56 protein-coding genes, 1 tRNA gene and 1 pseudogene (1 of these 58 running past the window's edge) are annotated in these 57,050 nt (G+C 55.9%); 18 read left to right on the top strand and 40 right to left on the bottom strand.

What is annotated here, in order from left to right; all coding sequences use genetic code 11:
• Window positions 1–195: 195 nt before the first annotated feature.
• Both JJB97_RS11150 and yfbV read right to left on the bottom strand, forming a co-directional pair.
• The gene (locus JJB97_RS11150) at window positions 196–690 is read right to left on the bottom strand and encodes a YfbU family protein (RefSeq protein ID WP_238714092.1); all 495 of its coding nucleotides are present in this window, start codon (window positions 688–690) and stop codon (window positions 196–198) included.
• A gap of 85 nt (window positions 691–775) precedes the next feature.
• Window positions 776–1,231, bottom strand: coding sequence for a terminus macrodomain insulation protein YfbV (gene yfbV, locus JJB97_RS11155; protein WP_238714093.1), 456 nt, complete (start codon window positions 1,229–1,231; stop codon window positions 776–778).
• Between the two features lie 335 nt (window positions 1,232–1,566).
• Between yfbV and ackA the strand changes: the two genes are divergently transcribed.
• The 6 genes from ackA to JJB97_RS11185 all read left to right on the top strand — a co-directional run bounded on the left by ackA (window position 1,567) and on the right by JJB97_RS11185 (window position 8,661).
• Entirely contained in the window at window positions 1,567–2,769 is a 1,203-nt protein-coding gene (gene ackA, locus JJB97_RS11160) for an acetate kinase (protein WP_238714094.1), read from the top strand.
• An 81-nt stretch (window positions 2,770–2,850) separates the two neighbouring features.
• Entirely contained in the window at window positions 2,851–4,989 is a 2,139-nt protein-coding gene (pta, locus tag JJB97_RS11165; RefSeq protein ID WP_238714095.1) for a phosphate acetyltransferase, read from the top strand.
• Between the two features lie 188 nt (window positions 4,990–5,177).
• Complete coding sequence (locus JJB97_RS11170; protein ID WP_238714096.1) at window positions 5,178–5,888, top strand: nucleoside recognition domain-containing protein; 711 nt, start codon at window positions 5,178–5,180, stop codon at window positions 5,886–5,888.
• Window positions 5,885–6,349 carry a YjiG family protein gene (locus JJB97_RS11175; RefSeq protein WP_238714097.1) on the top strand — a complete coding sequence of 155 codons (465 nt, stop codon included), beginning with the start codon at window positions 5,885–5,887 and terminating at the stop codon, window positions 6,347–6,349. The genes JJB97_RS11170 and JJB97_RS11175 overlap by 4 nt, the downstream gene beginning before the upstream one ends.
• A gap of 10 nt (window positions 6,350–6,359) precedes the next feature.
• Window positions 6,360–7,475 carry a M20 family metallopeptidase gene (locus JJB97_RS11180; protein ID WP_238714098.1) on the top strand — a complete coding sequence of 372 codons (1,116 nt, stop codon included), beginning with the start codon at window positions 6,360–6,362 and terminating at the stop codon, window positions 7,473–7,475.
• 421 nt (window positions 7,476–7,896) lie between these two features.
• Window positions 7,897–8,661 carry a hypothetical protein gene (locus JJB97_RS11185; RefSeq protein ID WP_238714099.1) on the top strand — a complete coding sequence of 255 codons (765 nt, stop codon included), beginning with the start codon at window positions 7,897–7,899 and terminating at the stop codon, window positions 8,659–8,661.
• 140 nt (window positions 8,662–8,801) lie between these two features.
• On the opposite strand, the gene JJB97_RS11190 is transcribed toward JJB97_RS11185, so the two are convergent.
• The 4 genes and pseudogenes from JJB97_RS11190 to yfcF form a co-directional block, all read right to left on the bottom strand.
• Window positions 8,802–9,107: a hypothetical protein gene (locus tag JJB97_RS11190; RefSeq protein WP_238714100.1), complete on the bottom strand. Its 306-nt coding sequence runs from the start codon at window positions 9,105–9,107 to the stop codon at window positions 8,802–8,804.
• A 1,030-nt stretch (window positions 9,108–10,137) separates the two neighbouring features.
• The gene (yfcD, locus tag JJB97_RS11195) at window positions 10,138–10,806 is read right to left on the bottom strand and encodes an NUDIX hydrolase YfcD (protein WP_238714146.1); all 669 of its coding nucleotides are present in this window, start codon (window positions 10,804–10,806) and stop codon (window positions 10,138–10,140) included.
• Window positions 10,807–10,901: 95 nt separating this feature from the next.
• Entirely contained in the window at window positions 10,902–11,456 is a 555-nt protein-coding gene (yfcE, locus tag JJB97_RS11200) for a phosphodiesterase (RefSeq protein ID WP_238714101.1), read from the bottom strand.
• A 45-nt stretch (window positions 11,457–11,501) separates the two neighbouring features.
• Window positions 11,502–12,129: pseudogene (yfcF, locus tag JJB97_RS11205) on the bottom strand (glutathione transferase).
• A gap of 105 nt (window positions 12,130–12,234) precedes the next feature.
• On the opposite strand from yfcF, the gene yfcG reads away from it, so the two are divergent.
• The 3 genes from yfcG (at window position 12,235) to JJB97_RS11220 (ending at window position 14,198) form a co-directional block, all read left to right on the top strand.
• Window positions 12,235–12,852, top strand: a complete 618-nt coding sequence (yfcG, locus tag JJB97_RS11210) for a GSH-dependent disulfide bond oxidoreductase (RefSeq protein ID WP_238714102.1) — start codon at window positions 12,235–12,237, stop codon at window positions 12,850–12,852.
• A gap of 62 nt (window positions 12,853–12,914) precedes the next feature.
• Window positions 12,915–13,280, top strand: coding sequence for a dihydroneopterin triphosphate 2'-epimerase (gene folX, locus JJB97_RS11215; RefSeq protein ID WP_238714103.1), 366 nt, complete (start codon window positions 12,915–12,917; stop codon window positions 13,278–13,280).
• Between the two features lie 21 nt (window positions 13,281–13,301).
• On the top strand, window positions 13,302–14,198 hold the full coding sequence (locus JJB97_RS11220; RefSeq protein WP_238714104.1) for a TIGR01777 family oxidoreductase: 897 nt from the start codon (window positions 13,302–13,304) through the stop codon (window positions 14,196–14,198).
• Window positions 14,199–14,816: 618 nt separating this feature from the next.
• On the opposite strand, the gene JJB97_RS11225 is transcribed toward JJB97_RS11220, so the two are convergent.
• From JJB97_RS11225 to pdxB, 10 genes are all read right to left on the bottom strand, one after another.
• Window positions 14,817–15,401, bottom strand: a complete 585-nt coding sequence (locus tag JJB97_RS11225; RefSeq protein WP_238714105.1) for a UbiX family flavin prenyltransferase — start codon at window positions 15,399–15,401, stop codon at window positions 14,817–14,819.
• A gap of 133 nt (window positions 15,402–15,534) precedes the next feature.
• Window positions 15,535–17,049, bottom strand: coding sequence for an amidophosphoribosyltransferase (gene purF / locus JJB97_RS11230; RefSeq protein ID WP_238714106.1), 1,515 nt, complete (start codon window positions 17,047–17,049; stop codon window positions 15,535–15,537).
• Between the two features lie 36 nt (window positions 17,050–17,085).
• Window positions 17,086–17,571, bottom strand: a complete 486-nt coding sequence (cvpA, locus tag JJB97_RS11235) for a colicin V production protein (RefSeq protein ID WP_238714107.1) — start codon at window positions 17,569–17,571, stop codon at window positions 17,086–17,088.
• 176 nt (window positions 17,572–17,747) lie between these two features.
• Window positions 17,748–18,401, bottom strand: coding sequence for a cell division protein DedD (gene dedD / locus JJB97_RS11240; RefSeq protein ID WP_238714108.1), 654 nt, complete (start codon window positions 18,399–18,401; stop codon window positions 17,748–17,750).
• The gene (gene folC / locus JJB97_RS11245) at window positions 18,391–19,656 is read right to left on the bottom strand and encodes a bifunctional tetrahydrofolate synthase/dihydrofolate synthase (protein ID WP_238714109.1); all 1,266 of its coding nucleotides are present in this window, start codon (window positions 19,654–19,656) and stop codon (window positions 18,391–18,393) included. The genes dedD and folC overlap by 11 nt, the downstream gene beginning before the upstream one ends.
• 60 nt (window positions 19,657–19,716) lie before the next feature.
• A complete protein-coding gene (gene accD, locus JJB97_RS11250) occupies window positions 19,717–20,637 on the bottom strand; it encodes an acetyl-CoA carboxylase, carboxyltransferase subunit beta (protein WP_238714110.1) in 921 nt (306 codons plus the stop codon).
• Between the two features lie 547 nt (window positions 20,638–21,184).
• Window positions 21,185–21,850 carry a DedA family protein gene (locus JJB97_RS11255; RefSeq protein WP_238714111.1) on the bottom strand — a complete coding sequence of 222 codons (666 nt, stop codon included), beginning with the start codon at window positions 21,848–21,850 and terminating at the stop codon, window positions 21,185–21,187.
• A 23-nt stretch (window positions 21,851–21,873) separates the two neighbouring features.
• Window positions 21,874–22,683 carry a tRNA pseudouridine(38-40) synthase TruA gene (gene truA, locus JJB97_RS11260; protein WP_399198453.1) on the bottom strand — a complete coding sequence of 270 codons (810 nt, stop codon included), beginning with the start codon at window positions 22,681–22,683 and terminating at the stop codon, window positions 21,874–21,876.
• Window positions 22,683–23,696, bottom strand: a complete 1,014-nt coding sequence (locus JJB97_RS11265; RefSeq protein WP_238714112.1) for an aspartate-semialdehyde dehydrogenase — start codon at window positions 23,694–23,696, stop codon at window positions 22,683–22,685. Before JJB97_RS11265 ends, truA begins: the two co-directional genes overlap by 1 nt.
• 56 nt (window positions 23,697–23,752) lie before the next feature.
• Window positions 23,753–24,889: a 4-phosphoerythronate dehydrogenase PdxB gene (pdxB, locus tag JJB97_RS11270; RefSeq protein WP_238714113.1), complete on the bottom strand. Its 1,137-nt coding sequence runs from the start codon at window positions 24,887–24,889 to the stop codon at window positions 23,753–23,755.
• 236 nt (window positions 24,890–25,125) lie between these two features.
• Here pdxB and flk point away from each other — a divergent pair, with 236 nt between their 5' ends.
• A complete protein-coding gene (gene flk, locus JJB97_RS11275; protein WP_238714114.1) occupies window positions 25,126–26,136 on the top strand; it encodes a flagella biosynthesis regulator Flk in 1,011 nt (336 codons plus the stop codon).
• Between the two features lie 170 nt (window positions 26,137–26,306).
• Here flk and JJB97_RS11280 read toward each other — a convergent pair whose 3' ends face one another.
• Both JJB97_RS11280 and fabB read right to left on the bottom strand, forming a co-directional pair.
• A complete protein-coding gene (locus JJB97_RS11280) occupies window positions 26,307–27,482 on the bottom strand; it encodes an MFS transporter (RefSeq protein ID WP_238714115.1) in 1,176 nt (391 codons plus the stop codon).
• A 220-nt stretch (window positions 27,483–27,702) separates the two neighbouring features.
• Window positions 27,703–28,923, bottom strand: coding sequence for a beta-ketoacyl-ACP synthase I (gene fabB / locus JJB97_RS11285; protein WP_238714116.1), 1,221 nt, complete (start codon window positions 28,921–28,923; stop codon window positions 27,703–27,705).
• Window positions 28,924–29,081: 158 nt separating this feature from the next.
• Here fabB and mnmC point away from each other — a divergent pair, with 158 nt between their 5' ends.
• The gene (gene mnmC / locus JJB97_RS11290) at window positions 29,082–31,079 is read left to right on the top strand and encodes a bifunctional tRNA (5-methylaminomethyl-2-thiouridine)(34)-methyltransferase MnmD/FAD-dependent 5-carboxymethylaminomethyl-2-thiouridine(34) oxidoreductase MnmC (protein ID WP_238714117.1); all 1,998 of its coding nucleotides are present in this window, start codon (window positions 29,082–29,084) and stop codon (window positions 31,077–31,079) included.
• A gap of 37 nt (window positions 31,080–31,116) precedes the next feature.
• On the opposite strand, the gene JJB97_RS11295 is transcribed toward mnmC, so the two are convergent.
• From JJB97_RS11295 to prmB, 7 genes are all read right to left on the bottom strand, one after another.
• On the bottom strand, window positions 31,117–31,548 hold the full coding sequence (locus JJB97_RS11295) for an ester cyclase (RefSeq protein WP_238714118.1): 432 nt from the start codon (window positions 31,546–31,548) through the stop codon (window positions 31,117–31,119).
• Window positions 31,549–31,779: 231 nt separating this feature from the next.
• Window positions 31,780–32,058 carry a YfcL family protein gene (locus JJB97_RS11300; protein WP_238714119.1) on the bottom strand — a complete coding sequence of 93 codons (279 nt, stop codon included), beginning with the start codon at window positions 32,056–32,058 and terminating at the stop codon, window positions 31,780–31,782.
• Window positions 32,059–32,084: 26 nt separating this feature from the next.
• Window positions 32,085–32,630 carry an elongation factor P hydroxylase gene (locus JJB97_RS11305; RefSeq protein ID WP_238714148.1) on the bottom strand — a complete coding sequence of 182 codons (546 nt, stop codon included), beginning with the start codon at window positions 32,628–32,630 and terminating at the stop codon, window positions 32,085–32,087.
• Window positions 32,630–33,427 (bottom strand): sulfite exporter TauE/SafE family protein, encoded by a 798-nt coding sequence (locus JJB97_RS11310; RefSeq protein ID WP_238714120.1) that lies wholly within the window; start codon window positions 33,425–33,427, stop codon window positions 32,630–32,632. Before JJB97_RS11310 ends, JJB97_RS11305 begins: the two co-directional genes overlap by 1 nt.
• Window positions 33,428–33,439: 12 nt before the next feature.
• Window positions 33,440–34,264 (bottom strand): penicillin-insensitive murein endopeptidase, encoded by an 825-nt coding sequence (mepA, locus tag JJB97_RS11315; protein ID WP_238714121.1) that lies wholly within the window; start codon window positions 34,262–34,264, stop codon window positions 33,440–33,442.
• Between the two features lie 4 nt (window positions 34,265–34,268).
• Window positions 34,269–35,354 (bottom strand): chorismate synthase, encoded by a 1,086-nt coding sequence (gene aroC / locus JJB97_RS11320; protein WP_238714122.1) that lies wholly within the window; start codon window positions 35,352–35,354, stop codon window positions 34,269–34,271.
• Between the two features lie 66 nt (window positions 35,355–35,420).
• Window positions 35,421–36,353, bottom strand: a complete 933-nt coding sequence (gene prmB / locus JJB97_RS11325) for a 50S ribosomal protein L3 N(5)-glutamine methyltransferase (protein WP_238714123.1) — start codon at window positions 36,351–36,353, stop codon at window positions 35,421–35,423.
• Window positions 36,354–36,527: 174 nt separating this feature from the next.
• Here prmB and smrB point away from each other — a divergent pair, with 174 nt between their 5' ends.
• Window positions 36,528–37,079, top strand: a complete 552-nt coding sequence (gene smrB / locus JJB97_RS11330; protein WP_238714124.1) for an endonuclease SmrB — start codon at window positions 36,528–36,530, stop codon at window positions 37,077–37,079.
• Window positions 37,080–37,306: 227 nt separating this feature from the next.
• Here the strand turns inward: smrB and sixA are convergent, their stop codons facing one another.
• From sixA to fadI, 3 genes are all read right to left on the bottom strand, one after another.
• Window positions 37,307–37,795 carry a phosphohistidine phosphatase SixA gene (gene sixA / locus JJB97_RS11335; RefSeq protein WP_238714125.1) on the bottom strand — a complete coding sequence of 163 codons (489 nt, stop codon included), beginning with the start codon at window positions 37,793–37,795 and terminating at the stop codon, window positions 37,307–37,309.
• A 213-nt stretch (window positions 37,796–38,008) separates the two neighbouring features.
• Entirely contained in the window at window positions 38,009–40,159 is a 2,151-nt protein-coding gene (gene fadJ, locus JJB97_RS11340) for a fatty acid oxidation complex subunit alpha FadJ (protein WP_238714126.1), read from the bottom strand.
• Entirely contained in the window at window positions 40,159–41,469 is a 1,311-nt protein-coding gene (gene fadI, locus JJB97_RS11345) for an acetyl-CoA C-acyltransferase FadI (RefSeq protein ID WP_238714127.1), read from the bottom strand. The genes fadJ and fadI overlap by 1 nt, the downstream gene beginning before the upstream one ends.
• A gap of 487 nt (window positions 41,470–41,956) precedes the next feature.
• On the opposite strand from fadI, the gene JJB97_RS11350 reads away from it, so the two are divergent.
• Window positions 41,957–42,757: a DUF1460 domain-containing protein gene (locus tag JJB97_RS11350; RefSeq protein ID WP_238714128.1), complete on the top strand. Its 801-nt coding sequence runs from the start codon at window positions 41,957–41,959 to the stop codon at window positions 42,755–42,757.
• A 427-nt stretch (window positions 42,758–43,184) separates the two neighbouring features.
• Here JJB97_RS11350 and JJB97_RS11355 read toward each other — a convergent pair whose 3' ends face one another.
• Complete coding sequence (locus JJB97_RS11355) at window positions 43,185–43,469, bottom strand: YfcZ/YiiS family protein (protein ID WP_238714129.1); 285 nt, start codon at window positions 43,467–43,469, stop codon at window positions 43,185–43,187.
• A gap of 373 nt (window positions 43,470–43,842) precedes the next feature.
• On the opposite strand from JJB97_RS11355, the gene fadL reads away from it, so the two are divergent.
• The gene (gene fadL / locus JJB97_RS11360) at window positions 43,843–45,168 is read left to right on the top strand and encodes a long-chain fatty acid transporter FadL (protein WP_238714130.1); all 1,326 of its coding nucleotides are present in this window, start codon (window positions 43,843–43,845) and stop codon (window positions 45,166–45,168) included.
• A gap of 139 nt (window positions 45,169–45,307) precedes the next feature.
• On the opposite strand, the gene mlaA is transcribed toward fadL, so the two are convergent.
• The 10 genes from mlaA to ccmA all read right to left on the bottom strand — a co-directional run bounded on the left by mlaA (window position 45,308) and on the right by ccmA (window position 53,152).
• Window positions 45,308–46,069 (bottom strand): phospholipid-binding lipoprotein MlaA, encoded by a 762-nt coding sequence (gene mlaA, locus JJB97_RS11365; protein WP_238714131.1) that lies wholly within the window; start codon window positions 46,067–46,069, stop codon window positions 45,308–45,310.
• A 99-nt stretch (window positions 46,070–46,168) separates the two neighbouring features.
• Complete coding sequence (gene ccmI, locus JJB97_RS11370; protein WP_238714132.1) at window positions 46,169–47,371, bottom strand: c-type cytochrome biogenesis protein CcmI; 1,203 nt, start codon at window positions 47,369–47,371, stop codon at window positions 46,169–46,171.
• Entirely contained in the window at window positions 47,368–47,835 is a 468-nt protein-coding gene (locus JJB97_RS11375) for a cytochrome c-type biogenesis protein (protein WP_238714133.1), read from the bottom strand. The genes ccmI and JJB97_RS11375 overlap by 4 nt, the downstream gene beginning before the upstream one ends.
• A complete protein-coding gene (locus tag JJB97_RS11380; protein ID WP_238714134.1) occupies window positions 47,832–48,389 on the bottom strand; it encodes a DsbE family thiol:disulfide interchange protein in 558 nt (185 codons plus the stop codon). Before JJB97_RS11380 ends, JJB97_RS11375 begins: the two co-directional genes overlap by 4 nt.
• Entirely contained in the window at window positions 48,389–50,338 is a 1,950-nt protein-coding gene (locus JJB97_RS11385; RefSeq protein WP_238714135.1) for a heme lyase CcmF/NrfE family subunit, read from the bottom strand. The genes JJB97_RS11380 and JJB97_RS11385 overlap by 1 nt, the downstream gene beginning before the upstream one ends.
• Window positions 50,338–50,814 carry a cytochrome c maturation protein CcmE gene (ccmE, locus tag JJB97_RS11390; RefSeq protein ID WP_238714136.1) on the bottom strand — a complete coding sequence of 159 codons (477 nt, stop codon included), beginning with the start codon at window positions 50,812–50,814 and terminating at the stop codon, window positions 50,338–50,340. The genes JJB97_RS11385 and ccmE overlap by 1 nt, the downstream gene beginning before the upstream one ends.
• A complete protein-coding gene (gene ccmD / locus JJB97_RS11395) occupies window positions 50,815–51,033 on the bottom strand; it encodes a heme exporter protein CcmD (RefSeq protein ID WP_238714137.1) in 219 nt (72 codons plus the stop codon).
• Entirely contained in the window at window positions 51,033–51,770 is a 738-nt protein-coding gene (locus JJB97_RS11400; protein ID WP_238714138.1) for a heme ABC transporter permease, read from the bottom strand. The genes ccmD and JJB97_RS11400 overlap by 1 nt, the downstream gene beginning before the upstream one ends.
• Window positions 51,771–51,875: 105 nt before the next feature.
• A complete protein-coding gene (gene ccmB, locus JJB97_RS11405) occupies window positions 51,876–52,535 on the bottom strand; it encodes a heme exporter protein CcmB (RefSeq protein WP_238714139.1) in 660 nt (219 codons plus the stop codon).
• Window positions 52,532–53,152: a cytochrome c biogenesis heme-transporting ATPase CcmA gene (gene ccmA, locus JJB97_RS11410; RefSeq protein WP_238714149.1), complete on the bottom strand. Its 621-nt coding sequence runs from the start codon at window positions 53,150–53,152 to the stop codon at window positions 52,532–52,534. The genes ccmB and ccmA overlap by 4 nt, the downstream gene beginning before the upstream one ends.
• A 191-nt stretch (window positions 53,153–53,343) precedes the next feature.
• On the opposite strand from ccmA, the gene JJB97_RS11415 reads away from it, so the two are divergent.
• The 3 genes from JJB97_RS11415 (at window position 53,344) to JJB97_RS11425 (ending at window position 55,747) form a co-directional block, all read left to right on the top strand.
• Window positions 53,344–54,210: a formate/nitrite transporter family protein gene (locus JJB97_RS11415; protein WP_238714140.1), complete on the top strand. Its 867-nt coding sequence runs from the start codon at window positions 53,344–53,346 to the stop codon at window positions 54,208–54,210.
• Between the two features lie 94 nt (window positions 54,211–54,304).
• Window positions 54,305–54,379, top strand: a tRNA-Arg gene (locus JJB97_RS11420).
• 177 nt (window positions 54,380–54,556) lie between these two features.
• Complete coding sequence (locus JJB97_RS11425) at window positions 54,557–55,747, top strand: tyrosine-type recombinase/integrase (RefSeq protein ID WP_238714141.1); 1,191 nt, start codon at window positions 54,557–54,559, stop codon at window positions 55,745–55,747.
• 97 nt (window positions 55,748–55,844) lie between these two features.
• Here the strand turns inward: JJB97_RS11425 and JJB97_RS11430 are convergent, their stop codons facing one another.
• Window positions 55,845–56,006 (bottom strand): DeoR family transcriptional regulator, encoded by a 162-nt coding sequence (locus tag JJB97_RS11430; protein ID WP_317981184.1) that lies wholly within the window; start codon window positions 56,004–56,006, stop codon window positions 55,845–55,847.
• 351 nt (window positions 56,007–56,357) lie between these two features.
• Between JJB97_RS11430 and JJB97_RS11435 the strand changes: the two genes are divergently transcribed.
• Window positions 56,358–57,050, top strand: the 5' portion of a protein-coding gene (locus JJB97_RS11435) for an ABC-three component system protein (protein WP_238714142.1). The gene runs 531 nt beyond the window's last position; only the first 693 of its 1,224 coding nucleotides appear in the window; its start codon is at window positions 56,358–56,360; its stop codon lies off the right edge, out of view.

Consider the following 57,050-nt stretch of genomic DNA (forward strand, 5'->3'; position numbering starts at 1 on the left):
CTGGTTTATTAGTGCTGAGTTTGTGGGGATCCCTCAGCAGCGATGCGGGGCTAAATCATTAATCAGCACCTCTATGCGCGCACGCGCGAAAGCTTGCCTGGCGCAACTCCGGCGACGCTGTTTGCAGGCCCTCTTTTCTCCAGGCATATCCCGACGCAGGCAGCGCGCCTTTACGCTTCACGGCACGCTTTCGCATCAGGCGTTGATAACCTGGGTAATTTCGTTAGCGCTCAGGTGATACTGGCGCGGGCATGCGTGCCATACTTTAAGCATACGCTGGTACTTTTCATACATCGGCCTCTGGGAATTAAAGCCGTGCGTTCCGGCGTCAAAATGCGCATAGCGCCCTTCAACGTTCACCATAAAACGTACATACCCCAACAGGCGCGCCTCTGTAGCCGCATCAAAACCGAGGAACGTTACGCGGCGTTCATCGACAGGCTGAGCATCTTTCAGGTTAGCCCAGGAGACGTGCAGCGCGTGGTACATCTCCATAATGTCGATAATTTCACGACAGAGTTCTTCCGACATTTGACCAAACTCGCGATCCAGCTCGCGCATCTGCAAACCATAGCCGCGTTCAACGATGGTTTGCAGCCGACGGTAGCGCCCGGCATTGTCGGGATCAAGCATCGTCATCATTTTGTATTGGTTGGACAAAATCAGGCGCTGAGCGTTTGTCATTTCCATTTTGATACTCCTGCAAAAAAAAGCGTAAAAAAGGCACATTTATCATGCGCCTTACTCTATACGGTTCCCGGGTACGCCGAAATGGTTATATGTCATCAAGAAACGTTTTATCAAGCTGACGAAATGCGCGCTTAAGCGTATCGGCAAGCGCCTGATAGTCCGGTTTACCCTGCACCGGCGCCAGCGCCTGACCGGCGGCTTCAAGCTTGCCGCGCACCTCATAAAACCAGTTGAGCGTGCCCGGCGGCAGCGGCGTCACCGAACGCTTGCCAAGCCACCACAGCCCCTGTAGCGGAAGACTCAGGGCAAACAATGCGGTCGCGACCACCGGGCCAGACTGACCGCCTAACGCTAACTGCCAGCACAGGGTAAATATAGCGACAGGCGGCATAAAGCGAATGCCGAAGCGGGTAACGCGAATGATACGGTTTTCAATAAAAACAGGAGCGAGGCGCTTGTCCATTGGCCAGGTTTTCGCGTAACGCTGACCACGGCCAAACAGGCGAAAACCGTTTACAGGGCGCTGGGAAGAATCCGACATGGCTGACACCTCAAATACTCAAACAAAAAATAAAATTTTCGTGCAAGATAGCAACTGTAGGCGACAACGTTCAAAAAATTTTGTCTTTGTGCGCTGCAATCGGTATTCTTTGCGGGGCCTTTAACAGCCATAGACGGTGAACCGCAGGCTGTCAAATAGCCGCTTTACAACATTCTCTCGTAGTTTACGCTATTTTGTGTAAGCGCATGATGCTTTCTTCGCCATGCCGTAAAACGGATCGGGCATGACGTTAATCATAAACGTCAGCGTCATCTTACGCTACGCTGTGACGCTGACTGACGTTTTTTAGCCACGTATATAAAGTAGGTACTTCCATGTCGAGTAAGTTAGTACTGGTTCTGAACTGCGGTAGTTCTTCTCTGAAATTTGCAGTGATCGACGCTGCTAACGGCGAAGAACATCTTTCTGGTCTGGCCGAATGTTTCCATCTTCCTGAAGCGCGCATTAAGTGGAAAATGGACGGCGGTAAACAGGAAGCGGCGCTGGGCGCTGGCGCAGCCCACAGCGAAGCGCTGAACTTCATCGTTAATACTATTCTGGCGCAAAAACCAGAATTGTCCGAGCAACTGACCGCTATCGGCCACCGCATCGTACACGGCGGTGAAAAATACACCCGCTCGGTGGTCATTGACGAAAGCGTCATTCAGGGCATCAAAGATTCCGCCTCTTTTGCTCCGCTGCATAACCCGGCTCATCTGATCGGCATTACGGAAGCGCTGAAATCCTTCCCGCAGTTAAAAGACAAAAACGTGGCCGTATTCGACACCGCGTTCCACCAGACAATGCCGGAAGAATCTTACCTCTACGCGCTGCCGTATAAGTTGTACAAAGAGCACGGCGTGCGCCGCTATGGTTTTCACGGCACCAGCCACTACTATGTGACCCAGGAAGCCGCCAAAATGCTGAACAAGCCGGTGGAAGAGGTCAATATCATTACCTGCCATCTGGGCAACGGCGGTTCCGTTTCCGCTATTCGCAACGGCGAATGCGTTGATACCTCTATGGGCCTGACCCCGCTGGAAGGCCTGGTGATGGGTACCCGCACCGGCGATATGGACCCGGCAATTATCTTCTTCCTGCACGACAATCTGGGCATGAGCGTTGACGACATCAACAAAATGTTGACCAAAGAGTCAGGTCTGCTGGGCCTGACCGAAGTCACCAGCGACTGCCGTTATGTCGAAGACAACTACGACACCAAAGCAGATGCGAAACGCGCGATGGACGTTTACTGCCACCGCCTGGCCAAATACATCGGTTCTTACACTGCGCTGATGGAAGGCCGACTGGACGCTGTGGTATTTACCGGCGGTATCGGCGAAAACGCGGCAATGGTCCGCGAACTGTCTCTGGCGAAGCTCGGCGTACTGGGCTTTGACATTGACCATGAGCGCAACCTGGCCGCGCGTTTCGGCAAATCTGGCTTCATTAACAAAGAAGGCACCACGCTTGCAATGGTTATCCCGACCAACGAAGAGCTGGTGATTGCACAGGACGCAAGCCGCCTGACCGCCTGATTCCCCCGCCGCCAGCCCTGCTGGCGGCGCTGTTTTGTGCCGCGCCGATATTGTGCAGGCGCTAACGAAAGAGGATAAACCGTGTCCCGTACTATCATGCTTATTCCTACCGGAACCAGCGTCGGCCTGACCAGCGTCAGCCTCGGCGTTATCCGCGCTATGGAACGCAAAGGCGTTCGTCTGAGCGTCTTTAAACCTATCGCCCAACCACGCGCTGGCGGCGACGCGCCCGATCAGACCACCACTATCGTGCGTAACAACTCTTCTCTGCCGACCGCCGAGCCGCTGAAGATGAGCCACGTAGAATCTCTGCTGTCCAGCAATCAAAAAGACGTGCTGATGGAAGAGATAATCGCCAACTACCACGCGAATACCCGGGATGCGGAAGTCGTTCTGGTAGAAGGTCTGGTGCCGACGCGCAAACATCAGTTCGCACAGGCCCTGAATGCCGAAATCGCACGCACCCTGAATGCCGAAATCGTCTTTGTCATGTCACAGGGCACCGATACGCCTGAGCAGCTTAAAGAGCGTATCGAACTGACCCGCAGCAGCTTTGGCGGCGAGAAAAATACCAACATCACCGGCGTTATCGTCAATAAGCTCAACGCGCCGGTTGACGAGCAGGGCCGCACGCGCCCAGATCTGTCAGAGATCTTTGACGATTCTTCCAAAGCAAAAGTTGTACATATTGATACCGCGCAACTGCAGGCGGCAAGCCCTCTGCCGGTACTGGCCGCAGTACCGTGGAGTTTCGATCTGATAGCCACTCGCGCTATCGATATGGCCCGCCACCTTAACGCAACCATCATCAACGAAGGCGATATCAATACCCGCCGAGTGAAATCCGTTACCTTCTGCGCGCGCAGCATCCCACACATGCTGGAACATTTCCGCCCGGGTTCCCTGCTGGTTACCTCGGCAGACCGCCCGGACGTGCTGGTTGCCGCCTGCCTTGCCGCCATGAACGGCGTAGAAATCGGCGCAATCCTGCTGACCGGCGGTTACGAAATGGACGCACGTATCAGTAAGCTGTGCGAACGCGCATTCGCCACCGGCCTGCCGATGTTTATGGTGAATACTAACACCTGGCAGACCTCGTTGAGCCTGCAAAGCTTCAATCTGGAAGTGCCGGTAGACGATCACGAGCGTGTTGAAAAAGTTCAGGAGTATGTAGCAGGCTTTATCGACAGCGCGTGGATCGATTCTCTGAGCGCCGCCTCTGAGCGCAGCCGCCGTCTTTCTCCGCCGGCGTTCCGCTACCAGTTGACCGAACTTGCGCGCAAAGCGGGCAAGCGCGTTGTGCTGCCGGAAGGCGACGAACCGCGCACCGTCAAAGCGGCGGCTATCTGCGCTGAGCGCGGCATCGCCACCTGCGTGCTGCTGGGCAACCCGGACGAAATCAACCGCGTTGCCGCCGCTCAGGGCGTTGAACTGGGCGCCGGCATTGAAATCGTTGACCCGGACGTGGTGCGCGAAAGCTATGTAGGCCGCCTGGTTGAACTGCGTAAAAATAAAGGCATGACGGAAACCGTCGCCCGCGAACAACTGGAAGATAACGTTGTGCTCGGCACCCTGATGCTGGAGCAGGACGAAGTGGACGGCCTGGTATCCGGCGCGGTACACACCACGGCGAATACTATTCGCCCCCCGTTACAGCTCATCAAAACCGCGCCGGGCAGCTCGCTGGTATCTTCCGTATTCTTTATGCTGCTGCCGGAGCAGGTTTACGTATACGGCGACTGCGCCATCAACCCGGATCCGACCGCCGAACAACTGGCTGAAATCGCCATCCAGTCCGCCGACTCCGCAAGCGCATTCGGCATTGAACCGCGCGTGGCGATGCTTTCTTACTCCACCGGCACCTCCGGCGCGGGCAGCGACGTGGAAAAAGTGCGTGAAGCCACCCGCATAGCACAGGAAAAACGCCCGGATCTGATGATCGACGGCCCGCTGCAGTACGACGCCGCAGTCATGGCTGACGTCGCCAAATCCAAAGCGCCGAACTCGCCGGTTGCCGGCCGTGCTACTGTGTTTATTTTCCCGGATTTGAATACGGGCAACACCACGTATAAAGCCGTGCAGCGCTCTGCCAACCTGATCTCTATCGGGCCGATGCTGCAGGGGATGCGCAAGCCGGTTAATGACCTTTCCCGCGGCGCGCTGGTTGACGATATCGTCTATACCATCGCACTGACGGCGATTCAATCCACTCAGCAGTAACTTTCTTCATGGTTAAAGCAGGCCGCCCAACGGCGGCCTGCTTTTTTACGCTCGCCTGCCTGCGTTACCGTCACATTTTTTGCGCTCCCCGCTGGGGGACGCCCTGTAACATGACCTGAATCAGTTTCCGTTTCTCTTTCCTGAAGTAAATAGTTCTATGAATGGCGATGAGAATTAAAGGAATATTGATGACAACTCCCAACACAACCCTGACGGAACGGGTCGGTCCGGGCGCCTGGCTGGCGCTGGGCTTTGCCGTTATCTTTTTCTCCGGCATGCTGGGCGGCAACCAGTGGTACGGTATATTTGACTTTACAACGCTAAACGGCGCCTTTGGCCGCGTGGTCAGCAGCGCCAGCATTAACGACGGCACGCTCGCTACCACGACCAGCGCTTTTCGCGGCGTCGGCGGTCACGGCGCAATGGACGGTTTTCTGTTCGCGCTCGGCCTGATCCCGGCCGTTATGTTTGCGCTGGGCACCATCAACGTACTGGAACATTACGGCGCGCTAAAGGCGGCCCGCCGCCTGTTGACGCCGCTGCTACGCCCGCTGCTTGGTCTTCCGGGCAGCGCCGGCCTTGCGATGATAGGCAGCATGCAAAGCACCGATGTCGGCGCATCGCTTACCCGTAACCTGAAAGACGAAGGCGAGCTTGACGAGGACGAGCGCGACGTATTCAGCATGTTTCAGTTCTCCGCAGGCGCCATGATTACCAACTTCTTTTCATCCGGCGCTATTTTGTTCACCCTTATGCTGGCCGACGGCAGCAGCGCGGTGCCAACGTCTATCGGCGCCTGCATCGCAGTGATGTTCATCATGAAGATAGTCGGCGCGAATATTCTGCGCTTTATCCTTAAATTTAACCGCCGCCGCAGCGCGCAGGGAGAAGCCGCATGAGCCAACCCGCAGCAAAACCCGTTATTACCGATATCTTCGTAGAAGGCGCGCGTAAGGGCTGGAGCATCGCTACCACCAGCACCCTGCCCAACGTAGTCATGGCTTTTATCATCATCAAAGCGCTGGAAATTACCGGCGCACTGAAAGGATTAGGCCTGCTCTTCGCCCCGCTAATGAGCCTGTTTGGCCTGCCTGGCGAATCCGCCGCGGTACTTATCGGCGGCTGGATGTCGATGGGCGGCGGTATTGGCGTGGCCGTCGGGCTGTTTGATAAAGGCATTCTTACCGGCGAACACCTGGCAATTATCGCCCCGGCCATCTATCTGATGGGCTCGCAGGTGCAGTACATCGGCCGCATTCTTGGCGTAATCGGCACCCGTACGGCCCGCATACCGCTGATGATTGGTATTTCCGTTATTAACGCCTTCCTGGCAATGTTGCTAATGCGCATCATTATCTGAGGACAACAACATGGATATGGAAAAATATTTCGCCGAGCTGGCGCAGTTGGTTAACGTTGACTGCGGTACCCACACGCCCGCAGGCGTGGCGCAGGTAGCCGATATTATCAGCGGATTCTGGCGCGACGAAGGCTGGCAGGTAAAAAGCGTGAATTTAGGGGCGCAAGTCGGCCCTGGCGTACTGGTCACGAATAAGCCCGACGCCAGCGGTTACGATGTGCTGCTGATAGGCCACCTCGACACCGTATTTCCTCCCGGCACGGTCGCTGAGCGTCCTATGAGTCTGAGCGAGACCCGCGCAATGGGGCCGGGGGTTTCCGATATGAAAGGCGGTTTGCTTAACATTCTGTGGGCGCTGCGCGGGCTTGATGATGCCCACAAATCCCGTCTTAGTATTGCCGTCGCCATGAATCCGGACGAAGAAATCGGCTCCGTGCATTCTCACGAGTGGATTAGCCAACTGGCGCTGCGCGCAAAAACAGTGCTGGTGTGCGAAGCGGCGCGCGCCGACGGTTCGCTGGTGAATGCGCGTAAAGGCATGGCGGGTTATCGCCTGACATTCAGCGGCAAAGCCGCCCATGCGGGCAATGAACCGGAAAAAGGCCGCTCAGCGGTTGTCGCGCTGGCTAATGCCATCAGCGCTATCGGCGGGCTGGCTGACGCCACACTGGGAACCACGCTCAATCCAGGCGTCGTGCGCGGCGGCGATGCGCCTAACGTCGTACCCGCCTGGGCTGAGGCAGAGCTGGACGTACGCTTCTGGCGCAACGACGAATATCAACGCATCAACGAGCAGCTCCAGTCACTGTGCGAGCGCGGTTTTCTTGACGGCGTCACCACCACGCTGACCCGTATCACGCACAAACCGGCGATGGCGCCAGACGAAGGCACGCAGGCGTTAATGCGCCTTGTAGAACAGGCGGGCAAGGAAGAAGGCGTAGCCATTACCTGGCAGGCTGTAGGCGGCGGCAGCGACGCCAATCTGACAGCTTCGCTCGGCATACCGACGCTGGATGGCCTCGGTCCAGTAGGCGCAGGATTTCACGGCCCGGATGAATATCTGGACATTCGCTCCATTGAACCGCGTATCCGCCTGCTGCGTAGAGTGGTTGCCTCACTCCAGTAGAATAAATACCCTCCGGCATAGCCGGAGGTCAGGTTATTGACGAAGAAGGAAAAACGGGGGTTTTCCTTCTTCGTGGTGATAAGCAGGCGAAAATCAATACATTGATTTTCCTTATTTTTTATTGTATTTCATCCATCCTGTCTGCGACAGGATGGGGTTTGNCCTCCGGCATAGCCGGAGGTTTTTCTGATGCGCCTGTAAGGCTCTCTTACCAGCCGCGCCCTAACAGGCGCATGCGATCTGACATTTGCTTTTTTGCCGAGCGTTTTGGCGATTACGATCCCTCTATAATGGTTAACAGCTTAAAGTCTGGTGTAGCCAGAGAGAAAAGCGTGGCAGGCGCAAGATTCAGCAGGTTACGGCGAAAATGGAGTGACAACCGATCGATACGACAGGGACAATCCGGGCGATCGATGCCTCGGTGCGCGGACTGGAACGGCTTAAAGGCGCCGCAGATGTTCAGACTATATCAGCGTTAAAGGAATATCGGGATACTATTGAAGAAACAGCAGGTGGGCCTGACGCTTTCGAGCTACTGGATAAACTGCGCACGCAGTTTCGTGTAGACGTAAAAGGCGACAGGACGGTATTACCGGGTGGTTCACAGGCTGTCACCGAGCGGGTATATAACGCATTTACTAACAGCTTAAACCGCTCAATTGCAAAATCTGCGGGCGCGAAAGATGCAGCGCTCTGGCGGAAAGGCAAAGGTGATTACGCCAGGATGGCAGCAGATGCCACCCAAACCAGATTGAAAAATGTCCTTAATAAAGGGGAATTGCTCCCCGAAACTGTTAACGCCATTGTTTACGGGCAATATGGGTCGGATATCGCCCGGCTGTATGGAAAGCTGGACGACAAGGGCAAAGATATGCCGCGTGCGGCTTATGTAAGCAAGATTGCCGACAAGGCTAACGGCAGCCCTCAAAAGTTTATGCCTGAACTGGATAAGCTATCGCGCCAGGCTAATGGGCAGGTATTCAAAACGGTTTTTAGCGGTAAGCATAAAAAGGAAATTGAAGGGTTGCTCACGGTGTTGCAGGCGACAGAACGAGCATCAAAGGCCAATGTAGTTACTCAAACCGGCATAACGCTGTCCGCGCCCTTACGTGTGTTTGGTAATTTGTCTACGGGGGAAATTACTTGCGGGAGAGGCGGGGATCGGGCTGCTTTCACGGGTGTATGAGTCGAAGCCTGTGAGGAATGCGCTGCTTCGCTTAGCACATACTAAAACCGGAACGCCGGCTTATGAAAGATTGTTAAACGAAGCGGCTATAACTATCAGCCCCTTCATAGTTAACGCAGAAATTATGGACTCATATACTCTCATTGCAGGGAAAGGCGGTTCATATCGTTATAATTCTCTATTGCTTGAGCGCAAAGTGCGGTTAACTCTTTAATCGAAAACCCCATTCGAGCAGCTTCCGTGGCTCCGAAACGTTTTATGAAATCATCACCCCCAGGCATCTGTGTCGAGTTCTGAAAATCCGCCATCTGTTTGAAGGCTCCGCACATTCCTGCCATTTTTGCGTTGGTAATTGCATCATTGAATCGCTTCACATCTGCATCGGGTTCAGCATGGATATTTACTGACACGACGACTAACGCAATTGCTAACAAAAACTTTTTCACGGTTAGCCCCCCTGTGGTTGTTTTTTTGCGCAGAGCAGCACTAAAGCCGGAAATGTTAAAGGCGCGAAGGGTGGTAGCCTCCGCGCCTTAGGTACGTTTCCGGCTATTACAAGAACAGCAGGATCAGTTGCACGAATGCAACGATGATTTCGACGACGAGTTTAATAACTGTCAGGATCTCAATCATCCGTGTTTCCTTCTGGAAGGAATGCAGCCATACCGCTTAGCCCTACCATTTTCCCGAAGCGACATGTGCGGGTTGCTAAGTTACGCATGCTGCGTTCCAGGCCAGGGCTTTGACGGCACCACCCGTTACAACGGGAAAAAGTCGGTATGGCGACCCGGTGCGCGGCATGGTTATCAGCAACCCGTTCGAATACTAACCCCACGCCAGCGGCGTTACTATAGTGAAATTACGAGTATAAACTTTTTTAAATGACAAATTTCTGTGCGAAAAAACGTGAATTTAAACGTGTAGAAAATTGCGCCAGGAAAAAATTTCCTACATAATATCCCTGCTGAGTTACGCATGCTGCAAGTTTTAATGTAGTAAACAAAAAACCCCGATACCTCACCAGTACGGGGTTTTTTGCTATTTTTAACGCGTTCATATCGGGCCAACCCGGCGGCTTGTCTCCTCCTGTGCGTACACTATCAGGCCCCACGCCAGCGCTTTACCAATATAGTTTACTTACGGCCCGTAAACGGACTGCCCGGATAAGGAATCGACAGTTGCCCCCTTTTGATTTCTTGTTGAACGTTTGTAGTTGCCAGAGCGCAAACTGTTTTAACAAATCAAAAGGGGTTTTATAACTGGCTCAAAACTGAAAGCTTTACGAAACCTCCAGCCAGGCTGGAGGTTTTCTGTGCGCCAAAAAGCCGCCCTGCGCGACGCAAGGCGGCTTTTTCTTTTGCTGCGCCGGTCGCAATGCTGCCTGCTATGACTTCCGGCTTTGTTTAACTGATTTTTCCAGCATGCCCCCAAAGAATACGGAAAAAACCTTCACAGCGCATCCATGCGGCGTTTACGCTATTCGCTTTCCCACACTTGCGCCGTGCCTTGCGAAACCGTCGCAGGCTTCTCGTCAGCGGCTTGCGTCGCGTTTATCGCTTCGGCATCCCCGTTATCCGATGGCGTTAATTTCCGCTTTCCCGGGCCGGTTTTATCATCATCCCGGCGCGGCTCGCTGCCGGTATTGCGACTCATCCACAGCGCCAGCGCCTTCAGGGAGTCTGGCGTAAAATCATCACAGCGCGCGGTGATCTCTTCCGGCGTCAGCCAACATACTTCGCTAATCTCTTCTTCCTGAAGCGCGAACGGCCCGTGAGTTACGCAGCTAAACAATCCCCCCCAGACGCGGCAGTGTTCATCCTCAAAGTAAAAGTGGCCATGTTCGGCAAATGGAACGCCGGCAATGCCCAACTCTTCTTCCGCCTCACGCCGCGCCGAATCAAGCAGAGGTTCGTCGGCTTTCACCACGCCGCCTGCGGTGGCATCCAGCATGCCTGGCAGAAAATCTTTGGTTTGTGTACGACGCTGCACCAGAATTTTGCCCATCCCGTCGTGAATCACGATATAAGTAGCCCGGTGACGCAGGCGCTGCGCACGCATCTGCTCACGACTGGCCTGCGCAATCACGTCGTTATCTTCATTAACAATGTCCACCCATTCCGTACCAGCTTGTCTGTGCTCCACCATCGGGAAACCTTCTTTGTCTCGGGCGCGCTGATGGCGCATTGATATTCCGGCCTTCTCCACTCAGGCAGTTAGCGCCCAGCGGGACCCGGTGTAACTTACGGCGTAATTTCCACCTGCGCAATAACCGCGTCGTCTTCCAGCGCGCGAACGCTCAGAACAGCGCCATCCAGCATACCGTAACTGGGCGCAAAGCCGCCTTTCGGCAGGCTTGTCGAACCGGGATTAAACAGCGTAATCCCGTCTGCACGGCGTTTCGCAACCGGTATATGAGTATGGCCTGAGACAAACACATCGCCAGCGGCTAGCGGCGGCAAATTCTCAGGGGAATACAGATGGCCGTGCGTCAAAAATAGCCTGTTTCGCTCCAGCAAAATTTGCTGCCAGGAAGCGGTAATGGGGCATTTCAGCAACATCTGATCCACCTCGCTGTCGCAATTACCGCGTACCGCGATAATGCGGTCAGCCAGCGTATTCAAACGCTCTGCCACCTGTGCCGGGTCGTAGCCTGCCGTAAGCGCATTGCGCGGACCGTGGTAGAGTAAATCCCCTAACAGCACCAGCCAGCGCGCGCGGCTGCGCGCAAAACGCGCCAGTAACTGCTCCGTTGCCGGCAACGAGCCGTGAATATCCGACGCAAACATCAGCTTCATATATCAACCTCCAGGCTAATAAGATTATTCGCAATACTAGCGGATTTACGCACCAGATTCAGCTTTTCCCGACAGCGCGATGTAACGCTGCACCGCCGCACGCCGCCACTGAAACCGGGCGTATTCCGCCAACGGTTGCGCCACCGCGTCACCGTTCAACACGAGCCGGTTGAGCATCAGCGCAAGATCCGTATCGGCAATGCACCACTCGCCAAACATATTCGCCCGCCCGTGCGCCAACAGCGTCTGCGCCAGCGCAATAGGCTTTTGTGCCTCACGCTGCGCGCTTCGCCGCCAAACACCACCTCCGTAGAGCGCTCGGCGCAAAGCGTCTGCAAAGAGCTGCGCAACCACGCCTGTACCTGGCGCGCCCTTGCCCGCGCCTCACGCGAGCAAGGTAAAGCCTTGTGTCGTTGGGCGGCGCAAAGCGCTCCTCAAGTTATTCCGCTATCGCTGGCGATTCGCTAAGGATAAACCCTTCAATTTCCAGCAACGGCACGCGCCGCATGGCGGTATAGCCTACCCAACCCGGCGAGAGATGCTCCCGGCGGGAAAGAATTAATCACCTGAAAGTAAAGGGTAAACCTTTTTCCATCAGCGCCACATAAGCTGACAACCCATACGGCCTGAACGCATTTTCATCCCCCCACAGCGTGATTACTTTTTGGTTCATCATCACCTCGCTTTTTTACGTTCGGCAGGTAAAAACTATACTTAAAATCATTATGCTGTCATTTATCTGCCACGTTGAACGCCGCGGCACAACCCGGGAGTTTTCATGATCGATCTCTGGTACGCCCCTACCCCCAACGGAATCAAAATCGCCCTTTTTCTGGAAGAAGCGGAGATGGAATACCGTATTCAGCGTATTAATATCAGCAAAGGGGAGCAATTTCGGCCTGATTTTCTGGCTATCTCACCCAACAATAAAATTCCCGCCATTACCGATAGCGCCCCGCCAGACGGCGGCAAGCCGGTAAGTTTGTTTGAATCCTGCGCTATTTTGCTCTATCTGGCGGAGAAAAGCGGCAAACTGCTGAGCGGCGAACTACGCGAGCGACACGTTACGCTGCAGTGGCTGTTCTGGCAGGCCGCCGGTTTTGGCCCGATGCTTAGCCAGAATCACCACTTCAACCACGTTGCGCCGCAGGCGGTGCCTTACGCCATTGAGCGCTTCCAGGTAGAAACGCAGCGTCTGTACGGCGTGCTGAACCGGCGGCTGGAAGCCAGCCCGTGGCTTGGCGGCGCGCACTACAGCATTGCCGATATCGCCACCTGGCCGTGGGTAATGAACCATGCGCATCAGCGTATCCCACTGGCTGATTATCCGGCAGTAAAAAACTGGTTTGAGCGTATTCGCACGCGCCCGGCCGTTGAGCGCGTGCTCCACCCCTGACATATGGGCGCAGGCAAAAAGCTCAGGTATGATGTCGCGGTGAATTTACCAGGAGCCTGTGCATGTCATATCAATCAGACGCCATCATCCGTATTAAAAATTTGCGCCTGCGTACCTGGATAGGCATTAACGCCGAGGAAATCGCTAACCGACAGGACGTCGTTATTAACGTTCAGCTTCACTATGCCGCCGACACGGCGCGCGTGAGCGAAGACATTCGCGATGCGCTAAATTACCGCACGATAACCAAGGCTATCATTCAACACGTTGAGAGCAACCGCTTTTCACTGCTGGAAAAATTAACTCAGGATGTGCTGAATATTGCTCGCGAACATTACCAGGTCACCTATGCTGAAGTAGAAATAGATAAACTTCATGCGTTGCGCTATGCCGACTCAGTGTCTGTAACGATGAGCTGGCGGCGCTAAACGCGTTAGCGGAGGACAGGCATGAGGATAATCATCACCGGCGGGACCGGGCTGGTCGGCCAGCATCTGATACCACGCCTGCTGGAGCTGGGCCATGACGTTACCGTGGTCACACGCGATCCCGACAAAGCACGCGCCAGGCTTAACCCCGCCGTGGAGGTGTGGAAAGGCCTTTATGAACGCGAAAATCTTGACGGCTACGATGCGGTGATTAACCTGGCGGGGGAACCCATCGCCGACAAGCGCTGGAGCGCGGCGCAAAAAGAGCGGCTTTGCCAGAGCCGCTGGAAAATCACCCGGCAGTTAGTCACGCTATTCAAAGCAAGCCAGCGTCCGCCTTCAGTGCTGATATCCGGTTCAGCTACCGGCTACTATGGCGATTTAGGGGAGGTGGTAGTCACCGAAGAAGAACCGCCGCACAACGAATTCACTCATAAGCTGTGCGCGCGCTGGGAGCAAATCGCCAGCGAAGCCCAAAGCGACCACACCCGCGTTTGCCTGCTGCGTACCGGCGTGGTGCTGGCCTCTCACGGCGGCATGCTCGGTAAATTGCTTGCGCTGTTTCGCCTGGGGCTGGGAGGGCCTGCCGGTACCGGCCGCCAGTATCTGCCGTGGATCCACATTGACGACATGGTCAACGGCATTATCTGGCTACTCAGCCACGATAGCCTGCGCGGCCCGTTTAATATGACCTCGCCCTACCCTGTGCGTAACGAGCAGTTTGCCCACACCCTGGGGCAGGTGCTTCACCGCCCGGCGTTTATACGCCAACCCGCCGCCGCGCTGCGGCTTGCGATGGGCGAATCCTCGGTGCTGGTGCTGGGCGGGCAGCGCGCGCTGCCCAAACGCCTTGAAGCGTCCGGTTTCAGCTTTCGCTGGTTCGATCTGGAAGACGCGCTTCACGACGTGGTGCGTTGATGAACGGGTAAAGGGGATCCGCTTCCCCTTTACCGCCTCCCTGCAAAGCCATTGCCGCGTCGCGGTACGCCCATCGCCAGGCCGTCAGCCTGTTTACTCCCCCTATCAGGACTAACGCGAAAGGCTTATTCCATCGCTCCCGGCAACGTTATCGTCTCAGGCCGCACGAGAGCTAACGTCAGCAATCCCGACAAAAACTATCGCAAACGCGCGCTTTAAGGGTTAGTGAGCTTCTGCTTCGCAGCCTTCTCCCAACCCTGCCCCATGCTGGAAAAACACCTGTCTGGATACGTGGCGCGCAAAGCCCATTTAATTCCTGCTGGCGCTTTTCCGTCACGAAAAGCGATGAGATAATCACCTCTTATTTTGCGCGCCTTGAGCTGCGGTATCAGCACATCAACATCGCTACCTACCCAGATACAGGGGTTTTATACCCGTTGACCAGCGCCGAAGCGGCAGAAAAACCCAATCCTGGCGCCGGAGTATCGCCTGCTTTTTCATCATTAACCTCAGCAAATGGTCTCTTTTTGGAGGGAAAGCTGGCGGCGCTACCGCGTAATGAAAAGCAGGCAGGAAATTCTCACAATACGATCGCGCCGGCAATTCCCCCAGGCCGGTTTAGCGACCAACGTCGTCTGCGCCGCGCCAGCGCGTGAACAGATCGGCAGGCAGCGAGATATCAAACTGATCGAGCACCCGGTTTACCGTCTGGTCGATAATGTCCTGAAGGCTGTGCGGGCGATGGTAAAATGCAGGCAGCGGCGGCATGATCACCGCCCCCATTTCCGCCGCCTGAGTCATCAGGCGCAGATGGCCCAGATGCAGCGGCGTTTCACGCACGCACAACACCAGCGGACGGCGCTCTTTGAGCACGACATCGGCGCTGCGCGTCAACAGGCTGTCGGTATAGCTATTAACAATACCGGAGAGCGTTTTGATTGAGCAGGGTAGAATAACCATACCGTGGGTGCGAAATGAACCGGAGGAGAGGCTGGCGGCAATATCGCGGGCATCATGCGCCACATCCGCCAGCGCCTGAACATCGCGTAAAGAATAGTCTGTCTCCAGCGCCAGAGTCTGGCGCGCCGCCTGGCTTATGACCAGATGGGTTTCCACCCCCGCCAGCGGCTTAAGCACCTCAAGCAAACGTACGCCATAAGCCGCGCCGCTGGCTCCTGAGAGTCCCACAATCAATCGTTTCATTATACCCGCCAGTGTAGTCGTTGAGAGCAAACTTTGCCGGATTCCGGCGGCAGATACAAGCCAGCCCCCCGCAACAGGGGGGCGCTAAAACGGTTATCAAGCCCCCGGCCCGAAATCATGGGGCGACGACGGTTTATCCTTCGTTGTGCATTTCGAGGTTCTCCGCCTCGTTCTGGCGCAACAGCGCTTTGGCATCATCATTGCGCAGGGATTCCAGATATTCCAGATAGGCTAAATCCACATCTTTGGTGACATAGACGCCGTTGAAAACCGAGCATTCGAACTGCTCAATAGCCGGGTTTTCCGCGCGCACCGCGTCAATGAGATCGTCGAGATCCTGAAAAATCAGGCCATCAGCGCCGATAAGCTGGCGTATTTCATCCACCTCGCGCCCGTGCGCAATTAACTCATTAGCGCTCGGCATATCAATGCCATAAACGTTCGCAAAGCGTACCTCCGGCGCCGCCGACGCCAGATAGACCTTCTTCGCGCCCGCTTCGCGCGCCATTTCAATAATCTGCCCGGATGTCGTACCACGCACGATAGAATCATCCACCAGCAGCACGTTCTTATCGCGGAACTCGGCGCGGTTGGCGTTAAGCTTGCGGCGCACCGATTTACGGCGCAACTGCTGGCCTGGCATGATAAAAGTGCGGCCAACGTAACGGTTTTTAACAAAACCCTGACGATAGGGCTTATTCAAAATGCGGGCGATCTCCAGCGCGATATCGCAGGAGGTTTCCGGAATCGGGATCACGACATCAATATCCAGATCCTCCCATTCGCGAGCGATTTTCTCGCCAAGCTTTTTCCCCATCCCTACCCGGGCGCTGTAAACGGAAATTCGATCGATAAATGAATCCGGGCGCGCAAAGTAAACATATTCAAACAGACATGGCGTGGTGGTTGGGTTATCCGCGCACAGGCGGCTGAATAACTGCCCCGCTTCCGTCACGTACACCGCCTCACCCGGCGCGACGTCGCGCAGGAAATCAAAGCCCAGCGTATCAAGCGCCACGCTTTCCGAAGCCACCATATACTCGGTACGTTCGCCCACATCGCGTTTACCCAGCACCAGCGGACGTATGCCGTTCGGATCGCGAAACGCCACCATACCGTGGCCGATAATCATTGCCACGCAGGCATAGGCGCCGCGAATCTGGCGATTAGTGGCGGCAATAGCGGCAAAAACATTGTCGGCCTCCAGCGGATAAGTACGGAAGTTATCCAGTTCGCTGGCGAAGATATTAAGCAGGATTTCAGAATCCGAGGCGGTATTAATGTGGCGACGCTTCTCTTCAAACAGCTTTTTACGCAATTGGTGTGCGTTTGTAAGATTGCCATTGTGCGCAAGCGTAATGCCGTAAGGCGAGTTAACATAAAACGGCTGCGCTTCAGAAGCGCTGGAGCTGCCTGCTGTGGGATAACGCACATGGCCAATACCCATGTTACCCTGCAGGCGCTGCATGTGGCGCGCCTCAAACACATCGCTGACCAGGCCGTTGGCTTTACGCAGTCGAAAGCAGTTATTCGCATCAATTGTGATGATGCCTGCGGCATCCTGCCCGCGGTGCTGAAGCACCGTTAACGCGTCATAAATCGACTGGTTGACCGGCATAACACCGGCGATACCGACAATACCGCACATGTTGTCTTTTCCTCATAAGCCACATCTCCGGCGCTGTTACCGGGGCAAGAAACTTGACGAGCTTTGCAGATAGTCAAAAAACCATCTGAAGATGGGACTGAATTGTGGAATAAGCTGCGACTTCTGCCAGTCGGCGCTTTTCGCCATGCCGGTGAATGTATCAAGAAAAAACAGTATCGCGGCGACAATCAGCACGCCCCTGAGCGCGCCAAAGCAAATCCCCAGGACTCTGTCTGTACCTGAAAGGCCCGTTTTTTCAACCAGTTGACCGATCACGTAGTTCACCACCGCACCTACGACAAGCGTCGCGATAAACAGCAGCGCGATCGCTATTCCGTTACGCACCAGCGCATCGTCAAAGCCAGTGAACCAGGTTGCCAGATAGCTATAGTAATGACTTGCCACGAAAAAAGCACAGCCCCAGGTTACCAGCGACAGCGCTTCACGCACAAATCCACGAACAAGGCTCACAAGACACGAAAAGCCAATAACAGCAATAATGGCGTAATCAATCCAGACCATATAAATTCCGCGCTAACTTGCCCTGACATCCTGCTCGGGGCGCATTCTAACAGAAAAAGAAAACGTTTGCGTAGGGATTTCCTTCCCCCGCGCCAGAAGAAAAAGGGGGTAAAAAAGCGCCGCTTATTACCCACCGTTTCAGTATAAGGGCCCTTCCGCTCAGCCCAAAGCCTGCGTCAGGGGACGTAGTTCATCACCACGCCGCTTAGCCCGGAAATCTTTTGTAGATCCCCAAGCGTCGATTTGAGCCTGTTTTTCGAGGCGTCCGGCCCGACCAGGATACGGGTAATTTTCCCCTGTACCGGCGTGGAAGGAACCGTGTAAGCCCGGAATCCCGCCGCACGCAGGTTAGCCACAATTTCACGGACCTTATCGGCATTCTTCAGCGCCCCGAGCTGCACCACATACGCTTTACCTGACGGCGCGGCATCCTGCTGCGGCGTGGTTTTGGGCGCTGGCGCAGGCTGCGGTTTAGGCACAGGCGCCGGTTTCGGCGCCGGCTGTGGTTTAGAGACAGGCGCTGGCGGCGGTACATCGTCAACGTCTGTTGGAACATCATCCGGCAGCGTTGACGGATCGAGAGTGACGGAGGCGCTGCTGGCGCGCACCTCTTCTGCTGCGCCTTCCGGCGGCTGTGACGGCAGCGACTGGCTGGCTGGCGGCAACATATCCGGATCGTTATTGTCACCCGCTTTAGGAACCAGCGGAATGGCGGCAAACTCATCCTGATAATGTTTTTTCTGTCCGTCCAGCAGGCCCGGCAGCACAATCACGCCCAGCGCGACCAGCACGATTGTCCCCACTAAGCGATTCTGAAACTTACTCGCCACACCTTTCCTCCGCATCAAGGATTTCCATTACGTGCGCCACCGTGTGGAATGAACCGCAGACCAGCACGGTATCGGCCGGTTCAGCCTGCGCCAGCGCCGCATGCCAGGCATCGGCCACGCTGTCGAAACGCAATCCGCTCCCCACATGCGCAAGCAGTTGTTCCGCCGTTGCGCCGCGCGGCCCTTCCAGCGACGCGCAATACCAGCCATCCACCAGCGGCTCCAGACAGGCAAGCGTGCCCGCAATGTCCTTATCACGCAGCATCCCTGCTACCGCCAGTAATTTCCCTGCCGGCGGTTCACTGCGCAGCCTGTCAGCAAGATAGGCCGCCGCGTGAGGGTTATGGGCCACGTCGAGGATAACGCGCGGCGATTGGCCCAGGATCTGAAAGCGCCCCGGCAAACGCGCCTGGCGCAGCCCTTCGCGCACTGCGGTTTCGCTCACCGGCAGGCGGCTTGCGCGCAGCGCGGCCAGCGCGGTTGCAGCGTTAGGCAGCGGCACCTGCGGTAACGGCAGATTATCCAGCACGCCTGACGCGTCGCGAAAGCGCCAGCCGTTTCCAACGCGTTCATAATCCCAGCGGATCCCGCGACGCAGCAAAAACGCGCCTTTTTCCTGAGCGACAGCCTCCATTGACGCCGGCATATCAGGCTCGCCCACCACCGCCGGTTTATCGGCACGAAAAATGCCTGCCTTTTCACGGCCAATGCTTTCGCGATCCGGCCCCAGCCAGTCGGTGTGATCGAGCGCAACGCTGGTGATGACGCCGACGTCGGCATCCACAATATTCGTGGCGTCCAGCCGCCCGCCCAACCCGACTTCAAGGATAGCCACGTCCAGCGAAGCCTGCTTAAACAACCACAGCGCCGATAGCGCGCCATATTCAAAATAGGTCAGCGATGTGTCGCCACGCGCCGCTTCAATGGCGGCAAAAGAGGCGGTATGGCGCGTCTCAGGCAGCTCTTCACCCTGCACGCGCACGCGCTCGGCGTAGCGCAGCAGATGCGGCGAACTGAACACCCCTACCCGCAGCCCGGCGGCCAGCAGCATGGTTTCCAGCGTACGGCAGGTCGTTCCTTTCCCGTTAGTGCCCGCGACCGTAAAGACAAACGGCGCAGGGTTGAGCACCCCCAGCGTCGCCGCGACGGCGCGTACTCGCTCAAGGCCCAGATCGATGGATTTAGAATGCAGATTTTCCAGATAAGAAAGCCACGTGGCCAGGGGCGACGTGGCCTGGGGAACGCGCGTTTCCATAGTGCCCTTCGGGTTCTGAAATACGAAGAGCAGGGCCGTAAACCCTGCTCTGTTTTACTGTCAGGCTTCGTGGCCCTGCTCCGGCGCCTGCGGTACGTCAAGCGGATCGCGCGGCGCATCCGGGTTCGGCGCAGGCTGGTTGGTCAGCTTCGCCAGCACGCTCGCCAACTTCAGGCGCAGCTCCGGACGGCGGACGATCATATCGATCGCGCCTTTTTCAATCAGAAATTCGCTGCGCTGGAAGCCCGGCGGCAGTTTTTCACGCACGGTCTGCTCAATAACGCGCGGGCCGGCAAAGCCGATGAGCGCCTTCGGCTCAGCAATGTTCAGATCGCCCAACATAGCGAAACTGGCAGATACGCCGCCCATTGTCGGGTCGGTCAGCACGGAAATATACGGCAACCCGCGCGCCTGCATTTTCGCCAGCGCGGCGCTGGTTTTCGCCATTTGCATCAGCGACATCAGCGCTTCCTGCATACGGGCGCCGCCGGAGGCGGAAAAGCAGATTAGCGGGCAGCTATCTTCGAGCGCCTGTTCCACAGCGCGCACAAAGCGCGCGCCCACCACAGACCCCATTGAACCGCCCATAAAAGCGAATTCAAACGCTGCGGCAACCACCGGCATGCCGTGCAGCGTACCTTTCATGACCACCAGCGCGTCTTTCTCGCCGGTTTCTTTCTGGGCGCTTGCCAGTCTGTCTTTATACTTTTTGGAATCACGGAATTTCAGGACGTCTTTCGGCTCAAGCTCACTGCCAAGCTCTACCAGCGAACCTTCGTCAAGAAGGCTGTGCAGACGATCGCGCGCAGCCATGCGCATATGATGGTCGCACTTCGGGCAAACGTCGAGATTGCGCTCCAGCTCAGCGCGGTAAAGTACCTGCCCGCAGCTATCGCACTTAGTCCATACTCCTTCAGGAATGCTCGCTTTGCGCGTCGGAGTAACATTGCTCTTGTTAAGAATTCGTTCAATCCAGCTCATTGATGACCTTTCTGCCTGAACCTGGTCGGTGCCAGTTTTCTTTCGCTGCCTGTGAGCGGCATCATGCCATTTCCACCGCCCGCAGACCATAAATGTCGCCCATTAAAACACAACGCCCGGCCACTTTGGATAAAAAACTTGCCCAAACCCGGACGCTCTGAGCATTCTCTTTAAAAAATCTTTTATATCAAAAAGTTAAACAATATAAAAAAAAGTGAATTTTTACCCTTTCCTTGCGCGGGCGATATGTTTGTGAAGCGCTGTTTCACAGCAATGGCGTACTTAGCTTATTTTGTTGACGCTTTACGTATGGCTTACGTCGGTTGCCGGGGCTGTATCCGGACGTAAGCGGCCTGATTCCCTGTTCGGGTCTGCATAACCGGCTCACCCTCAAGCGCCGCTCTCGCCGCTTTGTTTAATTCACTGAAGCCGCTGCGTTAACAGCGGGTACTCACGTAGCCGCCTGTTTGCTTTGCGTGTGCTGGCCGCGATACGCCTCTGAGTTTATACACCGTCACGGCGGCGCACAGTCAGGATAAAAACGCTGTTATCGCGCCTTTGCCTGACGCGCGGCGGCGCGTTTATGGCGAATAATCTCAACAACGCCGGGTAAAATGGACACAGCGATAATGGCGACAATCAACAGCTTCAGGTTTTCCTGAACCACCGGCAGATCGCCAAACAGATAGCCTGCATAGGTAAACAGCACCACCCACAGCAGCGCGCCGATAACGTTGTACGCCGCGAAGCGGCGATAGGACATATGCCCCATACCCGCCACAAACGGCGCAAAAGTGCGAACTATCGGCACAAAGCGCGCCAGAATAATGGTCTTGCCGCCGTGTTTTTCATAAAACATATGCGTTTTATCAAGGTAGCTGCGGCGAAAAATTTTCGAATCCGGGTTGCTGAACAACCGTTCGCCAAATACCCGGCCAATGGTGTAATTCACCGCATCGCCGATAATCGCCGCCGCCACCATTAACCCGACCATCACATGCACATTAAGGTCGTTAGACGGCAACGCGGCAAGCGCGCCCGCCACAAACAGCAGCGAATCACCAGGTAAAAACGGGGTGACTACCAGCCCGGTTTCACAAAACAGGATCAGAAACAGGATCGCATAAACCCATATGCCGTACTGCGCCACCATTTGCGCAAGATGCGCATCAATATGCAGAATAAAATCAATAATGAAGCGGATAAACTCCATAGCCGTTATTCCCTCTAAAAATATCAGTCCGCCAGAAACAGCGGCCCCATTGGGGGCTGTGGAAGCGCAAACTCGGCAGGATAATCTACGCAAACCAGATACAGCCCTTCAGCGCGCGCCGTCGCGCCCGCCTGCGTACGATCTTTCGCTGCCAGAAGCTGCGCCATCCACGCTTCTGGCTGATTACCGCAGCCAATTTCCAGCAGGCTGCCAACAATATTACGCACCATATGATGCACAAACGCATTGGCCTTAATATCCACCACCACATAATTACCATAGCGCGTCACATCAATGTGCATCAGGTTGCGCCACGGCGTGCGCGACTGGCACTGCACGGCGCGAAACGACGTAAAATCATTTTCGCCTAACAGGCACTGCGCGGCGCGATGCATACGTTCAGCATCCAGCGGCGCATGATAGTGCGTTATCCCCTGCTGCAGTACCGCAGGGCGCAGGCGATGATTATAGATAATATAGCGATAACGACGCGCCGTTGCGCTAAAGCGCGCATGAAAGGTTTCCGGCACCGCCTTCACCCAGCGTACCGCAATATCCGCTGGCAAACTGGCGTTTGCGCCAAGCGTCCATGCCGCGTCCTGGCGATGCGCGCGGGTTTCAAAATGCACGACCTGGCCGGTAGCATGAACCCCTGCGTCTGTGCGCCCGGCGCAAAACACGGCGATTGGCTCTGCGGCGATTTGCGAGAGCGCTTTTTCCAGTTTTTCCTGTACGCTGCGCACTTCACGCTGGCGCTGCCAGCCGTAATATTTACTCCCGTCGTACTCAATGCCCAACGCTATTTTCTGTACCGGCATCTCCTGCTGCGTCATCAGTACAAATACTCCTGCACCAGTTTCTCAGCAATTTTCACGGCCATCAGCGCACCGCCGAAACGAATGTTATCCGCCACCGACCAGAACTGTACCTGTTCCGGTACGCCATAGTCGTTGCGCACGCAGCCAATGGATAACCGCGCGCTGCCGGTAGCATCGCCCACCTGGGTCGGGAAGTCGTTTTCATCGAACAGCGCAATATCTTCACAGCGGGTGAAAGCATCGCACGCCTCCTGCGCCGCCAGCGGGCGCAGCGCTTCCACATTTACAACCTGCGCGTGACCGTAAAATACCGGCGCCTGTACGCAGCTTGCCGAAAGCGCCAGCCCGTCATCCTGTAAAATCTTTCGGGACTCGTCCACAATGCGGCGCTCCTCGCGCACGCTGCCTTCGCTGTCCGGCAACAGCGGCAGCAAGTTAAAGGCCAACTGGCGACCAAAGTAGTCGTCTTCATCAACAGGCATACCGTTAAGCAGACGCGCGCTCTGGCCGGCCAGCGCATCCACCGCCGCTTTACCCTGCGCCGATGCCGGGAGCAGGCTGGTGACCTGCACGCGAGACAGCCCGCCATCGTCAATAATCGGCTTTAGCGCCGTCAGCAGTTGGCTGGTGAGGCTGTGCGCCGAGGCGATAATATTGCGGTTACGGTAGTCGGCCAGCACGAACGGATTGACATCCGGCACCACCAGCGGCACATCCGGGTCAAGCGAGAAAACCCCGCTGGTGTCTATGACCAGACAGCCGGCGCTTGCCGCTTCATCCGCATAGCGCGCCGACGCCTCGGCGCCGGCGACAAAAAAGGCCAGTTGCGCGCGGGTCCAGTCAAATTCCTGCACATTTTCCACAGGCACGCTTTTACCGCCAAAGCGTAGCATTTCGCCCTCACTTTCCTGGCGCGCCAGCGCAATTATCTCTCCCACCGGAAACTGACGCTCGGCCAGCAATTCAAGCAACGCCTCGCCAACGGCGCCCGTAGCGCCCAGTACGGCGATATTCCAGCCTTCAGACATGGTGGTTTACTCCAGAAAACACATTTGCCCACGGCTGCGGGCAAAAGACATTGAGATTAACGGATCGGGTGATAAACGGCGCTAAAACCCAACCGATGCAGCCGTTGCGCTGCATCGGCGTCGTCACACTGCACATACAGCGAAGACCACTCCCGGCGCTCGCGATAATGCTTGCGTAACTTATCAAATTCACCCGGCTGAGCGGCCACATGGCGCAACAGCGCATCATCGCGGCGCACATCATACACCAGATGCACCAGCCTTTTCAGCGTCGTCTCATCAAGCGCGCCGTGTAACGCCAGGCGCACCACCTCCGGCGAAGGCAGCAGCGTATCAAGCGCCACCTGGTGCGGCGTGCCGAGGAATGCCGTATAGGCTTCAAAGACCTGCGTAGTGCCGCGCGCCTTGCCTTCCAGCGTGTAACCGGCGATATGCGCCGTGCCGATATCCACTTTGTCCAGCAGCGCAACGTTCAGATCCGGTTCGGCTTCCCATACGTCAAGTATCGTGCTCAAGCGCTGGCCCGCATTAAGGCGTTTTAGCAGCGCGGCATTATCCACTACCGGCCCACGGCAGGCATTAATCAAAATCGTCCCCGGCTTAAGCGCCGAAATCAGCGCATCATCGGCCAGATGCAGCGTTTTGTATGGGCCATCCTTATAAAGCGGCGTGTGAAACGTAAGGATATCCGCCTCACGCGCCAGCGCATCAAGCGTAAGAAAATCGCCTTCATCGCCACGATCGGCGCGCGGCGGATCGCACAGCAGCGTGCGCACCCCCAGCGTTTCAAGCCGCGCCTGAAGACGCGAACCGACGTTCCCGACGCCGACAATACCTACGGTACGCTCACGCAGCGAGAAACCGTCACGCTCCGCCAGCATCAGCAGCGCGGAAAACACATATTCCACCACGGCAATAGCATTGCAGCCCGGCGCGCCGGAAAAACCGATACCGGCCTGCTCAAGCCAGGCTTCGTCAACGTGATCGGTGCCCGCCGTGGCGGTGCCGACAAATTTAATTCTTTTACCGTCCAACAGCGCGGCGTTCACCTTTGTTACCGAACGTACCATTAGCGCGTCAGCATCGTTCAGGGCGCCCGGAGGTATTGGCCGGCCCGGCACCGCCGTGACCTCGCCAATACGGCTGAATAATTCACGGGCATAAGGCATGTTTTCATCAACAAGAATTTTCACGTTACCGTACCTGTTTTGTGCGTCATTCAGGGAGATTTGCCGTCAGGACAAATGCCGTTCAGGCAAAGCCGCAGACCAGCCGCCGCAGTCGACGCCCGCCCGATGTCTATTATGTGCGATGTCTGCCCGAACGTCCGCAATATGCAGTATAAAGACCGTAAGTGTGCCATAATCCCGCCGCCAGGCATACCTGACCTGTTACGCAATAATTTCTGGTAACGATGTAAGGAATTTCGATGACGCACTCCATCCCGGCCGCGGGAACGCGCCCTGTGGCTGAACCTCCAGGCGCCCCCCCAGACTCAGGCAATCAATCCCTCACTCCTGCGCAACGCACCATTCTGGAGCGTCTGATTACGCGCATCGTGGCCCTGAGTCAGGCGCAGAGTGCTGAAATATGGGCAGGGATGAAACACGATCTGGGCATTAAAAACGACCGCCCTTTGCTGGCGCAACATTTTCCGGCCGCCGAACAAAATCTCAACCAACGGTTAAACCACGCCCAGCAGCGCCACGCCGTGCGTCAGACGCTGCAACAGCTTACCGGGCAATTGCAATATGGCAATAACCGTCAGGCGGTGAGCGATTATATCCGCAGTCGCTTCGGCCACACGGTACTCAGCCAGCTTACTCACGCGCAGCTCAAAAGCGTGCTGGCGCTATTGCAGAATAATCAACTGGCCATTCCCCAGCCGCAACAGCGTCCCGCCACCGACCGGCCGATGCAGCCTGCGGAACATAACGCCCTTAATCAGCTCGCGGGCAAACTCGCCGCCGCCACGGGCGAATCCAACAAGCTTATCTGGCAATCGATGCTGGAACTGAGCGGCGTAAAGGGCGGTGAAGCGCTACCGGCGCGCCATTACTCTGTGCTGTCCACCTGGCTTACGGCGCGCCTGACGTTATCGCAGCAGGCGGCGCCCTCGCTGCAAACGCTCCAGGCGGCATTAAAGCAGCCGCTGGAGAACAACGAATGGCGCGAATTAACCCATTATGCGCAACAGCACCACCATGCTGCGCCGCAAACAATCCTGACCGCGCCGCAGGTGCAGGATATCCTTAACCACCTGTTCCTTAAGCGAATTGAGCGCTCGGGAAGCAGCACGCCGCCGCAGCCGGAACACATACAGCCCGTCTGGGCGCCGTTTATACCGGTTATTGAGCAGCTTAAAACACTCAGCAATCGCCCGGCCATTGGGCTAATAGCGCTGTTGCTGTTTATCGCGCTGCTTTGGATCCTGTTCTGAATACCGCCTCCGTCCGGGCGGCGGGCGTGTTGGCGCTTAACAGGCCTGGCCTGAACCGCCATAAAAAGACATAAAGAAAATCAAAGTATTGTTTTCGGTTAGAGGACAAAAAGGGAAAATCACGCTTTTGTCGTCGTTGCCATCAACTGGCCGCGCCTGCCGAAGCAAACTTATTTTCTGAACGCGATGAGCGTCACCGCAATCCCCGAAGCTGCGGCAATCGCGCCTGTCAAAAAAACTGACGGGTAGCCGAGCGAGGTAGCCAGCAGACCGGCGATCGGCCCGGTTGCCGCGTAAGCAATATCCTGAAACGCCGCATAACCGCCAAGCGCAGTGCCGCGCACCTGGGGCGGCACGCGCTTAACCACCTCAACGCCCAGCGCCGGGAAAACCAGCGAACAGCCGCAGCCGGTAAGCGCCGCCCCGGCCAGCGCCATCCAGGCGTTCTGCGCCTGCCACAGCAGCAGCAGCCCCACGGCTTCAATAACCATCGATACCAGCGCCACGCGCACGCCGCCGAAGCGGTCCGGCATCCAGCCAAAAAGTATACGCATCAACACAAACGCGCCGCCAAAGGCGGTCAGCGTAAAACCGGCCATACTCCAGCCACGGCTGGTAAACCAGAGCGAAACAAACGTACCTATTACCGCAAAACCTACGCCCTGTAGCGCCAGCCCAAGGCCGGGCTGCCAGATAAGCCCTATTACGCTAAGCAACGACGGCCTCTCGCCTTTAATCGCAGGCACCTTACGCACGCCGCCGTTGAACAGCCAGGCGACCAGCGGCAGCGCCAGGGTTACCGCCGCCAGCACGACATAGCCAAACCGGCCATGCAGCCAAAGACCAAGCGGCGCGCCCGCCGCCAGCGCGCCGTAAATCGCCATGCCGTTCCAGGACATCACTTTGCCGGAACGCAAAGGCCCGACCAACCCCATTCCCCAGGTCAGGGTGCCGGTCAATAGTTGGCTTTCGCCAAAGCCAAGCAGCAAACGTCCGACAACCAGCAGCCCAAATTTCGCCAGGGCTGATACCGGCAGCAGCGCTGCCAGCAACCATGCCGCGCCAGCAAGCGCACAGGCGATCATTCCCTGCATTGCCGAACGCTTCGCCCCTCGCCGATCGGCAAGTTTACCTGCATAGCCACGCGTCAATACCGTAGCCAGAAACTGAATGCCTACCGCCACGCCAACCATCACGTTGCCAAAACCCAGCTCCTGATGCACAAAAAGCGGGATGACCGGCAACGGCAGGCCGACGGTCAGATAGGTGAGAAAGACCGCAAAAGCAATACGAAACAGCGATACGCTGTCGGAGGCGGCATTTTTTGTTGTGTGTACGGCAGACATCAGGCTTATTCCATCAAAACAACCAGGCGGGCTACGCGCTGACAACCCATTATCAGGTCGGAAAACGCATTAAAGCAAACGCCTGCGAACAGGGAATACAGTGCAGGAAGTGCGCAAGTTTGCCGCCAGCGCAGTGCGGTGTCAATGGGGGCGTTCGGGAGTAAGGGGCGTAAAAAACGGGGCGCCTTCACCCCGTTTACAGACAGTCTGGCGCTGACGCTCAGGCACGGTATTTGCGCATTACCAGCGTCGCGTTAGTGCCGCCAAAGCCGAAGCTGTTGGACATCACCGTTGTCAGGCTGCGCTCGGTCGGCTCAGTGATGATGTTCATCCCTTTCGCCTGCTCGTCCAGCTCTTCGATGTTAATGCTCGGCGCAATAAAACTGTGTTCCAGCATCAGCAACGAGTAAATCGCCTCCTGCACTCCCGCCGCACCCAGAGAATGCCCGGTCATGGCTTTCGTGGCAGAGATAGCCGGCGTATTGTCGCCAAACACTTCGCGAATCGCCCCCAGCTCTTTTACATCGCCGACCGGCGTGGACGTGCCGTGGCTGTTCAGATAGTCGATCGGCGTATCAACGCCGTCCATCGCCATCTTCATACAACGCACCGCGCCTTCGCCAGATGGCGCTACCATGTCAGCGCCATCAGAAGTCGCGCCGTAGCCGACAATTTCCGCGTAGATATGCGCGCCGCGCGCCAGCGCATGTTCCAGCTCTTCGACCACGACCATACCGCCGCCGCCTGCGATGACAAAACCGTCGCGCCGGGTATCATAAGTGCGGGACGCTTTTTCCGGGGTATCGTTATATTTAGTAGACAGCGCGCCCATCGCGTCAAACTCACAGGCCATTTCCCAGCACAGCTCTTCACCCCCACCCGCGAAAACGATGTCCTGTTTGCCAAGCTGAATTTGCTCAACTGCGTTGCCAATACAGTGGGCGGAAGTGGCGCACGCGGAGCTGATAGAATAATTCACGCCGTGGATTTTAAACGGCGTCGCAAGACAGGCGGAAACACCGGAGGCCATCGCTTTAGTCACCACATACGGCCCCACGGCCTTCAGGCCACGCGGGCCGCGCATCGCATCGGCGCCAAAGACCTGAAACTTCGGGGAGCCGCCGCCGGAGCCGGCAATCAGACCCACGCGTGGATTGTTCTGATAAGTTTCTTCGGACAGGCCCGCATCCTGGATGGCCTGCTCCATTGAAAGGTAGGCATAAACAGACGCATCGCTCATAAAGCGTACAACTTTGCGGTCGATAAGGCCGGTGGTGTCGAGTTTAACATTGCCCCATACATGGCTACGCATGCCGGAATCTTTCAGCTCCTGAGAGAAAGCGATCCCAGAGCGCCCTTCACGCAGGGATGCCAGGACTTCCTGCTGGTTATTACCGATGCTGGAAACAATGCCCAGGCCAGTAATCACTGCACGTTTCATTCAATACCTCTTTATGTGGCGCTGTTTAGTCATTCGAGTCGCACAATAGCGTACAGTTGTACGCCGAACAAGTCCGATCAGACAAAACCGGGAGAAATTTGCACCCTTTTGCGTACCTCGCTAAGATCGCGCTACCGCCTGTCATACGAGCCGTTTACGTGAAACAAACATCTGTACAACCTGCCTGTCTGCACTTTAACGAAGAGGGTACACCTGTATCCCGAGAATTTGATGACGTTTATTTCTCTAATGATAACGGGCTTGAGGAGACGCGCTATGTCTTTCTTGACGGAAACCGGCTCACTGAGCGTTTTGCAGAACATTCCCGCAAACTGTTCGTCACCGCTGAAAGCGGTTTCGGCACCGGTCTGAACTTTCTGACGCTGTGGCAAGCATTTCGCGCCTTTCGCAGCGCGCACCCTGACGTAACGCTACGCCGATTGCATTTTATCAGTTTCGAAAAATTCCCGTTAACCGCAGCCGATCTGGCTGCCGCACACGCGTGCTGGCCGGAGCTGGCAGAGCTGGCGCAGGCGTTGCAGGCGCAGTGGCCGCTGCCGTTTGCCGGCTGCCATCGCCTGCTGCTTGACGATAACGTAACGCTGGATCTGTGGTTCGGCGACATTAACGACACGCTCTCGCAGCTTGACGATAGCGCCAACGGCAAAGTGGATGCCTGGTTTCTTGACGGCTTTGCACCGGCCAAAAACCCCGATATGTGGACATCCACCCTCTTTGAGGGGATGGCGCGGCTGGCGCGCGGCGGCTGTACGCTGGCAACCTTTACCGCCGCCGGTTTTGTGCGCCGCGGCCTGGAAGCGGCAGGTTTCGACATGCGCAAACGCAAAGGCTTTGGCCGCAAGCGCGATATGCTGGTGGGTGAACTGGCGCGTGTGAGCAGCACACAGCCGCGCGCGCCTTGGTATCATCGCCCGGCGGCCTGCGAGCGTGAAGCGGCGCTGGTAGGCGGCGGCATAGCCAGCGCCCTGCTTGCGCTGGCGCTGCTAAAGCGCGGCTGGCGCGTCACCCTGTACTGTGAAGATGCGCAGCCCGCGCAGGGCGCTTCCGGCAATCGCCAGGGCGCGCTTTACCCCTTGCTAAACGGGCACGATCCAGCGCTCAGGCAATTTTTTCCCGCCGCGTTTACTTTTGCTCGCCGCCTGTACGATACGTTGCCTGTAACATTCGATCACGACTGGTGCGGCGTAACGCAACTCGGCTGGGACGAAAAGAGCCGACACAAAATCGAGCAGATGCTGGCGCTTGCGCTGCCGCAGCCGCTGGCCTGCGCGGTAAACGCTGAACATGTACTGGAAAGTGCCGGGTTAGATACCGGCTGCGGCGGCATCACTTTCCCCAGCGGCGGCTGGCTGTGTCCGGCGCAGCTTACCGCCGCCTGCCTGACGCTTGGGCAACAGCAAGGGCTGGCGGTACATTATCAAAAGCGGGTAACGGATATCGTTTATGATAACAAACAGTGGCGGCTGCTGTTTGCCGACGGCGCACAGACGCAGCACGCTACGCTTGCGCTCGCCAACGGTCACCGTATCAATCAGTTCCCCCACACCCGAAAACTGCCCGTTTACGCCGTCAGCGGCCAGGTCAGCCATATCCCCACCACGCCACAGTTGGCAAAGCTGCGCCAGGTTTTCTGTTATGACGGTTACCTCACCCCGCAAAATCCGGCTAACCGCCACCACTGTATTGGCGCCAGCTACCATCGGGGCGTAACTGACCCGCGCTATAGCGAGCTGGATCAGCGGCACAATCGCCAGCGCCTGATTGACTGTTTCCCGGCGCAGGCCTGGCCACAGGAGGTCGATATCAGCGCGGGTGAGGCGCGCTGCGGCGTGCGCTGCGCCATGCGCGATCATCTTCCAATGGTTGGCGCCGCGCCAGACTATGATGTGACGCTTACGCAATATGCGACGCTTGCCGACTCACCGCACACCGCAGCACCTGCGCCGTGCCATCCGAATCTGTACCTGCTTGGCGCGCTGGGTTCACGCGGGCTGTGCAGCGCGCCGCTGGCCGCCGAAACGCTGGCTTCTCAAATGAGCGACGAACCGCTGCCGCTGGACGCGCAAACGCTGGCCGCGCTCAGCCCCAACCGATTGTGGATCAGGAAACTGCTGAAGGGAAAAGCGGTACAGTAAAACAACCCGGGTGCCCAACAGGCGGCCCGGGCTGACGTTACTCTCCAGCGTTATAAGCGTCATTAGCCGGAGCGGTTTTCAACCTCCAGCTTCCGCTGCTGCGAAATGAGCTGGCGGAAGCACAGGTACCTTCCATAAACTGGCAGTAAGTCATTTTGCCATTATTTACTTTCGCCAGAATGGAAAACGACGAGGTAAACGTTTTACCCACCGCTTTAGAGCGCCAGGTAAAACGGCCAGACACCGCCACATTTTCACCACTGGCGAACATATCACTCACCCTGAAGTCGGGAATATCCCGGTACTGCGCAACGCGGGTAAACGTGCTGATACCCTTTCGGGGCCTCTGCCCGGTTTTCAGCGCCGCTGTCATCTCCGGCTCTGGCCGCCTGGCTGCCATCATGCCTGTTAGCCGCCAGGCGGCGAAAACGGCGGGCATAGCCGCAACGATAGAGAATAGCGCGGGCAAAAAAGCCCCACTGCCAACCAATCTGGCATGATAAAACGCTGGCGGAGGGTTATCTGAATTAACCTTACAAAACCGTCTGCAAAGCCCGCAGCGGCAGGCAGGAATGAATGGCTCAGCCAGGTCTATGCCGGAGACTTCCGGTCTGGGCCATATTGACGGAGCGGCGGACGTTGCCGCATGCCCGAATGATGATTGAGAAGGCTAAGTAATGCGTTCACAAAAGGTCAAAAGCTAGCAGGCTTTCACCTGCCGGAACAGGTTATCCCACATGCCCATCACCAGCGCCTGATCGCGCGGCGACAGTTCGCCGGCGTGAATAGCTCTTTCCAGGCTTTGGGCAACGCAGGCGTAAACCGCATCGGAGGAGCGCTCGTCGCCGTTTTCCAGCTCCGCAACCGCCAGCGTCAGATGGCCGCGCAGATAACCGCTGGCAAACAGTTCATCATCGCTGGCGTGTTCCACCATTTCATCAATTAACGCCAGAATGCGTGCTTCAAATTCCGCGATCATCGCTTTTCCTCATAATAATCCGCAGCTCAGAGCGCGTCCGGCCACGGGAACTGTTCCGCCGCCAGCGGCGGCGTATGATAATAATCGCGCAGCGCCTTAATAAAGCGCGCCGCGCGCGGCGGTATGCCCTGTTCCAGATAGTTAAGGACCTGCGCATGCACTCTGCGCTGAAACGCAATACGGTCAGGCTCGACGTCGCCTTCCAGATTGTCACAGCTTACGTTAAACGGATAGCCCGCCGCCACGCAAAACAGCCAGTCAAAAGCCTGCGGCTTTACCTCCACGTCTTCAAATCTTTTCTGCGTTGCGCCATCGCGCCCGTCCGGGCAGTACCAGTAGCCAAAATCCACTTGCTCACGCCGCGCTTTACCGGCAATACACCAGTGCGAGATTTCATGTAGCGCGCTGGCGTAAAACCCGTGGGCAAAAACAATGCGGTGATAAGGCACCTGCGCATCCGCCGGAAGGTAAATGGGCTCGTCGTCGCCTTTAATCAGACGGGTATTAAATTCATCGGCAAAACAGCCGTCAAAAATATCAATCAGTTGCTGATAGTGATGTGTCATCGATATTACGCCATTCCCAGCCAGCGGAGGATTGCCTGCCCGTGGCTGTCAAATAATAATTTAGCGCTCATCACCGCCGAAACAATGACGATCATCGGGCGAATCAGGCGCTGGCCTTTGCTGAGCACCAGCCGCGACCCCATGCGCGCGCCAAGAAATTGCCCCGCCATCATAATAAAGCCGGTGCCCCATACCACTTTGCCGCCAAGGATAAACAGCAGCAGGCCGCCCACGTTGGAAGTAGCGTTCAGCACCTTCGCATGGGCCGTTGATTTCGCAAGATTAAATCCGCACAGCGTAACAAACGCCAGCGCATAGAAAGAACCCGCGCCAGGGCCGAAAAAACCGTCATAAAAACCCACGCAGCCGCCTGCCACCAGCGCGAACGGCAGGCCGTACAGGCGACGCTGGCGATCTTCTTCACCGAGTCTGGGCATCAGCAAAAAATAAAGCCCAATGCCGATGACCAGTAGCGGTAAAATCTGACGCAGAATATCGGCCTTAACATGCTGAACCAGCAGCGCCCCTGCGGTGGAACCGATAAACGTCATGGCGATATTGAGTTTCTGATCCGCAAGCTTCACCACGTTACGGCGAATGAAGTAGAGGCTTGCGGAAATGGAACCGCCGCAGGCCTGCAACTTATTGGTCGCCAGCGCCTGGGCGGGCGACATGCCCGCCGCCAGCAGCGCGGGCACCGTAAGCAGGCCTCCGCCTCCAGCCAGCGCGTCAATAAAACCGGCCAGCGCCGCCACAAAAAAAAGGACCGCCAGCAGCAGTGGCGAAACCATAAACCAGTCCATTACGCAGCCTCGTTAGAGAAGGTGATTATCCAGCAATGCCTGGCAGGAGGGCGGCAGCGCAGGCGGCGGCTTCTTCACCGGTTTGCCGCCGGGTTTGGCCGGTTCAAACCAGCTTTGCAACTCATAGCCGCAGCCGTCGCCCGGCGGCGGCGGCGGCTGGTCTACACACTCAAGGCTGCTCGCCGGGCAGCGCAGACGCACATGCATATGGGCGCGGTGAGCAAACCACGGGCGCACCTTACGCAGCCAGGCGCGATCGTCCTGGCCTTGCGTCTCGCACAATTTACGTTTGATCGCCGGATTAACGAAAATACGTGCGACGTCATTGTCCTGGGCCGCCAGTTTAATAAGCGAGCCAATCTGCGGCTGCCATAGCCTGTCAAGCACGCGCTTGCCATCAACCGCGACAAGATCGAGCGCCTGCGGGCGCGCCAGTTGAGTCGCGCTCCATCGCTGCTGCGGCAGTTGTAAAAAAATATCCACATCCAGCCCGGTCTGGTGGCTGGCGTGGCCGCTGTTAAACCGCCCGCCTGCCGCCATACCGAGATCGCCGATTAATAACGTTTCCATTCCAGCCTGATGGGCCTTGCGGCTTAGTCGCGCAATAAAGTTCAGCAAATCGGGATGCCCGAAATAGCGTCGCTTATCGACGCGCATAACCTGATAATCAGCCGCGTTCAGCGCCAGCGGCTGCGCGCCGACAACACAGCCGTTTGAGAACCCGCCGATAGACTGCGCGCTACCGGGAATGGGGGACGTTATTTTTTGCCAGGGCGTGGCAGCGCCTGCCGCGCCGCCGACAAGCAGCGCCAGCAGCGCAAGTAATGTTTTTTTCATAGCCTCACCCGCGTGGAAGTGGAATTGTTACATCGCCATTCTGACCACGCTGACGTAGCAGATGATCCATCAGCACAATAGCCAGCATCGCCTCAGCGATCGGCACAGCGCGAATGCCGACGCAGGGGTCGTGGCGACCACGGGTGATCATGTCCACCTCTTTACCATCGCGGGTAACGGTGCGGCCCGGCACGGTAATACTGGAAGTGGGCTTGAGCGCAATATTTGCCACAATTTGCTGGCCGCTGCTAATACCGCCCAACACGCCGCCTGCATGGTTACTCTGAAAGCCTGCGCGGGTAATTTCATCACGATTTTCGCTACCGCGCATCGCAATAACGTCGAAACCGTCGCCGATTTCCACGCCCTTAACGGCATTGATACTCATCAGTGCGTGAGCAATATCGGCATCGAGACGATCGAACACCGGCTCACCAAGGCCCGGCGGCACGTTGTCGGCGACTACGGTGACTTTCGCACCAATAGAATCGCCCTCTTTTTTGAGCGCGCGCATCAGTTCGTCCAGCGCGTCAATACGCGCCGGATCGGGACAGAAAAAGGGATTTTGCTCCACCTGCGCCCAGTCGATAACCTCCAGCGGAATATCGCCCATCCGGGTCAGGCAGGCGCGCACCTGGATTGCGTGCGTTTGGGCCAGGTATTTTTTAGCGATAGCGCCCGCCGCTACGCGCATCGCGGTTTCACGCGCCGAAGAGCGCCCGCCGCCGCGGTAGTCGCGCAGGCCATATTTTTGTTCATAGGTATAATCGGCATGGCCCGGGCGAAACAGATCTTTAATAGCGCTGTAATCCTGAGAGCGCTGATCGGTATTTTCAATCAACAGACCAATGCTGGTACCGGTCGTGACGCCTTCAAAAACGCCGGAAAGAATTTTAACCCGATCCGGCTCGCGACGCTGTGTGGTATAGCGCGAGGTACCGGGGCGGCGGCGATCGAGATCGTGTTGTAAATCCGCCTCGGTAAGCGGGATACCCGGCGGCACGCCGTCTACAATGCAGCCCAGCGCCGGGCCGTGAGACTCGCCAAATGTCGTTACTCTGAAAAGCTGTCCGATACTATTCCCTGCCATCACGGCTCCTTACCGTTGTTGCGTCGTCGTTATGATGGAAGCCGGCGGGTGCTGCCCGCCTTGTTATTAGTCGCGATAGATGCTGAAGTGCTCACGCGCGGCGACAAGCTGCGCTTTGGTCAACATGAAAACGCCGTCGCCGCCGTTATCAAATTCAAGCCAGGTAAACGGCACCGTGGAATACTGCTCGGTCAGATGCACCATGCTGTTGCCCACTTCACAAATCAGCACGCCATCGTCGCTGAGGTAATCCGGCGCGCAACCCAGAATGCGGCGCACCAGCTTAAGACCGTCGGCGCCCGCCGCCAGGCCAAGTTCCGGCTCGTGATGATATTCACCCGGCAAATCATCCATATCTTCAGCATCCACATACGGCGGATTGGTCACGATGATGTCGTACTGCACTTTCGGCAGGTCCCGGAACAGGTCGCTGCGAATCGGCGTTACATTATGCAGCATACCGTGCGCTTCAATATTGCGTTCGGCAACCGCCAGCGCGTCGGTAGAAATATCCACGGCGTCCACTTCAGCTTGCGCAAAAGCGTAAGCACAGGCGATAGCGATACAGCCGCTGCCGGTACACATATCAAGGATATGGCGCGGTTCGCGTTTAATCAGGCCGCAAAAGCGCGTATTGATCAACTCGCCAATGGGAGAACGCGGCACCAGTACGCGCTCGTCTACATAAAATTCGTGACCGCAAAACCAGGCTTTATGCGTCAGGTAGGCTACGGGAATACGCTCATTCACGCGGCGAATCACGCGCTCAACGATACGGTGGCGCTCGCTGGAAGTCAGGCGCGAGGCGCGCATATCTTCAGGAATATCCAGCGGCAGATAGAGCGTAGGCAGAACCAGTTGAACGGCTTCGTCCCACGGGTTATCCGTCCCGTGACCGTACCAGATACCGGCGGCGCTGAAGCGACTGACGGCCCAACGCAGCATATCCTGAATTGTGTGCAGTTCGCTGACTGCCTCATCGACGAAAATTTTGTCCACTTTTGCCCTCCGCCGGACGATGTCGCATGTTATTCGGCGGCTAGTTTGCCATGAACACCGCCACAAATCAGCAGGCAAGCGTAAAAGTGACGCGACGAAGCAGCCGCGCGCGCCTTAACGGTAAGGATAAAAGCAGGTACACTTCGGAATATTTCGTATTCGCACGAGAGACGCATGAAGAAGCCACCTTCGCTCAGCCCTGACGATAAAGCGCTGTTTCGCGGCCTGATGAGCGGCGCGCGCAAATTGACTCAGGACACGGTCGTGCATCGCCCAGCGCGCAATAAGCCCGCAAGGCTTCCGGAAAAGCGCCTGATTAGTGAGCAAATCGACGCCAGCCACTACTTTTCAGATGAATTTCAGCCTCTGCTGTCGGCCGAAGGGCCGTCGCGCTATGTGCGTCAGGATGTCGATCATTACGAACTCAAAAAACTACGTCGGGGCGACTATTCGCCGGAACTGTTTCTCGACCTGCACGGGTTAACGCAGCAGCAGGCCAAACAAGAACTGGGGGCGCTGATTGCCGCCTGTCGCCGCGAACGTATCTGGTGCGCCTGCGTGATGCACGGCCACGGCAGACATATTCTTAAGCAACAGACGCCGCTGTGGCTGGCGCAGCACCCGCACGTGATGGCCTTTCATCAGGCGCCGAAAGCGTATGGCGGCAACGCTGCGCTACTGGTGCTCATTGAAATAGAAGAGTGGGTGCCGCCAGCGTTGCCCTGAGCTTCAACGCCCGGTAATTAAGAAAAGCCGCACAACGCGGCTCAGAGACTGCTGACAAACCCCATCCTGTCGCAGACAGGGCGAAATACAATAAAAAGCAAGAAAAATCAAAGGTTTGATTTTCACCTGCTTACCACAAAGAAGAAAAACCCCGTTTTTTCTTTCTTTATCAACAAACTGAGAGCCGCATAAAGCGGCTCTCAGAGTGGATTTTCTCACTTCGTTCGTCAGATGGCTTTCGCCATTTTCAGATTACAGGGACTCATCTGCCAGTTAAACACCCCCTGGCCGGTACTGGCATCCAGCGTAACGTTGGCAATGGCCGAAGTGGTAAACATCGGCGCTGTCTCACCAGGGCATAGCTGCGCGACCAGATAACCGACAAGAGGCAGGTGAGAAATAACCAACACAGACGCTACCCCTTCGTCTGCCAGCGCTTCAAGATACGCGCCGACCAGGCCAACGTCGCCGCCGGGCGTAAGCTCGGGCAGCACGTCTTCTTTTTCAGGAAGCGTTAACGCGCTGCGCACGGTTCCCAGAGTCTGTTCGGCGCGCAGATAAGGGCTCACCAGAACGCGTTCAATGCTCACCTTCTGATTCTGCAACCAGGCCGCCATCTGATGGGACTCGTCACTGCCGCACGCGGTGAGCGGACGGGCAGAATCACTGACGGCATCAAGAGCTGCGTCGCCGTGACGCATAATAAAAACTTGCATATTGCACCGCTTTTGTTGACCAGAAACGCCGGCATTTCCACGCCTGGTATAACACCACAACCAGGCAATCGCCGGCGGCCCGGCATTGTGCCTGAACCATTTTATGAATGGAACGCAGTCTTTTACCCTAACGGCGTAAGTATAGTCAATCGCCGTTTACAAAATGAACGACTTAGCGCTTTCACACCCGCATATTCTGTCAAAAAATGGGGGTTATACTCCCGCCTGCGGCTGACATTTTTCATTATCCCTCCTGCATTCATCCTCCTGTGCGCGACGCCGCAGCGCTTCACACGGCATAAAACGATCGCCGTAAGCCTCTGCCAGGCGTTCGAGTTCATCAACCACACGCCGCGCGCCCAGCGTCTTCATATAATGAAACGGCCCGCCGAGAAACGGCGGGAAGCCGATGCCGAAAACCGCGCCGATATCGCCGTCTCGCGTATTGCGCACAACGCCTTCATCCAGACAGCGCGCCGCCTCGTTAAGCATCATCATCATACAGCGGCGGGCGATAGTCTGCTGCGGCTGGCGGGCTGCGGGCGCAACGCCCAGCAGTGTGTAGATGGACGGGTCGGCCTTTTTGCTGTTTTTACGCCCTTTTGCCGGATAGAGATAGAATCCGCGGCCATTTTTTCGCCCTTTGCGATCGTCATTCAAAATTGCTGAAATATTTTCAGGCGCAGCGAAGCGTGAGCCGTAGGCCTGTTCAAGTACGGGAATTATTTTTACGCCAACGTCGATACCCACTTCATCCAGCAGCCGAACAGGCCCTACCGGAAAACCTGCGTCCACCAGCGCGTTGTCTATGTGCTCAATCGGCTCGCCTTCGGCCAGGCAGCGCAACGCCTCATTTATATAGGGCGCCAGTATGCGGTTAACGTAGAAACCGGCCTTATCAGCCACCACAACCGGCGTTTTTCCTTGCCGCTTTGCAAGGCTTACTACAGTAGCGATGGTTTGCGCGCTGGTGCCGGCATGGGGAATAACCTCCACCAGCGGCATTTTATCTACCGGACTAAAATAGTGCAGCCCGATAACCCGCTCCGGGTGCTGCGCCCGCGCGGCGATATCGCGGATCGGCAGCGACGACGTGTTGGAGGCAAAGATAGTTTGCGCCGCCGCATTAGCCTCCACCTCCGCCGCCATCTGCTGTTTTAGCGCCAGATCTTCAAACACCGCTTCAATAACGACATCGCGATAATGAAAGCCGCTGTAATCGCTCGTCCCTGAAATACGCGCCAGCGCGCGGTCACGCTCCGCGGACTTCATGCGTCGGCGGCGCACACGTTCACCGAGTAAGTTCCAGGTGTAGTTAAGCGCGTGGTTAATGCCTTCTTCACGGATATCGCGAATACGTACCGGCAGCCTGGCTTTAGCGGCCGTCACGCAGGCAATGCCGCCGCCCATCAGGCCGCCGCCCAGCACGCCGATTTGCCTTAGCGGGCGCGCTGCGGCATCGCTGCCTGCCTCTTTTTTTATCTCCGTGCCGGCAAAGAACAGATGGCGTAACGCCGCTGATTCAGGCGTCATCGCCAGCTCGCCGAAAGCGCCCGCCTCGGTTTCATAACCTGCGCTGCTGCCCTGAGCCAGCCCCGTGCGAACCGCCTCAATAATGCGCTCGGGCGCGGGGTAATTCCCCCGCGTTCTGGAGCGCGCTTTTTTAGCCGCCATGCTAAACAACAGCGCGCGCGCAACCGGCCCGGCCAGTATACGCTCGCGTACAGGAAGCGCGCGACGGGGCTTATGGCGCTGTTTTACCAGCGCCACCGCGCTTTCCAGCAAAATAGCGCGCGGCACGACATCATCCACCAGCCCGGCCTTTAGCGCCTGACGGGGGCGAAGCTGTTTACCGGTCAGCATCATTTCCAGCGCCAGCGTCACGCCGACCAGACGCGGCAGCCGCTGCGTCCCGCCCGAACCGGGCAGCAGGCCAAGCCGCACTTCCGGTAAACCAAGCCGCGTGCTGTCATCATCGCTGCATATGCGGCGATGGCAAGCCAGCGCCAGCTCCAGCCCGCCGCCGAGGCAGGGGCCGTGGATAGCAGCCGCTACCGGCACCGGCAATCCGGCGATTTCAGCCATAAGCCGCTGCCCCTTTTGCGCCAGCGACTGGGCCTGGGCTGCGCTTTTACAGCCTGCAATCATATTAATGTCCGCGCCGGCGATAAAATTGTCGGGCTTGCCGGAAACGATTACCACGCCTTCAAGCAACGGATTCTCACGTAACTGGCTCAGAATATTGCGCACCTCATCACCAAAGTCTGCCCTGAGCGTATTCATTTTCTCGCCGGGTACATCGATAGTAATAACGGCAACGTTGTCCGGGCGTAGCGCCAGCGTGAATGCAGATGTCGTTGTCATTATTCAACCTCCAGAACCATTGCCGCGCCCAGGCCGCCCGCCGCGCAGGCGGTAACCAGCCCCAGGCCGCCTCCGCGGCGGCGAAGCTCATTAAGCGTCTGGGTTATCATGCGTGCGCCAGTGGCGGCAAAAGGGTGCCCGTAGGCGATAGAGCCGCCAAGCACATTGAACTGATCTTCTCTCACTTCGCCCGTGGCGCGATCTCGTCCCAGCGCTTCACGGGCGAAACGCGTACTGGCGAGCATTTTCAGATTGGTCAGCGCCTGAGCGGCAAAAGCCTCATGCATGTCAAACAGCGTCAAATCGGCAAGCGTAATCCCCGCTCGCTCCAGCGCCAACGGCGTGGCCCACGCAGGGCCAAGCAGCATATCCTGCCAGACGTCAATGGCGCTAAAGGCATAGCTGCGCAGGTAACCTATCGGCGTCAGACATAGCTCGCGCGCCCGGGACTCAGTCATCATGATAAGCGCTGCCGCCCCGTCGGTAAGCGGCGTGCTGTTCGCCGCCGTGACGGTACCGTGTCGGCGGTCAAACGCCGGGCGCAGTCGGGCGTAGTCAGCAAGGCTCCCGCCCCGACGCACCACGTTATCTTCGCTTAGCGCCTCGCGATACGGCGGCACTCTTGCGGTCATCACTTCCTGTGCCAGTTTACCCTCCTGCCAGGCTTTCGCCGCCAGTTGGTGCGAGCGGTGAGCCAGCGCATCCTGCTCTTTGCGCGTAATGCCGTGCGTTTTAGCCATCTGCTCGGCAGTATCTCCCATACGCAGCCCCGTGGAATACTCAGCGACCGCCGGCGGCACGGGCAACAGATCGCGCGGGCGCAGCCGTAAAAAAAGCGCCATTCTTTGGCGCAGGCTACGCGCTTTATTAATATCAAGCAGCGTACCGGCAAGCTTTTTACTAACGCCGACTGGCAATACTGAGGCGGAATCGGCGCCGCCGGCAATCCCGGCGCGGACGCTACCCGCCATAAGGCTTTCAGCAAGGTTCGCCACCGCCTGAAAGCTGGTGGCGCAAGCGCGGCTGACGCTGTAGGCGTCGGTATGTACGCTCATTCCAGCGCCAAGTACAATTTCACGCGCGATATTCGGCGCTTCGGGCATCTGTATCACCTGGCCAAATACCAGTTGTTCAATAGATTGCGCCGGGATTTCGGTGCGGGCCATCAGTTCCGCAACCACCATTTTTCCGAGACAGACAGCGGGCATGCCGCGAAAGGCCGTCGCCTGGCGGGCAAATGGCGTACGCAATCCGCCGACAAATGCAATGCGCTCACCCGCGCGGGTAACCAGAGGAAAAGGCTGCTTCATAACATTCCTTGCAAATGGCCGTGTGGCAAAGGTGGTCTGACCTGAAACAGTCTTATCCAACGGGAGAAAAATAGCCAGCCGGTACCGGCAAAAATTGCGAAGCGCTACACGGAAAGAAAAAAGAATTATCGCTAATGATGAAACCCCGTTAATAACCGGGGAAAGCATAATTGCGGTAAAATAATCTTTTTTATTATTTAATTAGCCGTATTTACCTGTTGTGGCGTTATTCATTTTTTTATCCCCGAAAAAGAAGCGCGTCAGAACTGCTGATTTTTCGCCTGACTTACAAGCTGGCTTAACCGGGTTGATTAATCTGAATTATCAGGCAAATTACGTCAGCAAATAAAACTATGCGATGCCTTTCACACTTAATACGCACAATACCTATATACTTTACTTTGCAAACATCTATCGATATTTATATGCCTCCATAACAAATATTGTCGGTAAGGAAAAAAGGAAGTGCAGACTTCAGGGAGAGAATATGACATTCAAAGTATGGTCAATTTTGTTGTTATCGTCATATCTGTCGGCCTGTAATGCCCCTGGCTCAGAGCATTACCAGACCCGGATAGACCCCGTGACGGCCGAAAAAGTGAAGCGAATTATCCGTTCGGATGTTATTCCTTATAAAGGCGAAAGCCACGGAAAAATTATCAAACGCGTGTCAACCTCTTTTCTCGGAACGCCTTATCAGGAAAATACGCTCATCGGCGGGATCGGCACGCCCGAAATACTTGTCGCGAATTTTAACGGCGTGGACTGTTTTACCCTGATAGATTACATTGAGGCAATTACCCACAGCCACGATCAAAAATCGTTTCTGCGTAATCTGGCCAGAACCCGCTACACCGCAGGCAAAGTTGATTATCTCAGTCGCAGGCACTTCTTCTCCGACTGGTTCGCCACATCACCGCGCAATGCCCGGGACATTACGCCGGATATCAGCCCTGAATATGCTATTGCTGACAAACAGCTTAACCGTAAACCTGAGGGCGGCGAATATATCCCAGGTTTGGGTATTCATCCCCGTAAAATAAATTACATTCCCGGAAAAGCGATTAATCAGCAGGTGCTGAACCGTCTGAATGACGGAGATTATGTCGGCGTTTACTCGCCGGTTGAAGGCCTGGACGTCTCGCATGTAGGTATCGTGGTTCGTCACGACGGGCAGGTATGGTTCAGAAACGCTTCCTCGCTGGCTGCAAACAAAAAAGTAGTGGATTCGCCGTTTATGGAATATATGCAATCAAAGCCAGGCATCGTTGTGTTGCGGGCTGAATGACAAGGTTGTTGTCCGGCTTTTCCTGCTGGTAAATCGCCGCATGGCGCCGCACATCCGATCGCTGGTGAACAGAAGGAGTTTGTCGCCTTCTTTTGTGTTTACTCTGGCCTGTCGGATGTATGTTAAGCGGCGCTTTAGCTTTCTATGCCGGGTAAACCCTGAGGCGATCTTTTTCCGTTACGCCCTGACATTATCTCACTGCTGGAAATGGCGCGCGGATGAGGGGGGGGGGGGTTACGCCACGGAAAAACGATGGATATTGTACACAAACAAAACCCGTGTTCTGAAAGCGCTGGCGAAGCCTGAGACAGCAGAGACTGCCGGCCAGTACCGGTTTTCCTGAAGTTATTGATGGGCATATTGCCAGGCCAGGCGGGCGTGGCCTGCTGGAAAATAACGCCCTCCGCACGGAAGGCGTGAGGAAAAATTAACGCAAACCAAGCTGAAAAATTAACGCTTCTGCCTGACAGGCAAAAAGAAAATCAATATCCAGGCGAACGCCGTCGGCCTCATCAGTAAAGGTAGAGGTTATCTGACACGGTTCGGATTCTGCAGCGCGCGCCTTTTCAGTCAGCGCGGCAAGCGTCTCCTGCGCCTGCGCTTTATTTGCAAAAACCCGGCTATAGGATGCCGTGCAGTCGGTGTTGTCCATAATGGTGCCAACATCCATACAACAGCAAACCGGGGTTTCATCAGCGGTACATTTACTCATTTTGTTTTCCTCTGAATTTTGCACCAGCGGGTGCGCCGATAATCAATCTGGTTATTTTACGCGCCCCTCCCGACAGCCTCCAGCGGTTAATTCATTTCACCTTTTTAAGTGACGTAAATCACGCTTAAAAATGATCTAAAACAAAAAACATGATTGTGTTCAGGCTGCCGTTCGGTCTGTTTTGCCAGCCAGATCTCGTTTCAACGATCAAAAATGAAAATTACCATAAACAAGGTTGCAACATTTTTAGCGGCTCGTCCTATACTCCTGCAACTGGTCTGATTTCCAGCAGAGTCGATAGCCCCTACACTTCCGCGCTCTTGTTACGGCATGTAACATTGTTTAATAAAAAATAATTGATGAGGTTTTGGTCATGAGCCAGAAAACCCTGTTTACAAAGTCAACTCTCGCAGTTGCAGTGGCATTAGTATCCGCACAGGCCTGGTCGGCGGGCTTTCAGTTAAACGAATTTTCCTCATCTGGACTTGGCCGTGCCTATTCAGGCGAAGGCGCCGTTGCCGATAACGCCGCCTCCGCCAGCCGTAACCCGGCAACGATTATGATGTTTGATCGCCCAACCTTTTCCACTGGCGCCATTTTCATCGACCCCCAGGTGGATATCAGCGGCGCCTCGCCTGCGGGCAACAGCCTGAAGGCGGACAATATCGCGCCAACGGCCTGGGTGCCGAATCTTCACTTTGTGGCGCCGATTAACGATCGATTTGGCTGGGGCGCATCCGTTACCTCTAATTATGGACTGGCCACAGAATTTAACGACAGTTATCCTGCTGGCTCTATGGGCGGCAAAACCGACCTTGAAACTCTGAATCTTAACCTCAGCGGCGCCTGGCGCCTGAATGATAGCTGGAGTTTTGGCCTCGGCTTTGACGCCGTTTACGCACGCGCCAAAATAGAGCGCTACGCAGGCGACCTGGGCCAGATTGTTGCCGGGTCCGGCGCTATCACCAACCCGGCGCTTGCAGGCCAGGTCGCCGCAATCCCGGGCAACACGCAGATTGCGCACCTTAAAGGCAATGAATGGGGTTTTGGCTGGAACGCCGGCATCCTTTATGAACTCGATAAAAATAACCGCTATGCATTTACCTACCGCTCTGAAGTAAAAGTCGATTTCGACGGCGCATACAGCAGCCAGCTTCCGTCTGCCTATAATCCTCTGCTGAGTAACTTTGGCCTGCCTGCCGGTACCGACGGGCGCACGGTGGACGGTTCTCTGACGTTGAATCTCCCGGAAATGTGGGAAATTTCAGGCTATAACCGCGTTGCGCCGAAATGGGCTGTACACTACAGCCTGACCTACACTAGCTGGAGCCAGTTCCAGAAGCTGGAGGCGAAAAACAACGCCGGGCAGAGGCTGTTCTATAAAAATGAGAACTTCAAAGACGCCATGCGTATCGCGCTGGGCACCACGTACTATATGGACGATAACTGGACGCTGCGCGGCGGCATTGCCTTTGACGACAGCCCGATTCCGGCAAATACCCGCTCTGTTTCAATCCCGGATCAGGATCGCCTGTGGCTAAGCCTCGGCACCACTTATGCCTTCAATCAGGATGCTTCTGTCGATCTGGGCGTCTCTTATATGCACGGCCAGAGCGTCACTATCGAAGAAGCGCCGTACACCTTCAAATCGAAGGGGCAGGCGTGGCTATATGGCGCGAACTTTAACTACGCGTTCTGATAGCGCACCAGAGCGTATAACCTCAAAGCGGGCCGTCTGGCCCGTTTTTTATGCCCGTCATACCCGCGCCAATATTGCTTTTCAGTTTATTACCGGTATAAAAAAGGCGGGGCTACGCCCGTCTGGCTCTTTTATCCGTTTATGACCCGGCGTCGATATCTTTAAGCTCATCTTCAATCGCCTGCGCGTTCGGATTTTCCTCTGGTTTAAGCTCGCCGCCGTTAGCAATAAAATCGTGACGCTGGAAGTAGGCTTCACGCACCAGGATGTACGGATCGGAAGACTGGCGCAGCAGGCCGTCTGAGTCCAGCAGTTGGGCGCGAGTTTCAATCCCCTGAACTGTCCATTTGCCGATAGTCATCGGCCAGGTTAGCCAGGAGAGTACCGGATACAGCGTATCAACGGCGTCGCCGCCGTCATCACGCAGGGTAAAGCTGCCGTAAAAAGGTAGCTGTACATAAGGGCCATAGCCTACGCCATAATGCCCCAGCGTACTGCCGAAACGATGCGGCTCAACGCGTTGCAGCTTCGGGTTGGCAGCCCCTGCGACATCCATCAGCCCCCCCAGGCCAAGAAGCGTATTCAGGAAAAAACGCGTAAAGTGTACCGCGCCCTGATAGGGTTTACCCTGAAGAAAGGCGTTGACCATGATAGCGGGTTCTTCGAGGTTGCTGGTAAAGTTACTCAACCCATTGCGCGCAGGCTGCGGCACATAATCACGCCACGCCACCGCGACCGGGCGCACAATGTACGGGTCCAACACATTGTAGTTAAAGCTATATATAGTGCGGTTCCACCCCTCAAGCGGATCGGAACGGCCCTGAGTCTGTTCGCTTGAGGAACTGGCGCACCCCGCAAGTAGCGTGGTTGCCAGCGCCAGACCGGTCAGGTGAAATTTCATGCTAGTCTCCCTCAGGGAATCCCTTTTAACGCCTGAAGCGCGGCGCAACTGGCAAAGCGCGCCGGTTCGCAGCGATTTCTAATGACAGTGATGAGCGCATCAGGGCTGCTGCCGCGATACTTCAACCTGTACAGGCTGACGGCCCTGAAACGAGATCGGTTTACTTTCACCGAACCAGTCGCCGGGCTTCGGCGCGGGGGTGCCATCCCGGGAAATATGCACCTTCACAACGCCCTGCTGCACAGACGACAGCGGCCTGCCGGACATCATAGCGTCGGCGTCATCCAACGTCAGCGACAGCGGAAAATGGCCTGACGGTAATTTTTTTACCGCAACCGGCGCCGGCGACACGCCGTCCGTCACTGATACAAATATTATTGCGTTCCCGGGCAGCGCTTTTTGCGCAGCCGGCGAGAGGCTAATTGTAACAGTCCGTTTCACATTGTCTATGCCGGCCTCGGCTTTCGCCTGCGCAATACTGCGTTCAATTACCGCACGACGCGAGTCGTTATCAGGCAACAGGCGCAGCATAATCTGCCATGCGCCGATGGCCTCCTGCCAGCGCTGTTGTTCAAAAGCGCTGAACGCCAGCAGGCTAAGCGCGCGGATATTTGTATGATCGGCACGCAGCGCCTGGCGCAATATATCGCCGCCAAGCTGATTGTCCTGCGGATCGGCAGAACGCGTTAATACTTCAGCATAGTCCAGCTTCGTTTCAATGCTATCGGGCGCCAGCGTCCAGGCCCGTTCGAAAGCCTGGGTTGCGGTTGTCGCATTGTTCAGTACCATACCTATACGGCCCAGCATTTGCCACGCCTGCACGTTGCCGGGATCGTCCTGCAGCCGGGTACGCAGCCCAAGCCCCAGCCGCGTCAGCTCTTCGGTGGTCAGCGGCTTCGCCTGCGGGTCCATCACACGCTGCATTAATTCAGGCGTTTGCTCCACAACCTGACGCCACTGCTGCACGCGCTGCACGCTGGACGTTTTCAGATAAACCCCAACGCTTACTGCCACAAGCAGAAGCGCCGCAGGCACCAGAACCAGGCGGCTTAAGGGCTGTACCGGCGCGTCGGGCGCTTCGGGAATATCGTGCAATAGCGTTTGTTGCAGCTCGGCTATCGTCTGAGCGCGCTCTTCGGCGCTAACGCCCGCTCCATCCTGCTCAAGCTCCGCCAGCCTGTCCTGGTAAAAATTACGGTTCAGCGCATCGCGATCCGCCTGCCCGGCGCTGCCCCAGGGAATAAACAGTAGCGCTGACGTCGCCAGCAGCAAAACGACGATGGTAATAATCAGCGGCGTCATGGCGCATTCCTTTTTTCGTCCAACAGCGCTTTCAAACGCTGCTTCTCTTGCTCGTTAAGACCGGTTTGCTGACGTTTATCGCGCCCGCGAGCGCGGGCGACAATAACCCATGCGCCGCCGGCGATAAACAGCGCAGGCAACAGCCACAGAATTAGCGTTGACGGGGTAAGCGGCGGATCATAGGTGACGAAATGGCCATAGCGCGCCACCATATAGTCAATAATCTGCTGCTTGCTCTGCCCTTGCTGTTGCAGTTCATATACTTTCTGACGCATATCAGAAGCAATCATGGCGTTAGAGTCAGCAATACTGTTGTTCTGGCATTTAGGGCAGCGCAACTGTTCAGTCAACTGACGAAACTGTTGCTCCTGCGCTTCGTCTTTAAACGCATAGGTATCAATCGCCGCCAGCGCGCTAAAAGTGATACACAGCGCCAGCAGCCCGGCAAATACACGTACAATCATGCCCCCGCCTCCCGACTGTATTTATCCCACAGCGGTTTCAGCTCCTGTTGCCAGACGCGAGTATTCAGATCGCCCGCGTGACGATAGCGAATGATCCCCTTACCATCGATAAGAAAGGTTTCCGGCGCGCCGTAAACGCCAAGATCGAGGCCAAGCATACCGTCACCGTCAAACAGGCTCATGGCGTAGGGATTGCCAAGCTCGTTAAGCCAGCGGATCGCCTTTGCGCGATCGTCTTTATAATTCATACCGACCACGCGAATACCCTGCGCCGAAAGGCTGTTGAGAAAAGCATGCTCAGCGCGACAGGTGGGGCACCAGGTCGCCCAGACGTTAAGCAGCAGCGGCTTGCCATCGGTCAGTGCGGCCTGATTATAAATTTTACCGGGAATATCCAGCGATTCGAGACGAAATACCGGTACCGGTTTACCGATAAGCGCTGATTCCAGGCGCATAGGATCGTCGCCGTCGGCGTTGCGCACCAGTTGCCACATCAGCAGCGCGGCCAGCACCAGAAACAGCGCCAGCGGGATATAAAGCACGTTACGCTTCATCAGGCCCCCTTATGCGAATTGCGAAAACGGTAGCGACGATCGAACATACAAAATACGCCGCCCAACGCCATCAGCGCGCCGCCATACCAGATCCAGCGAACAAACGGCTTGTAATACAGGCGTACCGCCCAACTGCCATCGTTCAGCTCCTCGCCCAGCGCCGCATAGAGATCGCGCGTCAGGCCGCCGTCAATCGCGGCTTCGGTCATCATCATACGGCTGCTGTTATAGACGCGTTTTTCCGCATGCAGCGTCGCTTCATGCCTGTCGCCGCGGGTTACGTCAATAACGCCCACGCCGCCGCGCCAGTTTGGCCCGGCGACATCGCGCACTTCACGGAAAGTGAAGCGGTAGTCATGAATGGTCATGCTGTCGCCCGCTTTCATGCGCACGTCGCGCTCAACGCTATAGTTCTGGCTAAATGCGATACCGACCACCGTTACGGCCAGGCCCACGTGACCCAGCACCATGCCCCAGTGGCTGCGGGACAGTTTGGTCAGCCCGCGCCATAAACCGTGGCGATCGGTTGCGCGATCGAAAACTTCGCTAACGGCGAGAATAAAGACCCAGAAAGCCATCAGCAGGCCAACCACGGTCATCGCTTCAATGCGATTTTGCATCAGCCACGGTAGCAGCAGCGACAGCGCCACGGTTACGCCCAGCGCAATCAGCAGACGACGGCGCAGCTTGTGCGGTTCGTCGCGACGCCAGCGCACCAGCGGCCCGATGCCAAGCAGTAGCGCAAACGGCGCCATCATGACGCTAAACAGGGTATTAAAAAACGGCTCGCCCACGGAGATGCTGCCAAGGCCGAGCTGTTTATGCACCAGCGGCAGCAGCGTACCGAGAAGCACAACCAGCATAGCGGCCATCAGCAACACGTTATTACCGAGCAGAAATGTTTCACGCGACCACAGCGCATTGCCGACGCGTGAGCGCACCGAAGCGCCTTTAACCGCGTACAGCAGCAGCGAACCGCCGATAACCACCACCAGCAGCGCAAGGATAAACATGCCGCGCGCCGGGTCAGAGGCGAAGGAGTGTACCGATACCAGCACGCCGGAGCGCACAAGAAAAGTGCCGAGCAGGCATAACGAGAAGGCGCAAATGGCCAGAAGTACAGTCCAGGCCTTAAAGCTGCCACGTTTTTCCGTTACCGCCAGAGAATGCATCAACGCCGTCCCAACCAGCCACGGCATAAAGGAGGCGTTTTCTACCGGATCCCAGAACCACCAGCCGCCCCAGCCCAGTTCATAGTAAGCCCACGCGGAGCCCAGCACGATACCGAGAGTAAGAAAGACCCACGCCGCCTGCGTCCAGGGACGCGACCAGCGCGCCCACGCGGTATCAAGCCGCCCGGCCATCAGCGATGCGATAGAAAATGCAAACGCCACTGAGAAACCCACATACCCCATATACAACAGCGGCGGATGGAAAATGAGGCCGATATCCTGAAGCAGCGGGTTAAGATCGCGCCCGTCAATAGGATAATCCGGCAGCGTGCGGATAAAGGGATCGGAGGTAAAGAGGATAAACAGCAGGAAGCCGAAAGTGATCATGCCCATGACCGCCAGCACGCGCGCAACGGAGTCAAGCGGCATTCCGCGGCTTAACAGCGCTACAGCAAATGTCCAGCCGCTCATCAGCAGTACCCACAGCAACAGCGAACCTTCGTGCGCCCCCCAGGTAGCGGCCACGCGATACCAGACCGGCAGCGCGGAGTTAGAGTTGTTCGCCACATACAGCACGGTAAAATCGTTAACAACAAAGGCATGCACCAGAATCAGGAACGCGGCGAAGATCGACAGAAACAGCGCCCACGCCAGCGGGCGCGCCAGCGCCATGAGTCGCACGTCCTGGCGCGTCGCCCCCCACAGCGGCCACAGGCTCAGCACCAGCGCGATACCCAGCGCAAGGCACAACAGAAAGTTGCCAATTTCCGGCATCATCAGTGTTTATCCTTATAGGCCTCTGCCGGGCGATGGTGGTTTTCTTCCATCGCCGCTTTAACTTCTGGCGGCGTGTAATTTTCATCATGTTTGGCCAGTACTTCTTTCGCCACGATATGGTTGCCGGCTTCAAACTCTCCCTGGGCTACCACCCCCTGCCCTTCACGGAACAGGTCCGGCAGTATGCCGTTATAGCTGACGTCCACTACGCCACGAGCATCATAAAGTTTGAAGGTGACATTCAGCGTCCGATCGTCACGTTTCACCGAACCGGGCATCACCATGCCGCCCACGCGCAAGCGCTGGCCCGGCTCTGGCTTTCGCAGTTCAGCGCCTTTACCATAGAGAATTTCACCTGGCGTATAGAACAAATCAATATTGGCGCGCAGCGCATACAACACCAGCGTTACGGTCAACCCCAAACCGGCAATAACGGCGACGGCCAGGTAAAGCCGCGTTTTACGTCGTGAATTCACTTAAGCTTCCTCCGGTTCGTTATTCTGCCGCGCCGCGCGAATACGCTGTTCACGGGATGCCTGGCGACGCACGTCGGCCAGCAGCGCGCGGCGCTGCATAATGGTATGCCCAACCAACGCGATTAAAGAAATAAGGGTTGCCGCCACGGCCAGCCAGACGTAAAACGCATAGCCGCCCATCGCGGCAAACGCCTGCCAGCTTGCAAAAGCGCTCTGCATTACGCACTCCTCCCTTTTTGCGCCAGTGCAGCCACCCACGGACGACGGCGCTCCTGAATCAAAATTAAATTGCGCAGGCGCATCAACGCCAGCGTAACGAACAGGCTGAGGAAGCCCAAAATGCACCAGCGTAGCGGGATTCGCATGGCGGGATCGATAGTTTGCTGCATGTTCGTGGAGCCCTGGTGCAATGTATTCCACCACACCACGGAATAATGAATAATGGGCAAGTTGACCACGCCGACCAGGACCAGTATCCCGGCAGCGCGCCCGGCCAGGCGGCGGTCGTCAAAGGCGTTATAAAGGGCAATCACGCCCATATAGAGAAACAGCAGCACCAGCTCAGAGGTAAGACGCGCATCCCAGATCCACCAGGTGCCCCACATCGGTTTACCCCAGGCGGAACCGGTCACCAGCGCGATGAAAGTATAAACCGCCCCAACAGGGGCCATCGCGGCTACGGCCAGATCCGCCATTTTCATCTGCCAGACCAGGCCAATAAACGCGGCTATCGCCATAGAGGCGTAAATCCCCATCGACCATATCGCCACTGGCACATGCAGGTACATAATGCGGTAGCTCTGGCCCTGCTGATAATCTGCCGGCGCATAAACAAAGCCCCAAATACAACCTACCACCAGCAGGATGGCGCTCAGCAGCCAAAGCCAAGGAATGAAGCGCCCGCACAGGCTATAAAGCCGTTCCGGTTTAGCAAGCTGATGTAACGTTTTCCACATTGTAAATTGCTCACAAATTTCAAATTAACGCCGAGAATCCGCGCGTGATTCTCATCCCGAGTCCACCGTAGACGGCGACAGCCCCTTCGTTTTGCAGGCCGTTGTTTATTGCACGCTCACACGCAGCGCAGCGGCTGTCGCAAACGGACTTAGCGTTGCGCAACCGGCAAGAAAGGCACCGAGGATCGCCAGATAGCCGTTTACCGGCAGGTTCATCGCTGCCGCGTCCAGCGCTGCAGTGGCAAAAATTAATAGCGGTATCGTCAATGGCAACACTAACAAACTCAACAGCACGCCACCGCGGCGCAGCCCCACCGTTAGCCCGACCCCAATCGCGCCAAGAAAACTGAGCGTGGGCGTGCCAAGCAGTAGCGTGAGCGCCATCACTTGCCAGCTATGTACATCCAGCCCCAACAGTAGCGCCGCCAGCGGCGAGAGCAGCAGCAGCGGCAGGCCAGTCACGACCCAGTGCGCGGCCACCTTCGCCAGCACAACGGCAGGCAGCGGCAGCGGCAGCAACATAAGCTGCTCAAGCCCGCCATCCTGCCAGTCATCACGAAACAGTCGCTCCATCGCCAGCAGCGAAGAAAGCAGCGCCGCCACCCATACCACACCCGGCGCAATACGCGCCAGCAACTGCGGTTGCGGGCCAATACCCAACGGAAACAGGGTAATAACAATGAGAAAGAACCACAGCGGGTTGATAATTTCCGCGCCTTTGCGAAACGCCACACGCAATTCACGCCAGAAGATTTGCTGCATCATTGTGTCGCTTCCTCTTGCGTTAACGCGATATTGCGCAGCGGACAGGATAGCGGGCGCAACGCCTGGTGCGACGTGAGCAGCACGCTACCGCCCTGCCCTGCGTGACGTTCAAAGCAGCGCGTCAGTTTTTCAACGCCTGCGACATCCAGCGCAGTAAAGGGTTCATCAAGCACCCACAGGCTGGCGCGGCTAAGCCATAGCCGGGCAAGCGCTACGCGTCGCTGCTGGCCTGCGGACATTTGTGCGACCGGCACGTCTTCGTAACCTGCCATCCCAACGCAGGCCAGCGCCTGCCAGCGCGCATCCTGAGAACAGGAAGGATGGAAAAAACGCAGGTTTTCATCAGCGGTCATGACATTTTTAACGCCAGGCTGATGCCCCAGCCATAAAAGTTCACGATGAAAATCTTCACGCACGCGGTTAATTAACTCACCGCGCCAGCGCACGTGACCGGCTTGCGGGCTTGCCAGGCCGCTGAGAATGCGCAGTAGCGACGTTTTACCCGCGCCGTTGGCGCCCACGATCTGCACGACCTCCCCGGCAGCGACAGAAAAAGAAAGCGCGCTAAACAGCACTCTCTCATCGCGGACACAGGTCAGTTTTTGCGCATCAAGCATCGGGCAGAGGCTCCGTCTCATAAGAATTCGCGGCGCATAATATCACACACCCGGCGCTGGCTCTAAACCTGCGGTGCCCGACAGGTACTTATTAAGGGGTAAACTCTTTAACCAGATCAAAAAGAATTCAGATAGTTTTCGACGCCCGGCTACGCTTAACACAGAGGTTACAAACCAGCAGGACATTCATAATGGATACGTCACATGAAGACCAGGATATTCACTACGAGGAAAAACAGTTTCAGCGCCAGGATCAACAGATGCCGTCGCGAGCGATGGCGACCCATGAGCATATCCGCCACGACGGCGAAAAGGAGCTGGAACGCGATGCGATGGCTTTGCTGTGGTCAGCTATTGCAGCAGGGCTATCGATGGGAGCATCGCTGCTGGCAAAAGGCATGTTGCACATCCATCTTGGCGGCGTGCCGGCTGCGTTTTTACTGGAGTGCTTTGGCTACACGGTCGGCTTTATTATTATTATTCTGGCGCGCCAGCAACTGTTTACCGAAAACACCGTAACGGCCGTGCTGCCGTTTATGCATAAACCAACTGGTGGTAACTTACTGCTGCTGTTGCGTTTATGGGGGCTGGTGCTGCTCGGCAACCTGATCGGCACCGCGCTGGCGGCGCTGGTGTTTAATTTTATGCCGGTATTTGACGAAACAACCCACGCCGCCTTCAGCGAAGCAGGCGCGGTGGTGATGCGTAACTCTCCTGTAGAGATGTTTACCCGCGCCATCATCTCCGGCTGGCTGGTAGCAACTATGGTATGGATGTTGCCTGCCGCAGGTACAGCCAAAATTCTGGTGATTGTGCTCATGACCTGGCTTATCGCCGTAGGCGACACCACGCATATTGTGGTTGGAAGCGTGGAAGTTTTCTACCTGATTTTTAACGGCGAGGCGGCATGGCGCGAATTTCTCTGGCCGTTTGCTCTACCAACCCTTGCCGGCAATATTATTGGCGGCACCTTTATCTTTGCGCTGATTAGCCATGCGCAGATACGCAACGATATAGCCAATGAGAAAAAAGCGCAGCAAAAGAGGGAAGTGGATTAACTTACTGGCGACAGTTTGAGCAAACGGTCGGCTAAATGCTTAACGTCTTACGAAAAACGGGTATACTTGGCGACTCGCCGCATCAGGCTGCGTCGTCCCCTTAGTTAAATGGATATAACGAGCCCCTCCTAAGGGCTAGTTGTAGGTTCGATTCCTGCAGGGGACACCATACACACCTCTCCTGACATCTACCAAATTCAATAAAACCCTCTTATAATCAGTGAGAAACCCTCTATTCTGGCTATGCGACGTCAACTGATGTCTACCCATTTCAACGTGAATCAATAAACACTTGGGGGCCTTAGTGGGGGCTTATCCTGTTCAATGAAAAACGAGGCCCCCAAAAATGACCTTAAATGCGCGTCAGGTCGAGACTGCAAAGCCAAGAGACAAAGCCTATAAGCTCGCTGATGGCGGAGGACTCTATCTCATGGTCAATACTAACGGTTCAAAGTACTGGCGCATGAAATATCGATTTGCCGGGAAAGAGAAAAAGCTCTCATTCGGAACCTACCCGGACATCTCACTTTCGGAAGCTCGCACTAAACGAGATGAGGCAAGAAAGGTATTGGCGAATGATAAGGATCCCGGAGAGGTCAAAAAAGCCACGCAATTAGCTAAAAAACTCTCGGTTACCAACACATTTGAAGCAATAGCTCTCGAATGGTACAGTGCAAAAGTATCTGGTTGGTCAAAGAGTTATGCTGATTACGTCAAGCGAGCTTTTAAAAATAATGTCTTCCCCTATCTAGGCTCTCAGCCAGTTAATGAAATAAAACCACTGGAGCTTTTGTCCGTATTACAACGAATGGAAAAGCGGGGAGCGCCTGAGCTTGCAAGCAAAGTACGCCAGCGTTGTAGTGAGGTTTTTCGGTACGCGATTGTTACAGGTCGTGCCGAATACAACCCTGCTGCTGATCTTGGTAGCGCTTTGCAAGGCCATGAGAAAAAGCACTATCCCTTCCTTACCGCCGGTGAGCTGCCGGAGTTTTTGCAAAAGCTATCAAGCTACTCTGGAAGTCTTATTACTCTTCTTGCAACCCGTTTGCTCATGCTGACAGGCTTGAGAACAGTAGAGTTACGTCTGGCTGAATGGAGTGAAATTGACTTCGATAATCGTATCTGGGAAATTCCCAAAAATAGAATGAAAATGAAACGTCCTCATGTAATCCCGTTATCGGCTCAATCCTTGAGCGCTCTTCATCAACTGGAAGAACTAACAGGAACCTACCAGCTTATTTTTGCAGGGCGCAACGATGTTAACAAAGCGATGAGTGAAGCTAGCGTCAATATGGTCATTAAAAGGATTGGCTATGATAAGAGAGCGACTGGGCATGGTTTTCGCCATACCATGAGTACCATTTTGCATGAACAGGGCTTTAATACAGCCTGGATCGAGATGCAGCTCGCTCACGTGGATAAAAACAGCATTCGCGGCACATATAACCATGCACAGTATCTGGATGGAAGACGAGAAATGATGCAGTGGTACGCTGATTATATTGACAAGCTTCTCAGTTCATCGACAAAAAGTTAGTGGTTGTTCACCCGCACCTGAAGGTGCGGGGAACGCAATTCTTTTATTTTTTGTTTGTTCTATAACCTTCTGGCATATTTACCGCGCTGCATGGACTTTAGCGTGAAGCGATCCAGTACTGCTTTCCCTGTCGGAGCAAGTTCAGGTAAGCAAGACGTTCGGTCAGATCACGTCGTATTGTTTTTTCGCAAATGTTAAATTCGTCACCAAGGCTCCTGACGGTCAGTGACTCGCCATTGTTGAGGCGGGTTGACCTGATCCCCGTTGATTAATACACCGCGATGTTTGTAATGCCTTCATCAGCAACGTAAGGGTCCCCCTATTAAGAAGCGTTTTTACAACAAAAAACCTTCACATGACCGAACGCCGTTTTCCATTCAAGTTACAAAGTGCCTCATCAGCACGATAAACCTCGGCACGGAAGGCTATTCACTTCACATTTAGCATCCTCAAGTACTTACTTTTTCTATTCACGCAGGAAACACAGTGGTATTGTTTTAAGCTAATATCGATGATGTGATACGTACCGCCAAACATTGGATGGTAGCTTGTTGCTTTCATGAGTCATTTTTCCGTACAGCTGAAAGCGCAATCGACGCAGGGACTTAAAATGACCGGAGTATCTAGCGATCAATACGCTGCTGGTGAACAGGGCTTAGGGTATATCTATCAGCCTCGTTTTGCGCTACTTAAGCTTCTTCAGTGGCCAGAAGATACATCTGTTTTGATCGAAAAAGATGATGACCTAGACTTCGTTAGTTTTGATGGTGTCAAAACACTGGCATCGCTCAAACACAAAGGGGATGGGGATACTCTAACCGACCTGTCTACCGATTTCTGGAAGTCAGTCCGCATCTGGCTTGACCGCTATAATCGTGATGGTAAAACCGAAGCAAATCTTCGTTTCTTTTTGTTTACGACCGGATCTATCTCAAACTCCTCGTTCCTGCAACACTTCTTAGTCGAACCGCCAACAAAAGACGATGATTCAGTATCAATAACTCAAATCACCAACACAGCTCTGGCTAGAAGCAAGTCAAAACTGATCACGGCAATAGCTGATGAGTTCAATAAACTGACTGATGAGCAAAAAGATGACTTCTTATCACGGATAATCATATTTGATGGCGGGCCTCGCATTGAAGACCTCCCAACAATTATCAAAAATCAACACATGCGTATAATTAGACGCGATAACCGAGACGCTATTTTTGAACGACTTGAAGGGTGGTGGAATAACACGATAGTCGATCTGCTAACAGGGAAACGTAAAGAGGCGATTTTTGGTTATGAGATTTCCGAC

Origin of the sequence: Tenebrionibacter intestinalis (assembly GCF_016632365.1) — a bacterium.
Classification (GTDB): domain Bacteria; phylum Pseudomonadota; class Gammaproteobacteria; order Enterobacterales; family Enterobacteriaceae; genus Tenebrionibacter; species Tenebrionibacter intestinalis.

Bases quoted from the DNA above. Each gene is read 5' to 3' on its own strand.
- JJB97_RS11150 (WP_238714092.1), bottom strand. From the start codon at position 690: ATGGAAATGACAAACGCTCAGCGCCTGATTTTGTCCAACCAATACAAA.
- yfbV (WP_238714093.1), bottom strand. From the start codon at position 1,231: ATGTCGGATTCTTCCCAGCGCCCTGTAAACGGTTTTCGCCTGTTTGGC.
- ackA (WP_238714094.1), top strand. From the start codon at position 1,567: ATGTCGAGTAAGTTAGTACTGGTTCTGAACTGCGGTAGTTCTTCTCTG.
- JJB97_RS11170 (WP_238714096.1), top strand. From the start codon at position 5,178: ATGACAACTCCCAACACAACCCTGACGGAACGGGTCGGTCCGGGCGCC.
- JJB97_RS11175 (WP_238714097.1), top strand. From the start codon at position 5,885: ATGAGCCAACCCGCAGCAAAACCCGTTATTACCGATATCTTCGTAGAA.
- JJB97_RS11180 (WP_238714098.1), top strand. From the start codon at position 6,360: ATGGATATGGAAAAATATTTCGCCGAGCTGGCGCAGTTGGTTAACGTT.
- yfcD (WP_238714146.1), bottom strand. From the start codon at position 10,806: ATGGTGGAGCACAGACAAGCTGGTACGGAATGGGTGGACATTGTTAAT.
- yfcE (WP_238714101.1), bottom strand. From the start codon at position 11,456: ATGAAGCTGATGTTTGCGTCGGATATTCACGGCTCGTTGCCGGCAACG.
- yfcG (WP_238714102.1), top strand. From the start codon at position 12,235: ATGATCGATCTCTGGTACGCCCCTACCCCCAACGGAATCAAAATCGCC.
- folX (WP_238714103.1), top strand. From the start codon at position 12,915: ATGTCATATCAATCAGACGCCATCATCCGTATTAAAAATTTGCGCCTG.
- JJB97_RS11220 (WP_238714104.1), top strand. From the start codon at position 13,302: ATGAGGATAATCATCACCGGCGGGACCGGGCTGGTCGGCCAGCATCTG.
- JJB97_RS11225 (WP_238714105.1), bottom strand. From the start codon at position 15,401: ATGAAACGATTGATTGTGGGACTCTCAGGAGCCAGCGGCGCGGCTTAT.
- purF (WP_238714106.1), bottom strand. From the start codon at position 17,049: ATGTGCGGTATTGTCGGTATCGCCGGTGTTATGCCGGTCAACCAGTCG.
- cvpA (WP_238714107.1), bottom strand. From the start codon at position 17,571: ATGGTCTGGATTGATTACGCCATTATTGCTGTTATTGGCTTTTCGTGT.
- folC (WP_238714109.1), bottom strand. From the start codon at position 19,656: ATGGAAACGCGCGTTCCCCAGGCCACGTCGCCCCTGGCCACGTGGCTT.
- accD (WP_238714110.1), bottom strand. From the start codon at position 20,637: ATGAGCTGGATTGAACGAATTCTTAACAAGAGCAATGTTACTCCGACG.
- JJB97_RS11255 (WP_238714111.1), bottom strand. From the start codon at position 21,850: ATGGAGTTTATCCGCTTCATTATTGATTTTATTCTGCATATTGATGCG.
- truA (WP_399198453.1), bottom strand. From the start codon at position 22,683: ATGACGCAGCAGGAGATGCCGGTACAGAAAATAGCGTTGGGCATTGAG.
- JJB97_RS11265 (WP_238714112.1), bottom strand. From the start codon at position 23,696: ATGTCTGAAGGCTGGAATATCGCCGTACTGGGCGCTACGGGCGCCGTT.
- flk (WP_238714114.1), top strand. From the start codon at position 25,126: ATGACGCACTCCATCCCGGCCGCGGGAACGCGCCCTGTGGCTGAACCT.
- JJB97_RS11280 (WP_238714115.1), bottom strand. From the start codon at position 27,482: ATGTCTGCCGTACACACAACAAAAAATGCCGCCTCCGACAGCGTATCG.
- fabB (WP_238714116.1), bottom strand. From the start codon at position 28,923: ATGAAACGTGCAGTGATTACTGGCCTGGGCATTGTTTCCAGCATCGGT.
- JJB97_RS11300 (WP_238714119.1), bottom strand. From the start codon at position 32,058: ATGATCGCGGAATTTGAAGCACGCATTCTGGCGTTAATTGATGAAATG.
- JJB97_RS11310 (WP_238714120.1), bottom strand. From the start codon at position 33,427: ATGGACTGGTTTATGGTTTCGCCACTGCTGCTGGCGGTCCTTTTTTTT.
- mepA (WP_238714121.1), bottom strand. From the start codon at position 34,264: ATGAAAAAAACATTACTTGCGCTGCTGGCGCTGCTTGTCGGCGGCGCG.
- aroC (WP_238714122.1), bottom strand. From the start codon at position 35,354: ATGGCAGGGAATAGTATCGGACAGCTTTTCAGAGTAACGACATTTGGC.
- smrB (WP_238714124.1), top strand. From the start codon at position 36,528: ATGAAGAAGCCACCTTCGCTCAGCCCTGACGATAAAGCGCTGTTTCGC.
- sixA (WP_238714125.1), bottom strand. From the start codon at position 37,795: ATGCAAGTTTTTATTATGCGTCACGGCGACGCAGCTCTTGATGCCGTC.
- fadJ (WP_238714126.1), bottom strand. From the start codon at position 40,159: ATGACAACGACATCTGCATTCACGCTGGCGCTACGCCCGGACAACGTT.
- fadI (WP_238714127.1), bottom strand. From the start codon at position 41,469: ATGAAGCAGCCTTTTCCTCTGGTTACCCGCGCGGGTGAGCGCATTGCA.
- JJB97_RS11350 (WP_238714128.1), top strand. From the start codon at position 41,957: ATGACATTCAAAGTATGGTCAATTTTGTTGTTATCGTCATATCTGTCG.
- JJB97_RS11355 (WP_238714129.1), bottom strand. From the start codon at position 43,469: ATGAGTAAATGTACCGCTGATGAAACCCCGGTTTGCTGTTGTATGGAT.
- fadL (WP_238714130.1), top strand. From the start codon at position 43,843: ATGAGCCAGAAAACCCTGTTTACAAAGTCAACTCTCGCAGTTGCAGTG.
- mlaA (WP_238714131.1), bottom strand. From the start codon at position 46,069: ATGAAATTTCACCTGACCGGTCTGGCGCTGGCAACCACGCTACTTGCG.
- ccmI (WP_238714132.1), bottom strand. From the start codon at position 47,371: ATGACGCCGCTGATTATTACCATCGTCGTTTTGCTGCTGGCGACGTCA.
- JJB97_RS11375 (WP_238714133.1), bottom strand. From the start codon at position 47,835: ATGATTGTACGTGTATTTGCCGGGCTGCTGGCGCTGTGTATCACTTTT.
- JJB97_RS11380 (WP_238714134.1), bottom strand. From the start codon at position 48,389: ATGAAGCGTAACGTGCTTTATATCCCGCTGGCGCTGTTTCTGGTGCTG.
- JJB97_RS11385 (WP_238714135.1), bottom strand. From the start codon at position 50,338: ATGATGCCGGAAATTGGCAACTTTCTGTTGTGCCTTGCGCTGGGTATC.
- ccmD (WP_238714137.1), bottom strand. From the start codon at position 51,033: ATGCAGAGCGCTTTTGCAAGCTGGCAGGCGTTTGCCGCGATGGGCGGC.
- JJB97_RS11400 (WP_238714138.1), bottom strand. From the start codon at position 51,770: ATGTGGAAAACGTTACATCAGCTTGCTAAACCGGAACGGCTTTATAGC.
- ccmB (WP_238714139.1), bottom strand. From the start codon at position 52,535: ATGATGCAGCAAATCTTCTGGCGTGAATTGCGTGTGGCGTTTCGCAAA.
- ccmA (WP_238714149.1), bottom strand. From the start codon at position 53,152: ATGCTTGATGCGCAAAAACTGACCTGTGTCCGCGATGAGAGAGTGCTG.
- JJB97_RS11415 (WP_238714140.1), top strand. From the start codon at position 53,344: ATGGATACGTCACATGAAGACCAGGATATTCACTACGAGGAAAAACAG.
- JJB97_RS11425 (WP_238714141.1), top strand. From the start codon at position 54,557: ATGACCTTAAATGCGCGTCAGGTCGAGACTGCAAAGCCAAGAGACAAA.